This window comes from Paenibacillus sp. FW507-14B1B (assembly GCF_058781425.1).
This window is the reverse complement of the sequence record NZ_JBYSWS010000001.1, coordinates 576,715-634,385: the sequence shown is the minus strand read 5'-3', so window position 1 is coordinate 634,385 and position 57,671 is coordinate 576,715. Positions and strand designations below refer to the sequence as shown.

49 protein-coding genes, 1 pseudogene and 1 riboswitch (2 of these 51 only partly in view) are annotated in these 57,671 nt (G+C 41.3%); of the genes and pseudogenes, 39 read left to right on the top strand and 11 right to left on the bottom strand.

Features of this window, described 5'->3' with window-relative positions; genetic code table 11:
* The 3 genes in view from AC3WJJ_RS02775 to AC3WJJ_RS02765 are tightly spaced (at most 26 nt apart) and all read left to right on the top strand, a layout consistent with a single transcriptional unit that may run on beyond the window.
* A protein-coding gene (locus AC3WJJ_RS02775; protein WP_492537808.1) for an ATP-binding cassette domain-containing protein crosses the window boundary here: on the top strand, positions 1 to 100 show its 3' end. It extends 749 nt beyond the left edge of the window; only the last 100 of its 849 coding nucleotides appear in the window; its start codon lies beyond the left edge, outside the window; its stop codon occupies positions 98 to 100.
* Positions 101 to 904: an energy-coupling factor transporter transmembrane component T family protein gene (locus AC3WJJ_RS02770; protein WP_492537806.1), complete on the top strand. Its 804-nt coding sequence runs from the start codon at positions 101 to 103 to the stop codon at positions 902 to 904.
* Positions 905 to 930: 26 nt separating this feature from the next.
* Positions 931 to 1,890, top strand: a complete 960-nt coding sequence (locus AC3WJJ_RS02765; RefSeq protein WP_492537805.1) for an NAD(P)H-dependent flavin oxidoreductase — start codon at positions 931 to 933, stop codon at positions 1,888 to 1,890.
* Between the two features lie 93 nt (positions 1,891 to 1,983).
* On the opposite strand, the gene AC3WJJ_RS02760 is transcribed toward AC3WJJ_RS02765, so the two are convergent.
* Positions 1,984 to 2,832, bottom strand: a complete 849-nt coding sequence (locus AC3WJJ_RS02760; protein WP_492537803.1) for a copper amine oxidase N-terminal domain-containing protein — start codon at positions 2,830 to 2,832, stop codon at positions 1,984 to 1,986.
* A gap of 151 nt (positions 2,833 to 2,983) precedes the next feature.
* On the opposite strand from AC3WJJ_RS02760, the gene AC3WJJ_RS02755 reads away from it, so the two are divergent.
* The 3 genes from AC3WJJ_RS02755 (at position 2,984) to AC3WJJ_RS02745 (ending at position 7,125) form a co-directional block, all read left to right on the top strand.
* Positions 2,984 to 3,535 (top strand): sigma-70 family RNA polymerase sigma factor, encoded by a 552-nt coding sequence (locus AC3WJJ_RS02755; RefSeq protein WP_492537801.1) that lies wholly within the window; start codon positions 2,984 to 2,986, stop codon positions 3,533 to 3,535.
* On the top strand, positions 3,528 to 4,676 hold the full coding sequence (locus AC3WJJ_RS02750; protein ID WP_492537799.1) for a DUF4179 domain-containing protein: 1,149 nt from the start codon (positions 3,528 to 3,530) through the stop codon (positions 4,674 to 4,676). Before AC3WJJ_RS02755 ends, AC3WJJ_RS02750 begins: the two co-directional genes overlap by 8 nt.
* A 332-nt stretch (positions 4,677 to 5,008) precedes the next feature.
* A riboswitch (cyclic di-AMP (ydaO/yuaA leader) is annotated at positions 5,009 to 5,166 on the top strand.
* Positions 5,167 to 5,301: 135 nt separating this feature from the next.
* Positions 5,302 to 7,125, top strand: coding sequence for an APC family permease (locus AC3WJJ_RS02745; protein WP_492537797.1), 1,824 nt, complete (start codon positions 5,302 to 5,304; stop codon positions 7,123 to 7,125).
* Between the two features lie 97 nt (positions 7,126 to 7,222).
* Here AC3WJJ_RS02745 and AC3WJJ_RS02740 read toward each other — a convergent pair whose 3' ends face one another.
* Positions 7,223 to 8,911 (bottom strand): hypothetical protein, encoded by a 1,689-nt coding sequence (locus AC3WJJ_RS02740; protein ID WP_492537795.1) that lies wholly within the window; start codon positions 8,909 to 8,911, stop codon positions 7,223 to 7,225.
* Entirely contained in the window at positions 8,908 to 15,219 is a 6,312-nt protein-coding gene (locus tag AC3WJJ_RS02735) for a DUF7507 domain-containing protein (protein ID WP_492537793.1), read from the bottom strand. Before AC3WJJ_RS02735 ends, AC3WJJ_RS02740 begins: the two co-directional genes overlap by 4 nt.
* On the opposite strand from AC3WJJ_RS02735, the gene AC3WJJ_RS02730 reads away from it, so the two are divergent.
* The 6 genes from AC3WJJ_RS02730 to AC3WJJ_RS02705 all read left to right on the top strand — a co-directional run bounded on the left by AC3WJJ_RS02730 (position 15,218) and on the right by AC3WJJ_RS02705 (position 22,404).
* Positions 15,218 to 15,349 (top strand): hypothetical protein, encoded by a 132-nt coding sequence (locus AC3WJJ_RS02730; RefSeq protein ID WP_492537791.1) that lies wholly within the window; start codon positions 15,218 to 15,220, stop codon positions 15,347 to 15,349. The two genes, AC3WJJ_RS02735 and AC3WJJ_RS02730, sit on opposite strands and share 2 nt — an antisense overlap.
* 683 nt (positions 15,350 to 16,032) lie before the next feature.
* Entirely contained in the window at positions 16,033 to 18,288 is a 2,256-nt protein-coding gene (locus AC3WJJ_RS02725; RefSeq protein WP_492537789.1) for an ATP-binding cassette domain-containing protein, read from the top strand.
* 56 nt (positions 18,289 to 18,344) lie between these two features.
* Positions 18,345 to 19,052, top strand: a complete 708-nt coding sequence (locus AC3WJJ_RS02720) for a DNA alkylation repair protein (protein WP_492539558.1) — start codon at positions 18,345 to 18,347, stop codon at positions 19,050 to 19,052.
* A gap of 16 nt (positions 19,053 to 19,068) precedes the next feature.
* Positions 19,069 to 19,440 carry an iron chaperone gene (locus AC3WJJ_RS02715; protein ID WP_492537788.1) on the top strand — a complete coding sequence of 124 codons (372 nt, stop codon included), beginning with the start codon at positions 19,069 to 19,071 and terminating at the stop codon, positions 19,438 to 19,440.
* A 291-nt stretch (positions 19,441 to 19,731) separates the two neighbouring features.
* Positions 19,732 to 20,514, top strand: a complete 783-nt coding sequence (locus AC3WJJ_RS02710; protein ID WP_492539556.1) for a squalene/phytoene synthase family protein — start codon at positions 19,732 to 19,734, stop codon at positions 20,512 to 20,514.
* A 177-nt stretch (positions 20,515 to 20,691) separates the two neighbouring features.
* A complete protein-coding gene (locus AC3WJJ_RS02705) occupies positions 20,692 to 22,404 on the top strand; it encodes an ABC transporter ATP-binding protein (protein WP_492537787.1) in 1,713 nt (570 codons plus the stop codon).
* A 75-nt stretch (positions 22,405 to 22,479) separates the two neighbouring features.
* Here the strand turns inward: AC3WJJ_RS02705 and AC3WJJ_RS02700 are convergent, their stop codons facing one another.
* Positions 22,480 to 22,926, bottom strand: coding sequence for a hypothetical protein (locus AC3WJJ_RS02700; RefSeq protein ID WP_492537785.1), 447 nt, complete (start codon positions 22,924 to 22,926; stop codon positions 22,480 to 22,482).
* 32 nt (positions 22,927 to 22,958) lie between these two features.
* Complete coding sequence (locus AC3WJJ_RS02695; RefSeq protein ID WP_492537783.1) at positions 22,959 to 23,366, bottom strand: helix-turn-helix domain-containing protein; 408 nt, start codon at positions 23,364 to 23,366, stop codon at positions 22,959 to 22,961.
* 454 nt (positions 23,367 to 23,820) lie between these two features.
* On the opposite strand from AC3WJJ_RS02695, the gene AC3WJJ_RS02690 reads away from it, so the two are divergent.
* From AC3WJJ_RS02690 to AC3WJJ_RS02640, 11 genes are all read left to right on the top strand, one after another.
* Positions 23,821 to 24,135, top strand: a complete 315-nt coding sequence (locus AC3WJJ_RS02690) for a hypothetical protein (RefSeq protein WP_492537781.1) — start codon at positions 23,821 to 23,823, stop codon at positions 24,133 to 24,135.
* A 127-nt stretch (positions 24,136 to 24,262) separates the two neighbouring features.
* Positions 24,263 to 25,180: an HPr(Ser) kinase/phosphatase gene (gene hprK, locus AC3WJJ_RS02685; protein WP_492537779.1), complete on the top strand. Its 918-nt coding sequence runs from the start codon at positions 24,263 to 24,265 to the stop codon at positions 25,178 to 25,180.
* 154 nt (positions 25,181 to 25,334) lie between these two features.
* Positions 25,335 to 27,632: a helix-turn-helix domain-containing protein gene (locus tag AC3WJJ_RS02680; RefSeq protein WP_492537777.1), complete on the top strand. Its 2,298-nt coding sequence runs from the start codon at positions 25,335 to 25,337 to the stop codon at positions 27,630 to 27,632.
* A gap of 198 nt (positions 27,633 to 27,830) precedes the next feature.
* Entirely contained in the window at positions 27,831 to 28,781 is a 951-nt protein-coding gene (locus tag AC3WJJ_RS02675) for an ABC transporter permease (protein ID WP_492537775.1), read from the top strand.
* Between the two features lie 55 nt (positions 28,782 to 28,836).
* A complete protein-coding gene (locus AC3WJJ_RS02670; protein WP_492537773.1) occupies positions 28,837 to 29,703 on the top strand; it encodes a carbohydrate ABC transporter permease in 867 nt (288 codons plus the stop codon).
* A 20-nt stretch (positions 29,704 to 29,723) separates the two neighbouring features.
* Entirely contained in the window at positions 29,724 to 31,280 is a 1,557-nt protein-coding gene (locus tag AC3WJJ_RS02665) for an extracellular solute-binding protein (protein WP_492537771.1), read from the top strand.
* Between the two features lie 214 nt (positions 31,281 to 31,494).
* Positions 31,495 to 34,266, top strand: a complete 2,772-nt coding sequence (locus AC3WJJ_RS02660) for an endo-beta-N-acetylglucosaminidase (protein WP_492537769.1) — start codon at positions 31,495 to 31,497, stop codon at positions 34,264 to 34,266.
* Positions 34,267 to 34,371: 105 nt separating this feature from the next.
* Positions 34,372 to 35,196 carry a phytanoyl-CoA dioxygenase family protein gene (locus AC3WJJ_RS02655; protein WP_492537767.1) on the top strand — a complete coding sequence of 275 codons (825 nt, stop codon included), beginning with the start codon at positions 34,372 to 34,374 and terminating at the stop codon, positions 35,194 to 35,196.
* Positions 35,197 to 35,244: 48 nt separating this feature from the next.
* Positions 35,245 to 36,177: an NHL repeat-containing protein gene (locus tag AC3WJJ_RS02650; RefSeq protein ID WP_492537765.1), complete on the top strand. Its 933-nt coding sequence runs from the start codon at positions 35,245 to 35,247 to the stop codon at positions 36,175 to 36,177.
* Between the two features lie 130 nt (positions 36,178 to 36,307).
* Positions 36,308 to 36,805 (top strand): DinB family protein, encoded by a 498-nt coding sequence (locus AC3WJJ_RS02645; protein WP_492537763.1) that lies wholly within the window; start codon positions 36,308 to 36,310, stop codon positions 36,803 to 36,805.
* Complete coding sequence (locus tag AC3WJJ_RS02640) at positions 36,802 to 38,103, top strand: MFS transporter (protein WP_492537761.1); 1,302 nt, start codon at positions 36,802 to 36,804, stop codon at positions 38,101 to 38,103. Before AC3WJJ_RS02645 ends, AC3WJJ_RS02640 begins: the two co-directional genes overlap by 4 nt.
* A gap of 51 nt (positions 38,104 to 38,154) precedes the next feature.
* Here the strand turns inward: AC3WJJ_RS02640 and AC3WJJ_RS02635 are convergent, their stop codons facing one another.
* Positions 38,155 to 39,165, bottom strand: a complete 1,011-nt coding sequence (locus AC3WJJ_RS02635; RefSeq protein ID WP_492537759.1) for an alpha/beta fold hydrolase — start codon at positions 39,163 to 39,165, stop codon at positions 38,155 to 38,157.
* Between the two features lie 121 nt (positions 39,166 to 39,286).
* Between AC3WJJ_RS02635 and AC3WJJ_RS02630 the strand changes: the two genes are divergently transcribed.
* The 7 genes and pseudogenes from AC3WJJ_RS02630 to AC3WJJ_RS02600 all read left to right on the top strand — a co-directional run bounded on the left by AC3WJJ_RS02630 (position 39,287) and on the right by AC3WJJ_RS02600 (position 44,786).
* On the top strand, positions 39,287 to 40,186 hold the full coding sequence (locus tag AC3WJJ_RS02630) for a LysR family transcriptional regulator (protein ID WP_492537757.1): 900 nt from the start codon (positions 39,287 to 39,289) through the stop codon (positions 40,184 to 40,186).
* A gap of 127 nt (positions 40,187 to 40,313) precedes the next feature.
* Positions 40,314 to 41,525 carry a GNAT family N-acetyltransferase gene (locus AC3WJJ_RS02625; protein WP_492537755.1) on the top strand — a complete coding sequence of 404 codons (1,212 nt, stop codon included), beginning with the start codon at positions 40,314 to 40,316 and terminating at the stop codon, positions 41,523 to 41,525.
* Positions 41,526 to 41,681: 156 nt separating this feature from the next.
* Positions 41,682 to 42,032 (top strand): avidin-fold protein, encoded by a 351-nt coding sequence (locus AC3WJJ_RS02620; protein WP_492537753.1) that lies wholly within the window; start codon positions 41,682 to 41,684, stop codon positions 42,030 to 42,032.
* A gap of 85 nt (positions 42,033 to 42,117) precedes the next feature.
* Complete coding sequence (locus tag AC3WJJ_RS02615; RefSeq protein WP_492537751.1) at positions 42,118 to 42,675, top strand: DEAD/DEAH box helicase family protein; 558 nt, start codon at positions 42,118 to 42,120, stop codon at positions 42,673 to 42,675.
* An 87-nt stretch (positions 42,676 to 42,762) separates the two neighbouring features.
* Positions 42,763 to 43,287: a helix-turn-helix transcriptional regulator gene (locus tag AC3WJJ_RS02610; protein ID WP_492537749.1), complete on the top strand. Its 525-nt coding sequence runs from the start codon at positions 42,763 to 42,765 to the stop codon at positions 43,285 to 43,287.
* A gap of 51 nt (positions 43,288 to 43,338) precedes the next feature.
* A pseudogene (locus tag AC3WJJ_RS02605) lies at positions 43,339 to 43,674 on the top strand (GyrI-like domain-containing protein); the annotation flags it as partial.
* A 170-nt stretch (positions 43,675 to 43,844) separates the two neighbouring features.
* Positions 43,845 to 44,786 carry a GNAT family N-acetyltransferase gene (locus AC3WJJ_RS02600; protein ID WP_492537747.1) on the top strand — a complete coding sequence of 314 codons (942 nt, stop codon included), beginning with the start codon at positions 43,845 to 43,847 and terminating at the stop codon, positions 44,784 to 44,786.
* A 115-nt stretch (positions 44,787 to 44,901) separates the two neighbouring features.
* On the opposite strand, the gene AC3WJJ_RS02595 is transcribed toward AC3WJJ_RS02600, so the two are convergent.
* Positions 44,902 to 45,141: a glycine zipper domain-containing protein gene (locus tag AC3WJJ_RS02595; protein ID WP_492537745.1), complete on the bottom strand. Its 240-nt coding sequence runs from the start codon at positions 45,139 to 45,141 to the stop codon at positions 44,902 to 44,904.
* Positions 45,142 to 45,426: 285 nt separating this feature from the next.
* Here AC3WJJ_RS02595 and AC3WJJ_RS02590 point away from each other — a divergent pair, with 285 nt between their 5' ends.
* Both AC3WJJ_RS02590 and AC3WJJ_RS02585 read left to right on the top strand, forming a co-directional pair.
* Positions 45,427 to 46,206, top strand: coding sequence for an ABC transporter ATP-binding protein (locus tag AC3WJJ_RS02590; RefSeq protein WP_492537743.1), 780 nt, complete (start codon positions 45,427 to 45,429; stop codon positions 46,204 to 46,206).
* A gap of 261 nt (positions 46,207 to 46,467) precedes the next feature.
* Positions 46,468 to 47,013 (top strand): 50S ribosomal protein L25, encoded by a 546-nt coding sequence (locus AC3WJJ_RS02585; RefSeq protein ID WP_492537741.1) that lies wholly within the window; start codon positions 46,468 to 46,470, stop codon positions 47,011 to 47,013.
* Positions 47,014 to 47,378: 365 nt separating this feature from the next.
* Here the strand turns inward: AC3WJJ_RS02585 and AC3WJJ_RS02580 are convergent, their stop codons facing one another.
* On the bottom strand, positions 47,379 to 47,903 hold the full coding sequence (locus AC3WJJ_RS02580) for a hypothetical protein (protein WP_492537739.1): 525 nt from the start codon (positions 47,901 to 47,903) through the stop codon (positions 47,379 to 47,381).
* A gap of 99 nt (positions 47,904 to 48,002) precedes the next feature.
* Complete coding sequence (locus tag AC3WJJ_RS02575; RefSeq protein WP_492537737.1) at positions 48,003 to 48,965, bottom strand: helix-turn-helix transcriptional regulator; 963 nt, start codon at positions 48,963 to 48,965, stop codon at positions 48,003 to 48,005.
* A 111-nt stretch (positions 48,966 to 49,076) separates the two neighbouring features.
* On the opposite strand from AC3WJJ_RS02575, the gene AC3WJJ_RS02570 reads away from it, so the two are divergent.
* Genes AC3WJJ_RS02570 through AC3WJJ_RS02560 form a run of 3 tightly spaced genes read left to right on the top strand, consistent with a single transcriptional unit; the run spans position 49,077 to position 50,453 of the window.
* A complete protein-coding gene (locus AC3WJJ_RS02570) occupies positions 49,077 to 49,556 on the top strand; it encodes a GyrI-like domain-containing protein (protein WP_492537735.1) in 480 nt (159 codons plus the stop codon).
* A 20-nt stretch (positions 49,557 to 49,576) separates the two neighbouring features.
* A complete protein-coding gene (locus tag AC3WJJ_RS02565; protein WP_492537733.1) occupies positions 49,577 to 50,041 on the top strand; it encodes a DUF8821 family protein in 465 nt (154 codons plus the stop codon).
* 34 nt (positions 50,042 to 50,075) lie between these two features.
* Positions 50,076 to 50,453, top strand: coding sequence for a VOC family protein (locus AC3WJJ_RS02560; RefSeq protein ID WP_492537731.1), 378 nt, complete (start codon positions 50,076 to 50,078; stop codon positions 50,451 to 50,453).
* An 87-nt stretch (positions 50,454 to 50,540) separates the two neighbouring features.
* Here AC3WJJ_RS02560 and AC3WJJ_RS02555 read toward each other — a convergent pair whose 3' ends face one another.
* On the bottom strand, positions 50,541 to 51,554 hold the full coding sequence (locus AC3WJJ_RS02555) for a copper amine oxidase N-terminal domain-containing protein (protein ID WP_492537730.1): 1,014 nt from the start codon (positions 51,552 to 51,554) through the stop codon (positions 50,541 to 50,543).
* A 207-nt stretch (positions 51,555 to 51,761) separates the two neighbouring features.
* Between AC3WJJ_RS02555 and AC3WJJ_RS02550 the strand changes: the two genes are divergently transcribed.
* From AC3WJJ_RS02550 to AC3WJJ_RS02535, 4 genes are all read left to right on the top strand, one after another.
* Positions 51,762 to 53,435, top strand: coding sequence for a ribonuclease J (locus AC3WJJ_RS02550; protein ID WP_492537728.1), 1,674 nt, complete (start codon positions 51,762 to 51,764; stop codon positions 53,433 to 53,435).
* 264 nt (positions 53,436 to 53,699) lie between these two features.
* The gene (locus tag AC3WJJ_RS02545; RefSeq protein ID WP_492537727.1) at positions 53,700 to 54,932 is read left to right on the top strand and encodes a carboxylate--amine ligase; all 1,233 of its coding nucleotides are present in this window, start codon (positions 53,700 to 53,702) and stop codon (positions 54,930 to 54,932) included.
* Between the two features lie 175 nt (positions 54,933 to 55,107).
* Entirely contained in the window at positions 55,108 to 55,686 is a 579-nt protein-coding gene (locus AC3WJJ_RS02540) for a sigma-70 family RNA polymerase sigma factor (protein ID WP_492537725.1), read from the top strand.
* A gap of 121 nt (positions 55,687 to 55,807) precedes the next feature.
* Positions 55,808 to 56,656 carry a hypothetical protein gene (locus AC3WJJ_RS02535; RefSeq protein WP_492537723.1) on the top strand — a complete coding sequence of 283 codons (849 nt, stop codon included), beginning with the start codon at positions 55,808 to 55,810 and terminating at the stop codon, positions 56,654 to 56,656.
* Between the two features lie 162 nt (positions 56,657 to 56,818).
* Here AC3WJJ_RS02535 and AC3WJJ_RS02530 read toward each other — a convergent pair whose 3' ends face one another.
* On the bottom strand, positions 56,819 to 57,671 hold the 3' portion of the coding sequence (locus tag AC3WJJ_RS02530) for a M42 family metallopeptidase (protein WP_492537721.1). Its footprint extends 233 nt past the window's final position; only the last 853 of its 1,086 coding nucleotides appear in the window; its start codon lies off the right edge, out of view; the stop codon is at positions 56,819 to 56,821.

The window sequence follows — 57,671 nt, the reverse complement described above, 5'->3', positions numbered from 1 at the left end:
GTTAGAGGAATTATCAGGCGTTAGGATTCAAGTGGCGAGCTGTAGAGAAGAAGATATTATGAATGCAATCATGTCAATCTGGAATACAAGGAGCGTCTAAATGGCTAATACTGTATTAATAGGTCAATACATAGAGACGCATTCCATATTTCACCGACTGGACCCAAGGACAAAACTTATTGGCATCGCTATGATTATGCTGAGCTTTCTGATGCTAGACTCTAGCTTAAGCTATGTGCTTGCTACCCTTGTTGTTACTAGTTTGTTGATGTTATCGAAGATTCCGGCTCGTGTGATTTGGAGAGGTATCAAGCCTATTTTATTGATTTTATCCTTTACATTTCTATACCATGTGATCTTCACGAAAGGAACGGTCATTTGGTCTTGGTCATTCATTGAACTAACGAGGGAAGGGCTACGTAATGGGATTCATTTCGTCTGGCGTATTGTATTACTTGTCTTGCTAGCTTCCATTCTAACATTAACAACAAAACCGCTAACACTCGCTCATGGTCTTGAAAAATTGCTATCACCACTATCAAAGCTGAAGATTCCTGTGGAGCAGTTTTCGTTAATGATTGTTATTGCGATCCGGTTTATTCCAACAATTCAGCAGGAGCTAGATCGTATACTCCTCGCGCAAAAGGCCAGAGGCGTAGATATAACAAGTTTATCGCTGCCTAAGCGCTTTTTAGCGTATATCCCGATTATAGTGCCACTACTGTTTACAACCATCCAGCGTGCTGAACAACTGACCTACGCTATTGATGCACGTGCTTATGGTAACGGCAAAGGAAGAACTCGCTTTGAACAATTGGAATTTCAGAACCTAGATTATCGAGCTGGTGGAATAGCCATAGTAGTTGCATTGATTCCAATCGTATTAAACTCAAGTGGGATCTGAAAGATCTTATAGCGGAGGCGCACAACATGAAATGGAATACTCGTATTACTGAATTATTGCATATTAAATATCCAATCATTCAAGGAGGATTGGCTTATTTAGGTTATTCAGATCTGGCGGCTGCCGTTTCGAATGCAGGGGGACTTGGACAGATCACAGCTATGAGTCTTCCGAATGAAGAGGCTCTTCGTCAAGAAATTCAACGTGCACGGCAATTGACAGACAAGTCTTTTGGTGTGAACTTTGCAATTGGCATGCATGGTGTTTCCTATATGGATCGAGTTGAGGTTGCGATTGAAGAGGAATTACCTGTAGTAACGATCACCGGCGGAAATCCTACCGAGATTTTAAAGAGACTTGAACCTACTAATATACGTGCACTGGTGCTTGTTTCTTCAAAGAGACAGGCACAAAAAGCTGAACAATTAGGAGCATCTGCAGTAATCGTGGTGGGACAAGAGGGTGGAGGACATCTGGGGCGTGACGATGTTGGAACCATGGTACTCGTTCCTCAGGTTGTTGATGCCGTATCAATACCTGTTCTAGCTTCAGGAGGGATCGGAGACGGTCGAGGATGGATGGCTGCTCACGCACTTGGTGCAGAGGGAATTGTAATGGGTACGCGATTTATTGCAACGCAGGAATGTGTTCATGCTTCTTATTCCTATAAAGAGGCGCTAATAGAGAGTGCTGAAATGGATACGGTCGTCATAAAACGCTCAATCGATTCTCCTGCCAGAGTACTTCGAAATGAGTACGCTGACAAAATAATTGAAATCGAGCAAGTCTCACCAACATATGAAGCTCTAAAAGATTATATTAGTGGTGAAACCAACAAACGGTGGATTTGCGAAGGGAATAAGGAGGAAGGCTTTGGTTGGGCAGGCCAAGTCACAGGCATGATACATGATATCCCAACCGTATCTGAGTTGATAAACAGAATGGTTAAGGAAGCTGAGTGTATTCGAAGAGTGTGGGGAAGTTAAACATGAATAAGGAATTGTTATACAAGAGAAAAATCTTCCTCGTCAATAAAATAGACAGCTGATAGCTGTCTATTTTTTAATTGATTTGTATCGCTATTGAACCAAATAAGGGATTAGCCGTAACTTGAAATCAACGCTATTCACTTTCCATACTCCATTGATATAGATCAAATTACAGATTCGATCCTCTACATAATCCTGATCACCAGTTAAAGTGGGACCGAGTACCGTAGATTGTATCCAGATAGCGGAATTCTTACTTGTATAATTAACAGTGGTTACTGGAGGTTCTTGGTTTAAATCCGTCGATCTTAATTCGTTATTCTTCATAATGGAATCAATGAAATAATCCGTAAAAGATGCTTTGAAATGAGAATTTATATTTTTAATTAACGATAGGTCTGCTGCTTCATTCAATTTCTGAGATAGTTGCTGCAGTCGAGTGCCTGTAATTTTTTGGACGGTTTCATAGGTTGGTTGCTTGATGTTGACCACAATTTGCAAGCCATCCAATGTAAGATGGGCTTCTTTGGATTGTTGATTCCAAGTCACATTTGCACCTAGTGACTGACTTATAAATCGAAGCGGGACATAAGTAGAGCCATCAATAATCTGAGCCGGAGAGTCAGTCTCAATATATTTAAGGTCGTATTCAAGATCTTCAGAGACAGATGGAGTAAGCACAATTCCTCGATTAACGTTTGTCGCTAGTAGAATTTTAGTATCACCTTTTTGTAAGGATATGGTCTTTTCGTTCTGATACCACTTCACAGGTATATTGAATTGTTCAGAGACAGCTCGTAATGGAATGAAGACACGATTATTGAGTATGAGCCCATGGTCTATGTTAGCATCTTGTTTCGCCGCATAAACCGGAGATGAAAGTACGGGTACGAACAGTAAAACGATCGCAGCCAACTTTAAAGTAACTCGTTTAAACACATAACCCCTCCTATGATTACTAAACTTATCCAATATCTTAGTTGTACATTACACCCATGAGTTATTAAATTCAAATAAAAAAACTGTTTTACGTGTTTGCTCGTCTTCATTTACAGAACGTTTTATAGAGAAAGGAAAAGGAGAGGAGATCATGATGGGCTCCCAAGCCGAGATGAAAAAGGTGGTGCTGGCAGGAACGGATGAGGAGACCGATTTTTACCAGTCCATTATGGAACACCAAGATACACTGATTAGTATTGCATATAGTTACTTGCGCAATCGGCATGATGCCCTCGAAGCCGTGCAGGAGATGACTTGCCGAGCATGGGTTAAGCATTCAACATTAAAAGATAAGAAGGCATTCAAAGCCTGGATCATTCGTATCTTGATCTATGTTTGTATTGATGAACAGAGACGACGTAAACGGGCAGTACTGTTGCCTGATGAAGAGTTGGAAAAAGCCACTCGTGAACATGCTTTTGAAGGATTCAATCATGACAGACTTGTGATATGGTCTCTTCTGAAAGAGGTGAAACCCAAGTATCGCCATGTGCTGCTTCTAAAATACTACAATGACATGACATTATCAGAGATTGCTGCGATTCTCCGCAAGCCAGAGGGGACGGTAAAGACCTGGCAGCATAAGGGGCTGGAGCAATTAAGGAAATTAATGAAAAATCGGGGGGAATGGCAAGATGACTAGTCAGGAAGAGCAAGCTATGTTTACTGAGGCAGACGTTATCCAACAAGAACAGAAGCAGCACTTACATCCTATGGATGCGACATATGCCATTCAGCGTGGGTTTGCGATGGGACGGACACGACGGAAATCACGATCTTTTACGATGAAAATGGCGGCTATATCCCTCACAACCATCATGGCTATTGGTTTATTGTTACTTAGTCCGCTGATGGACACCCACGCTCCGCAGCCAGCACAAACAGCACAGGTAGTCAATGAAAGAACGATGGACTGGGGTACCCTGGATAAGTTTAAGAGTATGGCCGCCTACGATATTGATGGAGGTACATTGGAGTCTGCGATACGAAATGACTATATACAGGTGATCAACAAGTCGGCGAAATCAGGACCTTACCAGATTACCATCGATGCCGTTACTGCAGACGAGAACAAGTTAATCTTGTTGTATACGGCTACATCAGATTCGACTCGGGAAATATATGATGTGAACAGTGTTCGCATGACAGACATACAAACAGGTCGTTATCTAGGGAATACGTCGAAAATTGGTGGCTTGGAAGGTCAGAGCTGGCAGGGGCGTTCAACGTTAGAATTTGATCGTAGTAAGCCTTTACCGAATCGTATTGAAGTCGATTTCCAAATTGCCTCCGTTGATCCCGGTAAGCTTTCTGATCCCAAGACAGGCACGATCCGTTCAGAGATGAACTATTCAGAGCGAATAAAGGTAGAGTTCGACTTGGACCCGAAATTTTCTTTAACCAAGACGGAGATATATAAACCGGATCAATCGTTTATGCTTGGCGATCATCAAGTGTTGTTATCCAAGGTTGAAGTTTCTCCGCTGATGACAAGAGCTACATTCGTATATAATCCTGGGAAAACAAATAATTTTAAAACTAGAACTTCAATTAGCGAAATGCTTAATCACCATGAAATTGTCTCAGAAACGGCTGAAGGGAAAATGTACAAAGCGCCTAGTATCTCAGGAGGCGGAACTGAGGACGGGATGCAGTATGTATTTGGCAGCAATATGCTGGATGAGCCCCAATCAATCGTTTTGAAGTTATCTCCTGAACTCAACAGATCAAAAACAACAGTACAGGAACATGAAGAGCCTGTAATTGAGCTTAAAATAAAATGAGAGTTCTGAAAAGTTGATCCTATATGGAGAATAGGCACCTAGCGTTCGTGTTAAGTCCACATTAAGTCGCCTTATTGGCTCAAAATCAGATCATTCATAAAAGAAAAGAGCAGACCTAAATGCGTCTTCTCTTTTTTTCTTTAATAACAAGAGCGAAATCGAGATAATTCACGATAATAAGGGTGTTGAGCCTTTGTAATCGGTATCATGAAATGATATCCGGTATTTTTAAACCGATTTGTGTCTCTTTGGATCTTTACAGTAAGTACGGGATGGGAGTAAGATTCATTCATAATCTTGAATGTGATTCCAGTTTGGAAGCAACATTGAATAGTCCTAGATCGCTGAATTCTTAATCAGAAGCGGGGGAACCATTAAGATGAGGCTAATCTCATCTCAGGGGTGAATCACTTGGCTAGTTGCTAAGTGTAGGGATACTTTCGATCCCGAATCCGTCAGCTAACCTCGTAAGCGTTATGAAAGAGGATTTGTCGTGAACTTTGTTTTTTCAAGTCACGGGAAAGTCCAACTTTCCTGTGGCTTTTTTGATGTGCCTAAATGCTGATACGGGACGCCGTAAGACACATCCATTCCTATAATTTTATCCACTGGCGGTGAACTAACGATGGCAGCATTAAAAAGACTTTTGATAGGTCGACCATTGAAATCGAACGAGTTAGGAGAACAAAAACTTAACAAGAAAAAAGCACTAGCCATCCTATCCTCGGATGCTTTATCATCCGTGGCATATGGTCCTGAACAAATCCTACTTGTTCTCATTACAATAAGTGGAGCAGCTCTTTGGTATTCAATACCTATTGGGATCGGAGTATTGGTTCTACTAACGGCCTTGATACTTTCTTATCGTCAGATCATTTATGCTTATCCGCACGGTGGTGGAGCGTATGTTGTATCTAAGCAAAATCTAGGAGTTCTCCCTGGACTTGTTGCCGGGGGTTCTTTACTCGTGGATTATGTTTTGACTGTAGCGGTCAGCGTCTCAGCAGGAACAGATGCATTAACTTCGGCATTTCCAGCACTCCATGAACATACGGTGAGTATAGCTGTTGCATTTGTCATACTGATCACAATTCTAAATCTCCGTGGAGTAACCGAATCTGCTACGGTGTTAGCATACCCTGTCTATTTATTCGTATTTGCATTATTTATTTTGATTGTGGTGGGTATGTACAATATATTCACGGGGCATGTTTCTCCAGATTTACATGCTCCGATCGGTACGCCAGTTGCTGGAATTAGTTTGTTTTTACTCTTAAAGGCATTCGCCTCAGGAAGTTCGGCACTCACAGGCGTTGAAGCGATTTCCAATGCAATTCCTAACTTTAAAGATCCTGCACCTAAAAATGCAGCAAGAACACTAATGGCCATGGGAATCCTGTTAGCTGTATTATTCTCAGGGATTGTATTCCTTGCCTATTATTATGGGATAGCACCAACAGCGCAGGAGACCGTCGTATCTCAAATAGCCAAGCAGACTTTTGGACGTAATTTTATGTACTTCTTTATCCAGGGAACTACAGCACTTATTCTTATTCTTGCTGCCAACACAGGCTATTCAGCATTTCCGCTTCTTGCAGTTAATCTAGCTAAGGATAAATTTATTCCAAGAATGTTTACCGCACGGGGAGATCGGTTAGGATATTCGAACGGTATTATGATTCTCGGCTTCTTATCCATACTGCTGATTATTGCTTTTCATGGTCAAACCGAGCACCTCATTCCCTTATACGCAGTGGGTGTATTTATACCATTCACACTTTCTCAGACAGGGATGATGTTGAAATGGATTCGTGAGAAACCGGCAGGATATGTGCCAAAACTCTTGATTAATACAATAGGAGCATTGATCAGTTTAACGGTATTCCTAATGTTCTTCATGACTAAGTTTTCACAGGTATGGCCATTCTTTATATTCTTACCGGTCATCGTGTATGTGTTCTATCGAATTAAGAAGCATTATGATGCTGTTGGTGAACAACTGCGCATCTCAACTTGTGAACCATCGGTTGAAATCAAAGGTAATGTTGTTATTCTGCCGGTGTCAGGAATAACTCATGTCGTTGAGCATTCATTAAACTATGCGAAGTCTTTATCAGCTGACCAAGTTATTGCACTCTACATTCCGTTTGAAAGAGAAGAGTTAACTCGATTCGAAGAAAAGTGGAAGAAGTGGAGACCCGATGTTAGGCTTGTGACGATAAATTCTCCATACCGGAGTATTATTCAGCCATTAGGTAAATTTATTGATACAGTGCAGCGTAAAGCGGCTGAATCTCAATATCAAGTAACGGTCGTAATTCCTCAATTCATTCCTAAAAAAGGCTGGCAAAACCTACTTCATAACCAAACCAGTCTTATGATTCGTGCATACTTGCTGTATCGGAAGGATGTCATTGTTACGACAGTTCCATATCACTTAAAGAAATAGATGATATAAGTTCCCCACTTGAATACACGAAAAAAACAGCGTTAGGCTTTTTTTAAAGCCAACGCTGTTTTTTTGAACAATCAAAAGATTAAACCCATTATTCGTTATCCATATCCAATAAAATGTTAATCATGCTTGATCGGAAATCGCCACTGTACATACATTCGTCGATTTCTGTAAGGTAAGTAAACAGAAAGTACCCGGTCACATCTTCAATTTCTTCATCAATGGCCTCTGATGCCTTAGTTAGATAACAGAATTGAATGGTTTCTTCCGGATTCAGGATACCTAGTGGGTAAGGACAGCCTTGAAGCGGAATTTCGTGTTCATCCTCTAGAATGACCACACCTTTCTCAAAAACGTCTATGTCTTGATTCCATCCGTCCAAGCTGAACTCTGCTGCGAGTGATCCAGTATTCTTGACCGTAATCGTAAACGATAGTAATTCGCCAAGACCAACCAAGTAATGATCCGGAACGGCTGTTACCATGAAGTTTGGAGCTAACAATTCAACGGTGACCTTATCGGAAAGTGACATTTGACGAATGAGACGACCATCTGGAATACGGAATGTAAACGTAACAGAAGCTTGATTTTCTGCAACAATGGATGCTGGGGGAGGAGCTTTTATCTTCTCTACAATTGCATCAAAAGTCACCTTCACTTGTTGATCCGGTCTTATTGTCCCTAGAAATATCCCTTGTGAAAGATTGGCTCCATGTACTGGATTACCATCCATAAGTATACTTCCAGGAACGAGAGATAGGTGTTTCGGAAGAAGGTCTTTTAGGGTAGCATCCACGGCGAAATCGCCATCATTGCTAATGTCGCATTGGTAACGAAGTGTGCAGCCGATCGTAGCTCTCTGCTTATTAACACTTTTTCTGATAATTACGATGGGCTGGATTACATTCACAAAAAGTTCATTCGACTGAACCGAAAGCTCTTCGCTATCAACCGAGTATTGTAAATACCCCTGCAGGGGAAAAGGATTAATCTCCACCGAATCGCAAATTCGAAGATTGACTTTGATACATATCGAAGCACCAGGTTCAATAGTACCCAGAGGTATACCATCCTCAGGTTGAATCGTTGGATTATGCATATCATCAATCACGACACTACCTGGAACGAACGTCACTCCTGATGGCAGCGGAACATAGATCACCGAACTGGCAAGAGCAACATGCCCCTGATTCAGTACCAATAGCTGATAGGTAATTATATCTCCGCTGAACGTCTGGTTTGTGCTGACTTCTGCAATCAGTGACACAAAATAGGGGAGTACGGTGATTGATGTCGAATTGGAGTGAATTGTACCAGTAATCGTCCTTCCTTCTAGTGAGCGGAACTTATAGTCGGCTCTTCCCATATTGCTGACTTCGAGTGAAGGAGGGATGGATACTAATATCACCTGAAAAACGACATGAATCGAAGAGTTCATATATACTTTTCCAAGGTTAACACCATTATTCGGGTTGGCACCCGGAAGCGGAACACCATCTTTTAACAAGCTGTTAGGGATAAAGGAAATCTCCTTAGGTAAAGTATCATACAAGATGATATCCGCATCACGGTTGCCATCATTCTGGATCGTGAAGCTATAAGTTATGGTCTGATTGAGTGTAACTATCTTCTCATGCACAAATTTATTGAATTTCAAGATTGGACCGACCCAGGGAGTATCGACCGTATTGGAATAGGCTACGGACTCTGCCCCATTAATACTAAAACGGACCATGGTTTGATTTTTTAGTATAAAATCTGGGGTCAGTCCGGACTTCATAGTGTCGTCACCTGTACCTGGAATGTAACGATTACCGTTACGTTTGGAGCAATTGTACCGATAGTGATGCCCGTATTCGGATTCGCGGTAGGCCGTGAAAGACCGTCAACGGTAACGCTACCCGCTACAAAGACCGAGCCTGTTGGAACAGGGTCAACTAGCACGACGTTATTGACAGCTTCAATTCCGTTATTCGTTACGCTAATACTGTACGTAATGATATCACCAACGACCGCATCAATGGATTGCGTGCTCTTGACAACCGAAATGTCTGGAGAAGAGACCGGAATTGTTACTACATTCGATAATGCCGTACCTGTACGGATCTCACCGTCCGGATGCTGGAACGTATAATTTATGGTTGCTTGATTCACGAGCTGCTGTGGATTCGGCAAGGTATCGATTGTTACCTCCATTGATACCTTAACAATAACAGTGGTGCCTGGATTAATTGTGCCAACACTAAAGCCCGTTGAAGGGTCTGCACCCGGCTGTGGAATTCCGTTTACCTGAATGCTGTTAGGGACAAATACCGCTCCTGCAGGGACTGGATCTATAAGTGTTGCTATTGCAGGTAAGTTACCTGTATTCGTGAGAGCCACATTATATACGATTGTATCCCCAACCGTTGCATTGGACGTGTTAGCACTTTTTACTGCATTAATGATCGCTTGGTAGACTTCAATGTTATTGATATTTGAGAAGGTTGTTCCTGAGAAGGCGCCCGACGTAAAACTTACAGAAGATTGATTCGACAGTTGTCCTGTTGCTGGTATTGAAATGACGGTTACGTTAAAAGTAACTGTCACTACAGCGCCTGGAGCAATCGTGCCGAGCGATATGCCAGTGGCTGGATTCGCGGTCGGTACGGAGGTTCCATCCACTGTAACGCTACCAGACACAAATTGGGTAGCAGGTGGGATCTTATCAGAAAATACTACATTCGTCACATTTTCGATTCCATTATTCGTAATCGTAACGGTATAAGGAATGACGGTTCCGAAGGAAGCATCTGTAAGCGTAGAAGTTTTGACCACGGACAGGTTAGGTGCGGATACCGGAATTGAAACAATATTGGAAGTAATGGAGCCATTGATAACCCGCTGATCCGGTAGGGTATAGGTATAGGTCGCAGAAGCCTGATTGATCAACTGTGCTGATGCTGGTACAGCATCTACAGTAACAGAGAACATGACGACCGCCCCCGTTGCAACCACACCAAGTGGAATACCCGTAGAAGGGTCCGCCCCAGGGAGCGGTTGGCCATTCAAAAGAACGCTGTTAGGCTGAAAAGTTGTTCCATCTGGTATCGTGTCGGTCAATGTGACGGATGCTCCGAAATTACCCGTATTGTTGATTGAAATAGTGTAAGAAACCGTATCCCCCACGGTCGCGTTCGTTGTATTTGCACTTTTCACAGCGGTCAATTTGGGCTGATAGATCGGTGTTGAAACCGTATTTGAAAAAGTAACCCCCGAGAAAGTTCCGGATGAGAAGGTTACCGTAGATTGGTTATTTAAAGCAGATGCTGCGGGAAGTGAAGTAACCTTTACTTGAAAGATCACCGTTACGGTGTCACCAGGAGCAATGGTTCCAATGATGACGCCAGTTGCTGGATTGGCGGCAGGGCGGGCTGCTCCATCAACAGTTAGGGACCCCGTTACAAATGTAGAACCTGTGGGAATGGGGTCGGTAAACTGAACGTTACTCACACTGGCAATTCCACTGTTAGAGATCAGTGAAGTGTAAGTCACGGTATCTCCAACGGTGAGTGCCGTTGATGGTGTACTTTTGACGACGTTAACATTCGGTGCTGAGACTGGAATGGATACCGTATTAGATACGGCTGTTCTTGTTATGATACGTCCGTCAGGCAAGGTAAAGACAGCTGATGCAGTCCCTTGATTCACGAGCTGCTGCGGAGAAGGCAATGTGTTGATCACAACCGAGAAAATGACTGTCGTCGTCTGACCAGGTCCAACAACTCCAGCATTAATACCGGTGATTGGATCGGCACCAGCTTGCAGAGAACCGTTCACCAGCACACTGTTTGGAACAAATGCCGTACCTGCGGGAATATTGTCAGTTAACTTTACTTGCGCTCCAAAGTTACCTGAATTGTTAATCTGAAAAGTATAGCTGACCGTATCACCGACACTTGCATTGGATGTGTTGGCACTTTTGGAAACGGTTGGTACCGAATTATATACTGGTGTTGTGACCGTATTGGAATTGGTCAAGCCCGAGAACGCACCAGAAGTAAAGGTTACGGTCGCTTGGTTGTTTAGCTGGCCTGATGTAGGTACCGTGTTAACTGTTATGCTGAAAGCAACCGTGGTGGTTGCTCCTGGATTGATCGACCCCAAAGATATTCCACTCAACGGGTTTGCGGACGGAGCAGCGGTTCCGTTAATTGTTACACTGCCGTTAACGAAAGCTGTACCGCTCGGAATAATATCTGTGAATTGTACGTTGTTTACAGTTTCGATACCGGAATTGGTTACCGCTGTCGAATAGATGACTGTGTCACCTACAGTTGCAGCAGTTGACACAGTTGATTTAGTAACGCTAACGTTTGGAGCGGACACCGGGACCGTTACTGTATTAGACACAGCGGAGCCGGTTAGTAGCCGTCCATCAGGTGGTGTGAACGTAAAATTTGCAGTTGCCTGATTCGACAAAAACTGTGGGTTTGGAAGGCTAGTAACGACCACTCCGAAGGTAACGACGATGCTAGCATCAGCATTGACAGTACCTAAACTGATTCCAGAGACGGGAGATGCTCCCGGTACGGGACTGCCATTCACAATAACGCTGTTAGGCGTAAATGTTGTTCCGGCAGGAATTGGATCCGTCAACGTAACGGTCGCACCAAGATTACCGGTATTGTTAACCGTAATTGTATAAGTGATAGAGTCACCTACGGTTGCATTGGTCGTACTTGCACTTTTAACAAGAGATATTTGCGGTTGAATGATGGGCGTTGTTGTAATATTGGATGCTGTGGTTCCTGAGAACGTTCCCGATGTAAAACTAACGGTTGACTGATTGTTAATCTGCTTAGGAATCGGCATAGTTATCTTCACCTCAAATGTTACGGTAGCCACAGCACTAGGGGCCAAGGTACCGATTGAAATTCCCTCGGACGGAACTGCTGACGGACGTGATGTACCGTTAACAATTACGCTTTGAGGTATAAATGATGCGTTAGCAGGGATGTTGTCAAGTAAACTAACGTTATTCACATTGGATATGCCATTATTCGTGACAACACTGGTATAAGTCAGGATGTCACCCACGACAACAGAAGTAGTGGAAGTTGTTTTGACGATACTTACGTTCGGAATCGTTACTGGAATTGTTAGCGAATTGGATGTGGAAACAGCAGAAATCTGCCTTCCACCAGGTAAAGTATAGATGTAAGAGGCGGTTGCCAGATTCGTAAGCTGGCGGGAAGAAGGCAAGGATGTGACTGTGACCACAAAGCTGACTACTGCTGTGTTTCCCGGTTGAATCACACCTAAAGGGATTCCTGTTACAGGGCTGACTCCCGGTAAGGGTATATCATTGATCAATACACTGTTTTCGATAAAAGTGGAACCAATCGGGATATTATCTGTCAACGTCACAGATGTAGCCGTATTGCCGGTATTGCTTACTTGAAACTGATAGTTAAAAGTATCACCTACAGTTGCATTCGTTGTACTTGCATTCTTATTGATGCTTATAATGGCTTGATATACAGGGGTAGTAACCGTATTAGATTGCGAACTTCCGGTAAAAGCACCGGATGTAAAGCCAGCGATTGCCCGATTACTCAGTAGAGCAGGACTCGGTAAAGATGTAACCCTAACCTTAAAATTAATGACGGACGATGTTGAAGCGTTAATTGTACCAACAGAGATCCCATTCCCTGGAGTAGCATTTGGCGAAGACGCACCGTTAATCGTTACACTTCCGTTGACGAACGTTGTACCTGCCGGAATCCCATCGGAAACAATGACATTGTTAACGGCTCCAAGACCATTATTAGAAACCGTCAACGTATAAGTTAATAGATCAGACACCGTGACGACGGATAAATCAGCAACTTTTGAAATCGTAACATTCGGGGAGGAAGCTGCGATCGTCAAAGTATTGGAATTTGACGAACCAGATAAGCTCCGCCCGCTCGGAAGCTGATAGTTATAGGTCCCAACTGCTGAGTTGACTATTGTAGGCGGCGAAGGGAGTGAATTCAGGACGACCTGGAAAGCTACGGAGACACTGGTACCTGAAGCCACGGCTCCTACGGTAATTCCTCCGGTAGGTGTTGCCCCCGGAATCGTTACACCGTTCACCGTCACACTATTCGGCACAAATGTTGTACCCGCGGGAATATTGTCGGTCAACGTTACCTGAGCTGATATATTCCCGGTGTTACGGACCAGAAGCGTATATTGGATCGTATCCCCTACTGTTGCGTTTACGGTATTAGCGCTTTTAGCAATCGAGACAACAGGTTGGTACACCGGTGTGGTTATCGTATTGGACAATGAATTGCCCGTAAACGTTCCGGAGCTGTAAGAAGCCGTCGATTGATTGGATAGACTAGCGGGATTTGGCAGAGAAGTAACGATAACTTGAAACGCTACACTGATGGTACTTCCTGCAGCCAATGTACCGACAGGAATGCCGCTGGATGGATTGGCTGAAGGGACACTAGTACCTCCGACCGTAACACTTCCAGAAATGAATGTTGTACCTACAGGGATCCCATCCGTCAGGACCGTATTGGTTACAGCTTCCGTACCATTATTCGTAATGATGGAAGTGTAAGTGAGCGTCTCACCAACCGCTATATCAGATAGATTAGCGCTTTTGGCAACCGTAATATTTGGTAGCGTGACTGGAAGGGTTATGGTGTTGGATGTAGCTGATCCTGATATTGTTCGACCGGCAGAAGGCTGGAAAGTATAGGCCGCAGTGGCCTGATCAACCAGTTGCGGTGGAGAGGGCAGGGAGTTTACAAGTACTTGAAACGTGACCGTTGAGGAGGCTCCTGCTCCGATACTTCCGATTGATACACCTGCTGGGGGATTAGCCCCTGGGACAGCTGATCCATTCACAGCGAAGCTACCATCAACATAAGTGCTGCCTGCTGGAATATTATCGGAAAGTGAAACGGAAGCGGCAATATTCCCTGAATTGGCAACCACAATCGTGTAAGTTACGGTAGATCCAACCGTGGCATTCACTCGATTAGCACTTTTCGTAAGGATGATATTAGGTGACAAGACTGTTACGGTAACTGAATTGGAGGGAATTACTCCGGTTATCGTAGACCCACCGGCGACACTTTGAAAAGCAAAGGAAGTATTTGCAGTATTTACGAGCACTGAAGAGGCTGGCTTGGAAGTTATAGTAGCTCTGTATGTAGCGGTAATAGATGTGCCAAAATTTAAGGTTCCTAACGGTGCACCAGCCACGATATCGTAGGTTGGTTTGGACACGCCCCCAACAGTAACACTCCCGCTGACAAGTGTAAGTCCGGTAGGGAGGATATCTGATAGAACCACGCTGTTTGCATTGGCAGTACCGGTATTACTCACGGTAACCGTGTAAGTTACTACATCACCGATGATACCACTCGATACGTTCGCACTTTTTACGACATTTATTTTGGGTGCATTTATGTCTACTTGAATTGCATTGCCATTGACGGCATAGGCGTCTCCTGACGTTGTTAGGATGAGAACCGCTGAAGACTGATTGTTTATTAGTCTTGCGGAGACATCGACGTTCGTGATATCCCATCCTTGCCTGCCGCCAATGATGTTCGTTCCAGGAGTGCCGTTAGTCTGATTTCGGTTGCCGAACGTGCCTGTTGTATCAAGCACACCTGAATTATTGTTGATTTGTGAAGCGAAAAAATTGTTGGCAAAGTTGTTGGGACCTGATAGAGCCGCTGCCGTGGCAGAAGTCGGACCAAACAACGCCTGATCACCGGTACGGTTGGCGTCTCCCTCTTGAGCACTGAATAATGCTCTGCCACCAAGCCCACCTGATACAGGGGTAGCAAATCCAGTAAGTGTTGTGGTAACAGGATCAGAGGTCGCCTGCACCAGGACAGCACCAGCTCGAATCGACATGTTACGAAAAGGAAGCGTCGGGTTCTGGTAGATAACGCCGAGTGTCCAGCCTGCATGATTACCAGTTGGGTCATTACTAATGACAATGGTCCCTACGACGTTTCCGGTCGTATATGTACCTGCACCTCCTGCCTGAACGAGTGACGTAACATTGGCCGATCTGACATAGGCAGTCATGCCATTGCCAAAATCAACTGAATTCGCAGTTGTTGAATCTGGGGTTACACTGTTCGTTCCTGCCGGGGTAATGAAAGTAACTGGATTATTAATAAATGCGCTGAGATTAATGCTTCCTGAGATTATATAAGAACCGCCCCAAATCAGTTCGGCATAAAGAATCGTGCTGCCTGTTGGAATGCTCAGAATTGCCGATGAACTGTTGTTCAGATAGTTGCTTGTCGTACCCGGAGGATAAGTGCCATAGACAGAACTCGTATTAATTGTTGAAAAAGCACCAATGCTGTCCGATGTACCGGGTACCCCCGCAGTATCTGAACGACTTAGACCGAGAGTATTGCCTGTGAATGTGACAGCACCCGTCGCATTAAATGTTGCTCTGACGATTAGAGGAATAATTTCACCTCCTTAGGACATTCCGTATATTCGACGAAGAAATATCGTTTACTCGACTAAGCATATGAAATGAATGATGCATTTAGCCCCAAATATTTTGTAAAAGTATGCTGCTTTTCTATTTGGATATGACGGCATGGTTGACACAATAACAAAGGGTGACATATAATCAAATGCCACCAAAACGGTATTTATCATCATTTGGAAGGTTTGAAGCGCCAAGATACAAGAAACAATGGTTAGGAGATACGCAGTATTATCTCCATTTTATTCCTTTTTTTTGATTAGACTACTACTACATAAGAATACAACTATGGAGAGAACCGACTGTAAATCATAACGCAGCCGGTTTATGTTCGTTCGGAGCATTTTCCTTATTTGAGTTAAAAAATAAAGATTAGTGAAAGGATGTTAATGATGAGTGAATCGAATCAGGAATATATCATCATCTCAGCTGCGAGAGAGAATAATCTAAAGAATGTATCCTTACGGATCCCGAAACGAAAGATTTCGATCTTCACGGGAGTATCTGGATCAGGAAAGTCCTCGATCGTCTTTGATACCATTGCTGCGGAATCCACGCGTTTGTTGAATGAGAACTTTAGCATGTTCGTTCGTAATTTTTTGCCTAAATATCCGCAGCCAGATGCAGACGCGATCGAGAATCTAAGCATGGCTGTAATCGTTGATCAGAAGCGTCTTGGCGGTGGCTCTCATTCCACAATGGGCACGATCACCGATATATCTCCCATTCTCCGTCTTCTATTCTCAAGAATAGGTCAGCCTTATGTTGGAGGAGCGCACATGTTCTCGTTTAACGATCCTCAGGGGATGTGTCCCGAGTGTAACGGAATTGGCCGTAGTCTTAGCGTCGATATGAGTAAAGCTGTGGATATGTCTAAGTCCCTTAATGAAGGGGCAATCATGCTTCCTGGTTATGCGGTAAACAGCTGGGAATGGAACATGCTTGTACAGTCAGGAGACTATGATCTTGATAGGAAACTGAGTGATTATTCTAAAGAGGATATTGAACAGCTTCTTCATGGCAAGGCTAGAAAAGTAAAGATGGACTTTGCTGGAAAAGAAATGAATGTTACCGTCGAGGGTGTTATTGAGAAGTTTACAAACAAGTACATCAAGCAGGATGTGAAGACAAAGTCCGAACGGACACAACAATCCGTTGCACCATTCATCTCCGAAGGTCCTTGCACCAGTTGTCATGGTGCTCGACTTAGCCAATCTGCACTTAACTGCAAAATTAATGGACATAACATTGCCGAGTTGTCGGCGATGGAGGTCGGATACCTCATCCGCGTAATTCAAGAGATTGATGATGCTGCAGCTTCACCGATCGTAAAGTCCCTGATAGAGCGGCTTCAACATCTGGTCGATATCGGGCTGGATTATTTGACACTTGACCGTGAAACCGATACTTTATCCGGTGGCGAATCCCAGCGAATCAAGATGGTGAAGCACCTGAGCGGTAGTCTGGTCGATGTTACTTATATTTTTGATGAACCCAGCGTGGGCCTTCATCCTCGAGATGTCCATCGCTTAAATGAATTGCTTCAGAAATTGCGCGATAAAGGTAACACCGTGCTTGTAGTAGAGCATGACCCTGATGTTATTAAAGTAGCAGACCATATCATTGATGTCGGTCCACACGCTGGCAGTCGGGGTGGTAACATAGTATACGAAGGAACCTATGCTGGACTTCTGGAATCGGGAACTTTAACGGGGACACATATGAAACGACCACTACTGTTAAAGAGTGAATACAGGAAGCCTTCAGGTAAGTTGACTATTAAGGATGCTAACCTGCACAATTTGCAGAACGTGAGCGTAGATATTCCATGCGGCGTACTAACCGTTGTGACCGGAGTAGCTGGTTCGGGTAAGAGCACATTGATTAATGATGTATTTCTCCGTAATCATCCAGACGCTATCGTTATCGATCAATCGGCCATAGGGGTGTCAACACGTTCTAATCCTGCAACTTATACGGGGATTTTGGATGATGTGAGAAAAGCCTTTGCTTCTGCGAACAAGGTTAGTCCAAGCTTATTCAGCTTTAACTCCAAAGGTGCTTGTGAGAACTGTCAGGGTTTAGGCGTTGTTTATATTGATCTTTCATTCTTCGATAGCGTGAAGTTACCATGCGAAGTATGTGGAGGGAAAAGATTCAAGGAAGATGTTCTATCTTACTTGCTTAATGGAAAATCAATTGCTGATGTACTTGAGATGACGGTAGAGCAAGCTTTGGAATTCTTCCAATTAAAAGAGGTAGTTCGTAAACTACAGGCGCTGAGCGATGTAGGTTTGAATTATATAACACTTGGTCAACCACTTAGTACACTCTCGGGCGGAGAATGCCAGCGTATTAAGTTGGCAAGTGAGCTGCATAAGAAGGGGAGTATATATGTGATGGACGAGCCTACTACAGGCTTGCATATGTCAGATATCGGTCACCTTATGGAAATTATGAATCGTCTTGTAGATGCGGGTAATACGGTGATTGTCATTGAGCATAATCTCGAAGTGATCAGCCAAGCGGACTGGATTATTGATATGGGACCTGATGGTGGTAGCAAAGGTGGGCACGTGGTATTTGAAGGTACACCTTCACAGATTATTCATGCCGAGCAGTCCATTACGGGCAAGTACTTGCAATAAATTAGGCTTTCTAGAGATTCCATGTATTATGTATATTGGAAAGGAAGTGTACTATGATGGATTTTGAAATAGTTATGCAGGAACTCGAAGCGCTTGGGAAGGAACGCCTGAAAAAGATTTACATGAGTAATGGCGCGCACGAACCCCTCTTCGGTGTAGCAACAGGCGCAATGAAGCCGCTTGCTAAGAAAATCAAGCGTAATCAACCTTTAGCAGAGCAACTATACGCCACGGGGAACTACGATGCCATGTATTTTGCGGGAATTATAGCGGATCCAATGGCAATGACTGCGGAAGATTTTGAGCGTTGGATAAATGGTGCATATTTTTATATGCTTTCCGATTTTGTGGTTGCAGTAACTTTAGCAGAAACAGAGATTGCTCAAGATGTTGCCGATCAATGGATCGCAAGCGGTGAAGAGCTTAAAATGTCGGCAGGTTGGAGCTGTTATTGCTGGCTTTTGGGTAGTCGTCCAGACGCTGAGTTTGATACAAGTAAGCTTGCAGGTATGCTTGAACAAGTAGAACATACAATCCACAATGCACCGAATCGAACAAAATCGTCTATGAATAACTTTATCTATACAGTTAGTCTTTCTTACATACCTCTCCACGAAAAGGCGATTGAAACTGCTAAGACTGTAGGTCCGGTGGAAATCAGACGTGACAATAAAAAAAATAGCATCTTACATGCTTCCGAAAACATTCAAAAGGAAATTGATAAAGGAAGAATTGGTTTTAAACGCAAATATGTAAGATGTTAATGTAGGAGTGAAATGGATGGAAGTGTTTACTGAATTTTTAGAGAAGATCGATAATCAGCAGCACCGGGCTCGAACAGAAGAGGTATTGGGCTGGGTTGCTAAGAAATACCCTGAACTACAGCCAAAAATTGCTTGGAACCAGCCTATGTTTACCGATCATGATACATTTATAATTGGCTTTAGCGTAGCTAAACAACATCTGGCTGTTGCCCCTGAAAAAGCAGGGATTAATCAATTTTCGGACGATATTATTCAAGCTGGATACGATCATACTAAGGAACTGATGCGTATCAAGTGGGACAAGCCCGTTAATTTCTCATTACTTGAGAAGATGATCGAGTTTAATATTTTGGATAAGGCAGACTGTTCAACTTTTTGGCGTAAATAAAAGTTTAATAGTAGTATATACTAGATGTAGAAGTCACCTTATGGTGGCTTCTTTTTCCATAGTCATTGCAATTGAGAACGAATCCGAAAACCTCATTTATCTGTTATGGAACGGTTTAGTAAATTAAAAAGGCTATTTATTGAAAGAAATAAGATAAACTTTGATTATATCGACACTTCGAATTTGGAATGTCAATAGCAACGTGTGTTATCATAATAAAGCAATGAGTAATTTAAGCAGAGATAATACTAGGAGGGAGTACTCATTAATAACGTCGCTATGAATGAAGCCATGAGCATGTTAAAGAAAACGAGCCGTACTTTTTATATACCAATCAGTTATTTGGATATAGGAATAAAGGAAGCTGTTGCGTCTGCCTATCTTTGTATGCGGGCAATAGACGAAATTGAAGATCATGATGACCTTAATGATGAACTGAAAGTTGAACTATTACGTGGTCTTTCTGAAGTATTCAAGACCCACAATGTCACAGAAGAAGCACGAGTGTTTCTAGCACCTTATAGCTCTGCATTACCGGAAGTTTCGATGAGAATCGGTGATTGGGCTCTTCTTTGTCCTGCTTCTGGAACTGAAATCGTATACCGATATATTTCTAAAATGGCGCATCATATGGCTGACTGGGTTCAAAACGGATGGCACATACATACTGAAGACGATTTGGACCGCTATACCTATAGCGTGGCGGGTATGGTTGGAGAAATGCTATCGGAACTTTGGTTCTGGCATGATGGAACACAGTCAGATTCGACCAAGGCAATTGCTTTTGGTAGAGGATTACAAGCCGTTAATATTCTTAGGAATAAGAAAGAGGATAATGAACGTGGTGTCGATTTCTATCCGGATGGCTGGGGATTTGATGAGATGAAACAATATACACTTCGTAATTTACAAATCGCTGATTCGTACATTGCAGACTTGAAGGATGGCCCAGCATTAAAATTTTGCAAAATTCCATTGGCACTTGCCCACGCTACAGTTAAGCTCATGTCTGCGGGTGGAAGTAAGTTAACAAGAGATACGGTTCTCAAAATTGTGAATCGGGTAACTGGATAATTTAGTTTTACTACTACAATATCCTTGGATAAAACCTCCTATGAAAGCTAATTTGATTTATTAGCTTTCATAGGAGGTTTTGCTATGATTTAATACAATAGAGATGTATAAGAGGAAGGAGTGTAACAAGGCATCAAACACATCATAGACTAAGGTCATTTAGGAGAGAAGAAGACAATGCTTAGAAGATTTTTCTCGTATTATCGACCGCATCGAAGGTTGTTCATCATTGATTTTACTTGTGCGGTCTTTGTTGCAATCTTAGAATTGGCATTCCCAGTTGCTGTGCAATCATTTATTGATAAGCTTTTGCCCACTGGAAATTGGTCAATGATTATTACGGTCGGTCTTAGTTTGTTGTTGTTTTACATATTAAGCTCATTCATGCAATATGTTGTAAACTACTGGGGCCACAAGCTCGGTATTAATATTGAAACCGATATGAGACAACAGCTTTTTCAGCAATACCAGCGCCAATCGTTTAAGTTCTTTAATGATCGTAAGACGGGTCATCTCATGAGCGGGATCACTAACGATCTTATGGATATTGGTGAATTGGCACATCATGGTCCGGAGGATTTATTTATTGCCATTATGACCTTCTTCGGTTCTTTCTTCATCATGATGCAGATCAATGTACAAATGGCCTTGATTTCCATTTTCATTTTCCCGTTCTTATTGATATTAATCGTGATCACGAACATGAGGATGAATAAGGCTTGGAAGAGGATGTATTCGGAGGTAGCGGAAGTAAATGCGCGCGTGGAAGACAGTGTATCCGGTGTTCGGGTGGTGCAGTCTTTTACGAATGAACAGCATGAAGTTTCATTGTTTACTAAAAATAATCTTAAGTTCAGATCTGCCAAGCTCCAAGGCTACAAAGTCATGTCATTTAGTATGTCTGGCATCTACATACTCACACGTTTAATAACGTTATTAGTATTAATCTACGGAGCCTGGATGGTACATCAAGGGGTTCTTAAGACGGGGGAACTGGTCGCATTCATCCTATATGTGAATATTCTCTTTAAGCCCGTCGATAAGATTGCGGCTCTGCTCGAGATGTATCCTAAGGGAATGGCAGGCTTCAAACGATTTACGGAACTAATGGATCTCGAACCAGACGTTCAGAATACCCCGAATGCCAAAACCGTGTCGAACCTGAAGGGGGATATTCGGTTCCAAAACGTAAGTTTTGCATACAACGATAAGCAGAGTGTGCTGAACTCTGTATCGTTCTCCATAAAAGCCGGAGAAACCGTAGCGTTTGTTGGACCTTCCGGTGCAGGAAAAACCACAATTTCTCAGCTTATACCGAGATTCTATGATGTGACAAGCGGCAGCCTCACCATTGATGGGATGGATGTGCGGGAGATAACTAAAGAATCATTGCGTTCACAAATTGGTATCGTCCAGCAGGATGTTTTCTTGTTTACCGGTACGTTAAGAGAGAATATTGCTTACGGTAAACTGAGTGCTACGGAAGAAGAAATCTTAGAGGCTGCTCATAAAGCCAACTTAACTGAAATGATCAAGCAATTACCAGATGGACTGGATACACAGATCGGTGAGAGAGGCTTAAAACTATCAGGTGGTCAGAAACAAAGAATCTCTATTGCCAGAACATTTCTGAAAAATCCAGCTATCTTGATCTTGGATGAAGCGACTTCTGCTCTAGATACGGAGACTGAGAAAGCGATTCAGGATGCATTGACAGAACTTGCAGAGAATCGGACCACAATTATTATCGCCCATCGATTATCCACAATTAAAAAGGCAGATCACATCTATGTTGTAACGAATGAGGGAATTGCTGAGGAGGGTAATCATCAGGAGTTAATCGATCAGGATGGTATCTTTGCCAAGCTGCATGCTGCCCAGTTCCATTAATTGATGATCCTAAGAAATACGAAAAACCGAGGTTTCTGCATGAATGCGGAACCTCGGTTTTTATATGGTGTGTTCTTAATTCTCGGGATAAAAGCTTGTGATGTTAAAACATTGATACAAGCCATATACGACGAGAATGATTGCTATAATTACAAAAATTAAAGCTGCAATTCTTGAACGATACAGGTCATTAAATTTTACAGTCACTTGCTGTTTTTTTCTATACATGTAGTGAAAGAAGTATTGCATGGTTACGATATAAAACCAATCCGATACCCTGCGGGGGTTCGTAAAGCTATGAAATACGCCATTTTCGCGGAATGCAAAAAATAAGACTTCTTTTTCCATCGTCTTTCTACTGCTATATTTTTTGAATTCACGCCCTAGTAAAAATGAAATGAGAATAGGGCCGACAATCATACCAGAAATGAATATAAAACCATTCTTAATAACATGAGTCCAGTATGGGCCGATGAGGTTGGTATAGAAGTCAGCGAAAATCAAGTGAGGTATCTCCTTCATGTTAGTCTCATATTTCTTTAACCAATTTACCTTCACTTCTTCGGCGTATCAATGACCTCTTTATACCATTGTAAAAGTTGGTTATAAATTCGTTCTTTATCCTGTTGTTTTAATTTTTTGTTCTTCCCAATTTCGAGGAGTAATTCCTGTGCAACAATATTTGTATTTAATTCTTCCACAGCATGTTCTGGAGCTCGCTTTAATCTTGAATAAACCTCTTTTGGTTCAATCTTGAATCGTTCGCAGAATTTATTAATAAACTGCTCACTAGGCGGTTTAACGCCTCGTTCTATCTCAGAAATATAGTTTGCGCTTAGATCAAAGTCACAGCCGAGACCGATCAGAGTCTCTCCGTGATGTTTTCGTATAGACTTGATATATTTTCCGACCTCAAGGTATTCAGGCGTCACTCGTTTTTTATTTTTGATTTCTTCATTCATATAAAAGATCCTTTTCACGGGAATTAATGTGTGTTCTTAATCATGAAACATGTTGTTATTCACATGCCCAAGTATAAGAGGAAACATGACCCAATCAGAATGCTAAGGCTTCCCTAGTGTAAGAGGACAAAAGGCTGGTCCCATATTTGTGTCGTTTTGACATTCGATATTCTAGCAGTTTTTTAATGGTTTGAAAACCCCGTTCATTTAGTGCTGAATGCCAAAATTAATGACCTAATTTCAAGCATAACCCAAGGAGGGGAATCAATATATAGATGGGCAGGTGTTATATATTGGAAGTTGACTAAATTAATGCTTGAGGATTAAATTGAGTACATGATAGTAAGCGCAGACAGGATGACTGAATAAAGAATAAAGTCGTTTAAAAAGTAAGCGCTAAAAGGTGATTTAAGATAAATTATAGCGAGATTATGAAAAGCGAGGTAATGACAACATGAATTACAGAGAAAATCTGCAGCGAGAAGAAACAGAGGCCTTGGAAAATTTACGTCTTGCTCGGGAAAATATGAATTTACTAGCAACCGGTGCTCGGACGCAGGAACAGAGAGCTCGCTATATTATCAGTAATCACGTAGAAAGCGCTTTCGATGAATTGGAAACTATTGTACTAGACGCTCTGGAAGCTCGAAAGACAGCGCTTAAGGCACGACAAACTTATGATGATGCTTGCTACGACTATTCGAACATACTCTGGAGACACTGGATGTGCATTAGAGAGGAAATAATACAGAGTGGATCACTCGTATAAGTAATACATTGAAATTAAAAAAATACTCACTTGCAGGAAAGAATCCATTGGTTGTTGAATATATCCGAATACGGCATTAAATATCAGGCGTAAACTAATTACACCTAAGCCGCAGGAGGATAACAACATGAAATCGATCACTGTTCATAGCCTTACGGAAAAGTTTAGTTTGGAAGTACTTGCAGGTGCCAATCGAATGGATCGTGTCATTACACGTCCTCAAACGCATAGACCTGGACTCGAGTTTGTTGGGTACTTCGATTTTTTTCCAATGGAACGCGTGCAGGTACTAGGACGTAAAGAAATCACCTATCTGTTAACACTTAGTATAGAAGATCGACAGTTGCATATTGGCAATATCGTTAAATATCATCCACCTTGCTTTATCGTTACCTCGGGACAACAAGAGATTCCATATCTGACCATGTTCTGTGATCAAGAGGGCATACCGTTGCTCCGTACAACAGAGAAAACGACTGATTTCATTGCGAAGCTGGATAGTTATTTGGTTAAGGCATTAGCACCTGAAATGTCGATCCATGCGGTTTGTGTGAATGTAGCGGGAATAGGAATCCTACTCCGGGGTAGATCAGGGATTGGGAAAAGTGAGACGGCCCATACACTCATTCGAAAAGGGCATCGGTTTGTAGCAGATGATATTGTAGTACTTAAGAAGTTAGGACCTTCAACACTTCTTGGTACGCATAACGAGACAAGCCGTGAGTTTCTAGCTCTCCGTAGTCTTGGTTTGATCAATGTTGTTCGTCAATATGGACGTACTGCATTTCAAGATGAGACTCGAATTGTGCTAGATATCGAGCTATCTCCGTGGCAGGAGAACTCACTCAATAATGAACTGGAAGTGGTACCACAATTCACTGAATATCTCGGTATTCAAATTCCACATATCGAAGTTCAACTTCAGCCAGGTCGTGATGTAGCTAGCTTGATTGAAGCGGCAGCTAATAGCTGGTATCTTAAACAATTGGGTTATAGCGCTGCTGAAGATTTTATGCAGCGAATCGAGAACAAGATGCAATCATGAAAATACCTTTTAAAGAGTCGCGAAAATCGCGGCTTTTTCTATTTATTTTTCTTATGAAGAATATTTTAGTTATGATATATAATTATTAGATAAATTGAAAGCGATACCATGGATGTTATTAGTTAGTGTATAAATATCTGGTAGGGGGAATCGAATGAAGAGATCGATCTTTTTGCGATTACTGATTCAACTTGCGGTTGTTATCGTTGTCAGTATTAGTCTACTGGCATTGTTATTGTATAACTATACATCCAACTTATTAAAGGATGAGATTGTAGGAGCAAATACAGAGTTGCTATCTCAAACCATCAAAATCGTTGACCAGACGATGAATGAAGTTCAGCAGATGACTACCTCACTCAGTTTAAACTCAAGTGTTCTGAAATCAGTTATGTTACCTTGGGTTTTAGAAGATGAATATCGCTTTTTGCTTGAAACCTCTCAAACCATTGAAACAAGGATTACCTCTTCAAATTATATTCATTCGATATATTTATATAGTGCAAATAATAAAAAGCTCATATCTAGTTCAGGTATTAACAAATTGAGTGAGTTTTCTAATCGTGAAACATTAGAGCGCTTCTTAAGCTCAAAGCTTACTTCAACATGGGTGGCTAATCGCTTAGTCTCCAATGCTCACGGTGAGGAGCATTTGATTAGTTACATGGTCAGTACACCGTTTCGAAACCAGAAGAAGATGGGTGCATTAATCATTAATTTGAAGGAAGATGTTCTATATAATGCTGTTGTGAACACGAACAATAGGAAACTTGGTAACGTAGCTATTTTGAATAGTGACGGAGAGGTATTGTCTTATAAAGATAAGAGTGTGTTGCTGGATCGCTTTAATTGGGTGGATATGTCGGCATTCAGCGATGAGAAAAGCGGTTACTTTGTTCAAAAAATGGATGGAAAGGATATGTTCATCACTTATTTACGTTCGCCGATTAATGATTGGATATATGTAACGCTAAATCCCTATAATGATGTGTTTAAACGGTCACATGATGTTATTTTTATGACCATTTTGATTTCGGCAATCGGACTTGCTGTTGGGCTACTGCTGGCATACATTATATCCAATCGTCATTATCGACCTATACATAACTTGGTACAAGCACTTGCGATGAACACGGGAGGACGTCAGAAACACCAAGATGAGTTCAGTTATATTCGCACCTCAATTGACGCGATACAATCAGAAAATAAAACATTTCTTCATAAGTTTCAAAGCCAGGAGTTACTGCTACGTGATCATTTGCTAATGAACATATTATCTGGCAACTTAACGGATGAGGCCGAAACGAGAGAGCAACTAGATTATTATCAAATGGACTTGGGACCAGCTAATTATATGGTGCTTGTGTTAAGAGTACATCTTGTGACGGACCACATAGCCGTGCAGGTGGATGAGAAGATGAAAAACTGGATTTCTTTCCAGCTTAGAACGATTGTAGAGCAGCTTGTTGTAAAGACTTACAAAGGTGCATATATCGGTGCTTATCATAAGCACGATGTACTTATTGTACATCATGAAGATTGGCAGAGTGATGAGCGACAAGCAGAAGAAATGAAGCGTTTCGCTGCAAAAATACAACAGCAGGTTGCTGAGAATATTGAGTTGCTTGATGTGATTACGATTGGTATAGGCGGCTTATATGCTCGACTAACTGATATTCACCTATCTTATGAAGAAGCTGTTGAAGTATTGAATTATGAGAAGGTCTCTGGTAAAGGAAGTATTATCTCGATACACGATCTGAATGTAAACCGTGCCAACCGCAACTCTTTTATAAACTATCAGCAATGTATTGACAGCCTAACAAGTGAACTGAAATCAGGGAATTTTGATAAAGCAGTCGAAACGAAGAACATGATCATGGAACAGGTTCAGCAAGATGAGCAATCTGGAATGTATTTGAAACATGTTATACTTTCAAATCTATTCAACGCCTTAGTTAAAGTGCGAATCGAACTTTCGCTGTCAGATGAGGATATCGAGAGCAGTACGTGGCATTATGAATTCTCGAAACTAAGGACCACAGAGGAAATGAGCATATATCTCTTGCGCATCATGGAGGGGATTTCTAGAAGCCTTGCGTCTAGAAGTCATTCGAAGCATTCCGAAGTAATGATGAAACTGGTTGCCTATATTCGGGAGCACTATCAAGAGCCGCTCAGTCTTCAACTTGTATCAGATATGATCTATATGAATAGCAACTATGTATCCAAGCTGTTTAAGAACACAACGGGTATGACATTTATTGATTATTTAACAGAGATTAGATTCAAAGAAGCATGTCGTTTATTAAGCGATACAGACTTAAGCATTAACGATGTTGCTGAAATGTCAGGTTTTAATAAACAAAGCTTAAATCGGACGATTAAAAAATTTACAGGTCTAACCCCGAGTGAGTATCGAAATAAAGAAATTGAAAAGCGGCTGCAATAGCCGTTTTTTATTTTTTTGAACTTTTACAAAGCTATTTATGCAGCATAACTTCAATAAAATGAAGCTAATCTGATCAAATGATACTCCAAAATTTCAATAAACTAAGTCTAATCATAGGGATTGATTCTTGTTGGCTCATGAGAATGCATCTTATTATGAAAGTGCTTTCAATAACGGAGTAGAAAGGAGGTTAATATCTTGGAAACACCTACAACGAGATTAAGTGTTCAGATAAAGAGAAGTAAACTGGACGGTGTCAGACGAGTAATACGTTATCGGAATTTGTATCTGATGCTGCTACCGGCACTCGCTTACTACATCATATTTCATTATTACCCCATGTACGGTGCAACGATTGCATTCAAACAGTTCAGTATTATTAAGGGGATCAGTGATAGCCCATGGGTCGGTTTGAAGCATTTCGAGGCGTTAATGAAGCTAGATAAGTTCTGGGAAGTATTCTGGAACACGATTGTTATTAGTTTGTACAGATTATTCTTTGGTTTTCCCTTGCCATTAATTGTTGCGCTTTTACTTAATGAAGTGCGTAAATTAGTCTTTAAAAGAACGGTTCAAACGATTATTTATTTGCCACACTTTATTTCTTGGGTCATTATGGGCGGGTTGCTTATTAATATGCTGTCCACAGATACGGGCGTTGTTAATCAGTTTATACGCTCACTCGGAGGATCAAGCGTTGGGTTTCTAAGTGATGAGTCTTATTTTCGTTCTACGTTAGTGGGCTCCATGATCTGGAAGGAGTTTGGCTGGAATACCATTATTTATATGGCGGCTTTAGCTGGTGTGAACCCTTCGCTATACGAAGCAGCTTGGATGGATGGAGCGAATCGTATGCAGCGTATTTGGCATGTAACACTGCCTAGTATTCGGGCAACGATTATGATTCTGTTGATACTACGGATTGGGAGTTTGATGGAAGCCGGTTTCGAACAAATATTTGTATTGTATCATCCAGGTGTATACCGTGTTGCTGATATTATAGACACTTATGTATATCGAACAGGATTAGCTGATGGTAAGTTTAGTTTAGCGGCAGCCATAGGATTATTTAAGTCGATTATAAACTTTCTCCTGTTAATCTTGGCGAATCAGCTTGCACGTAGAAAGGGTAATCAAGGTATATTCTAATTCGAATTTATTCAATCGATAGCTATTACGAATTAGATGTAGGGGGATATCACACATGAACAATTCCGGGCTGAGTGCCAAATTATTTCAGGTATGCAATTATACTTTCCTAGGGTTGATCACTTTAATAACCCTATTCCCGTTCTGGGATTCACTCATTGTATCTATTACACCCATAAATGAAAGCATGCAATCCAGCTTGCACTTATTTCCGAAAGCGATTACATTCGAAGCCTATGAATATATTATCGGGATGGAGCAACTTTGGAAATCGTATGGCGTGAGTATCTTTGTTACTGTATTCGGTACGATTCTAAGTATGATCGTAACTACATTAGCGGCTTACGCATTATCTAAAAGTTATTTACCTGGCGGTAGAGCGATCATGTTCTTCATTGTATTCACGATGATGTTCAGCGGAGGAATTATTCCTACCTATCTTGTTGTGAAGCAACTTGGCATGATGAACACGGTTTGGGCAATGATCATGCCACTCATGATACAGACTTATAATCTCATCATTATGCGAACCTTTATGACTTCTGTTCCAGAAAGTCTTGAAGAAGCAGCACGTATTGATGGATGTGGTGATTTTCGTATTTTATTAAGGGTTGTACTTCCATTATCTATGCCAGCGATTGCAACGATCTCATTATTCTATGCGGTCTCCAAATGGAATGAATTCTTCACAGCAGTCATGTATGTGACAGATAAGGACATTTGGCCCTTACAATTATTTATGCGAGCAATGTTAATTGATAATGAAGCGATGTATCAGACAGGGGGAGATAGTCCATTCCTTCTTGGACAATCGATCAAGATGGCTTCGATTATGATTTCAACGATTCCGGTTATGATGATATATCCATTTTTTCAGCGGTATTTTGTACAAGGTGCAACACTTGGAGCAGTTAAAGAATAGAATTTAAAGGGGGAGTATTTATGAAACAGAATTCAAAACAGAAATTTATAACAATCATTTGCTTATTACTTTCTTTCAGCATGCTAGTCGGTTGTTCTGGTAACAGTGGAGAAACAGTAAAATCTCAGAACAGTTCAGACTCAGCTACAGGTAATGAAGAGCCGCTTAAAATCGTGTACCTAACTCCGGGAGATGCGGCAGCAAAACCCATTCAACCCGGTGACCGTATAATTGCAGAGATCAATAAGCGTCTAGGCATTGATTTAGAAATTAAATTTGTACCCGAGGGCGGCTTTGAAAAGGTTAATGTAGCGATGGCAACCGGTGATTTTCCGGATTTAGTCACAGCGCAGTATCCATCCTCCTCGTTAAGTCAATGGATTGAGGAAGGATTACTTGTTCCTTTAAATGATTTTTTGCCTGAAATGCCGACGGTAAAGGAAAAGTTAGAAGGTGAACTTGCATGGACTGCTGTTGATGGTAAGTTTTATGGTTATCCTTTTATCGAAGAGAAATTAAACGCAACTTTAGCATATCGCGCTGATTGGCTTGAAGCGTTAAAGATAGATCCTCCCAAGACACTAGATGATTTCTATGAAGTGTTAAAAGCGATTACACATAATGATCCCGATAAGAATGGAGTCAGTGATACTTATGGCTTAACAGGTTCCAAATCAAATGGTTTTAACGGTTCTTTTAACTTTATCTTTTATGCTTATGGTTTGCCTTATGGTGACTGGGTTTTGGATGAGAACGGAAAAGTTGCACCTGCATTCGAACATCCTGCATTTAAACAAGGCGTAGAGTACATTCATAAACTATGGAATGAGAAACTGATCGATCCAGAATACTTACTTAACGATAATCAAAAGCGTGAAGAGAAGTTCTTTCAAGGTAAGGCAGGATTTATGATTACTCCGCTGTTTAGACATGTTAATAGACTAGAAACAAGTTTGCAGGAGTTAACGCCAACAGGAAGACTAGGCTTTATTGATCCTCCAGCAGGCCCAGAAGGTAAACACGGCGTTGTTGGTAAGCCGAAGGGAGGCTTATTTACAGCAGTTACTACTAAAGCGAAAGACCCTAAGAAAGTTGCAATGTTCCTTGAGTTCATGCTGTCACCTGAAGGAAGAGAGTTGTTGGAACTCGGACTTGAAGGGGTGCATTATACGAAGAATGGGGACAAAATTACGTACAATGAAGAGGAGCGTGCAAAAGATAACTTCGCATCTAATGGCTGGTCCCACCCACTGGCATGGGGGAATGTTGTATGGCCGTTAACTCTTAATTATCTGCCACAAACCGAACCTCAGGCTGATCGTGCGAAACAATCTGTAGAAATTGCGACAGCAAACTTAGTGCCAAATTTAGTGAATACGACGACTCCTGAAGAAATCGAGTTTGGTGGTGTATTCGGAACCGGTATTTTGGGCGAGTTAACCAACCAATATTACATTGATATGATTGCAGGGAAGCTAGAGATTGAGAGTGGATTAGCAGAGTTATCTAAAAAGTGGCGTGAACAAGGTGGAGATAAAGTATTGGAAGCAGTTCAAGCGGCCTATGATGCTCAGTAAGAATGTCCATATTATGCAAAAGAATGACTCGTATTTTCAAAGACTAGTAACACCTGTTTCAGTAAAATGATGAGAAAGCCGCATTGTAAAATGCGGCTTATTGATTATCACAATGAAATACGATCTCAAACATGATAGGGGGGAAGTTACGGACGATTTACTCGAGGTTCCATTTCATGTTGAACGCCACAATAAATACTAGGAGGAAAGACCCGTGAAAAAAAGAAAAATAGCACTCGTAACGACACTAATGGTTACGCTTTCAACAACTCCACTTCATGTATTTGCAGGGGATTCCATTCCACCTTCTGGTGACGCAGCTTATAAGAAAAATCAACCCATCACACATGGATATAGAGCTGTGGACATTGAGAATTGGTCTCCAGAGACGGATCCGGATGCTGAACGATTGAGAGCCCATGTTCCATTACAAAAGAGAAACCAAGCGTTTGCAGCAACACAAGCGAATCCTAAGCTTAGTCCTGAAACTGAGTTTTTTAACCTGACTGGAGATTATGACTTCTATTTCTTTGGAGCAACACCTTACAACAATGAGTTCTCGAACTATTTATACAATTTCTGGCAGTATACAGACTATTACGGTGGATGGCACGGACAGACAACAGAAGATGTACCGTTAAGCTTATATGACCCTAATGAATCATGGGAGAAGAGGGCATTTGAATTTGGTATCTTAGACTTGCCTAATCCCGCATATACAAATGCAGCGCACAAAAACGGCGTGAAATCGATAGGTACACTATTTATCCCTCGTGGTGGTCAGCCTTATGATCTTTTGCTTAAACAACGAGAAGATGGGACGTTTCCAGTAGCTGAGAAGCTCATTGAAATGAAAGAATACTTCGGTTTTGACGGGTATTTCTTCAACCAGGAGACCTCGATCAAACCTGAACATATTAAGAAATATAAAGCATTCACAAAAACGTTGATTGATGCAGGAGTATACACACAGTGGTATGACACGGTGGATGATGCACAGGGGAAACTGACTTATCAGCCATCGCTTATTCCATCTCACAGTTCTTTTATTCGAGATGACGAGATGGGTGGAACCATGAACAACTCTGTATTTATGAATTATAACTGGAATTCACCGGATGGTTGGAATAACGGAGATAGCACGGATCAAAAGTATATAAAGAAAACTGTTGAAGAAGCGAAGAGGAGAGGGATTGATCCGCTAAAAACAGTCTTCTCTGGTGTTGAGGCAGGAATGGGCAGCTTTGGAGGGGCTCATAATTCTACTCGAAATTTGGATGTTATTTTAGATGAAGACACAGGGAACCCTTTGACATCGATCGCAACATTAGGTGGAAACTTTGTTCAGCATGCATTGGATGAACATCTAGGCGATCCGAGTAAGAACCTTCGAGGAGACGATGATCATCAGTGGATGATCGCCGAGCGTGAACGCATGTGGTATACAGGCGTTAAGATTGATCCGACAAATACCGAAGAACAGAAAGGGTACGCAAGACCTGATGTCGGTGTACAAGATGCTTCGGAATGGACAGGTATATCCAGATATATCACTGAACGTTCTGTTATTGATGACAGCACATTTGTGACGAACTTTAACACCGGACATGGGATGAAATATTATATGAATGGAAAAGTTTCCAATGATGAAGAATGGTCAAACATCAATGTACAGGATATTCTTCCGACGTGGCAATGGTGGATCGATACAGAGGGAAGCAAGCTGCAAGTGGATTTTGATTATGGAGACACGGTAGAAAACGGCGACAAATTCACTTACCAACAGATTGGTGGCTACAAAGGGGGAAGCTCTTTAGTTGTAAACGGAACTTTAGATGCGAAGAACTTCCTACGCTTGTATAAAACGGATTTAGACATTAAAAATACATCATCAGCATCGATTACTTATAACAAAACATCAGCCAAAGATGGCTCTGAAATTCAGTTAGGGCTTGTCTTTAAAGATGCACCCGACCAAGTTGAATATATCACTGTACCTAAGAGCGGTGAGAGAACAAAAGGCTATGTTACAGCAGAACTTGAGTTAAGCGCTTATGAAAATCGGGAAATCGCAGCTATAGGATTAGCATTTGATCCTAAGGGTGAATCCATCCGAAATTACCAAGTGAACATTGGTGAGCTTAAACTCACTGATGGGCAAAATTATACGCCTAATAAGCCAATCGGGTTTGAAGTCAAAGATAGATTTGATACCGACGAAATGAATGTTACATGGAACTTAGAAGATTATAGCAAGGTAAAACAATATCATCTTTATGCCCAACTGAATAATGGTAAAGAGGAATTTTTAGGCGGTGTATATGGCGATAATTTCTATGTGAAAAACCTTGATAAGCATGTTGAGTCTCTAAAATTAACGGCTGTTGGACTTGATCATACAGAAAGCGAGCCAGCTATTATTCAACTTAATAGGAAGAATTTCATCTCAAACGTAAAAGTTGAAGAGAACTCTGAAGGATTGAAGATTAGTTGGGGAAGAGAAAGTCGTGGTAGTCATATTCGATTCGACCTAAGTTTTACCGATGGCAGAAAAGATACGTACACTAAAACCGTTGATAAAAAACGGGGATCTGACCAATTCGAAGTACCTGTGAAAGATGATGATCGGTATCTATTAAAAATATCCACTTTGGATTCGAAAGGTAACATCATAGACACGATCAGCGCAGCAGGTAAAATGATTGATGTTTTTGCTGAACCATTCGATGGAAGCTACTATATCGACGGCGCAAAATTAGGGATAGATGTACCTTCTTCGAAAGATTGGTGGCATATGTACATTACGATTAATGGAGAAGCCGTAAAACCTGCGAAAAAGTATAACGGCGAGACAACCGATTACTTTATTCGAGGCTATCATGACCTAAAAGGAATGGCTGTACCTGCTAAAGGGTCCATTATTGGTATTTCATTGAAAGATTATGTGGGGAATATGTCAGAGACAAAATATATAACCGTCAATTAATTATTTGTTTCTAATCCTATTCAATAGGTTCTGGAAAGTATCCGATTAACTTGTCGTTTAGAATAAGCGAAGCAAGTTAATTTAACTAAAGATGAGGTGTCGGTTATGGGAGTTATACCGTATAACATTACAGCAGCAGACAAAGAGAAATTTGATCAAGATGGATACTGGATCAGTCCCAAATTGTTAGATGACGAAACGATTGAGCGTCTGCGAGGCGCCCATGAGCGAATATGGAATAAAGATTACGATGGAAATGGTTTACCTCTTCATGATTTCAAGCTTTCTGAAAATCCTTACGCTCTTCGTAAATTCGATAATGGCTGGTGGGTAAACGATGAAGTTCAGCGTGTTGTCACCGATCCGAATTTAGGAGAAATGGCTGCGAATCTGCTGAATGAGGACGAAATTCGCCTTTGGCATGATCAAGTAATCTATAAGCCGGGTACGTCAGGGCAAGAAACCAATCTAGGTAATGTAGGCTGGCATCAGGATTACGCCTTTTGGCGAGCAAGTAATACAACCAATATGGTAACGGTTTGGATTGCTTTACAAGATACAGATCTGAATAACGGTGGTATGATGACGATTCTAGGTTCACATAAGTGGGGTGCTGTCGAGGGAAGTGATACTTTCTTCGAACAGGATATGGAGAAGCTGAAGCAGCGTTTTGCAACGCGTGAATGGGTAGAGGAACCTTGTATTCTGAAAGCGGGCCAAGCAAGTTTCCACCATGCACTTACGTTCCATGGATCTTCAACGAACTTTACGGATCAGCCGCGACTATCGATTGTTGCTCATCTTATGCCTGGAGATACATCCTACCAAGAGGGAAAAGCTCGGCATGATAATGTTCGTTTGCTCGGACCTCGTCCGCAATTCGGACAGAAGTTCGATAATGAGTTCTTTCCGTTACTGTATTCCAAGTAAGAAGTAATAAGAAGTAATAATACTAAATGATGAATAGGAGGAGGGAATATGATAACAAGCTTACCTCCACAATTAGGGAATACAATACGAAGCTATAATTTAGAGCCAGGCTGGGCTAAGGTACCTGCTCATTTAGAGTTTGGGTATACTCATGGTATTGTCGTGGATCAACAAGATAACGTGTATGTTTTTCATACAGGTGCACCTTCTATATTCAAATTTGATGAGTCTGGAAATTTCATATCAGCATGGGGCGAGGAGTTCGAAGATGGCGCTCACGGATTCTACCTTCATAAGGAACAAAATGCTGAGTACCTCTTTATTACAGACACTGCTCGTGGTCAAGTTGTGAAAATGGATCTAAACGGAAAGCACTTGTTGACACTCAGGACACCGGATCGTCCTGATATATATAACGAAGATTTGCAATATATCCCAACTGACGTAGCCGTTTCGGAAAATGGTCATATTTATATAGCTGATGGCTACGGACAAAGCTGGATTCATCAGTATACCGCTGCAGGTGAATATATTCGTTCTTGGGGTGGAAAGGGTTCAGAGCAGGGACAATTAAACTGTCCACATGGCATTTCCATCGATACACGTAGTGGCGTAGAAGAAGTTTATGTTGCTGATCGTGGCAATCATCGAATTCAAGTCTTTACTTTAGAGGGAGATTTCAAAAGAGATATCGTTGATGATATGGATCAGCCCTGCAGCTTTTACTTTCATGGAGAGGACATGTACTTTCCAGACTTGAATAGTAGGGTTACGATTTTCGATAAACAGGATCGATTGATCTGTCACTTAGGTGAAGATCAACAGGCTTATAAACAAGCCGGCTGGCCGAATTTACCCAAGTCATATTACCGAGATACAAAGTTTAGCTCACCACATGGTGTATGCGTCGATTCCAAAGGTTCTGTTTATGTTGCTGAATGGATTTCCGATGGACGTGTAACAAAGCTTACACGCGCTTAGTTTGCCTTGATTAAATATGTAAACCTGCAAGCCCATGGATTGGGACTTGCAGGTTTATTTTATGTAGAAGATGTTTATAGACACACGATATTTGATATAGTATTCTAGCCATATAAAAAGGAGGTAAACGATGGAAAAACAATTAATCATTGGCGATGCATTGAACGAACTGGCAATGACGCGCCGCGTGCTTACGTCTTTGCCCGATGAGAAATTGACATGGAGACCTCACACAAAGTCGATGACACTAGGTGGCCTGGCTACGCATCTAGTTAACTTACTGAACTGGCAAATGGCTATTCTTCTTTATCTTGAATTAGATCTTTCGTCTATGCCTCGTCAAAGGGAAGCTTTGGAGAAATGCGAAGATTTGCTACAGGAATTTGACGCAAACGTCGCCAAGCTTGAAAAGCTGCTATCTGAATCTGACGTAAGAACACTCGGTGAGGAGTGGACCTTGCGAAATGGAGAACATATCATTCTTCGTCAGCCCCGAGCCATTGCACTTCGCACCTTTGGATTAAGCCATATGATCCATCACCGAGCTCAGCTTGGAGTATATTTAAGACTTCTTGATATTCCCGTGCCCGGACCCTACGGTCCATCTGCCGACGAGTTGGGACAATGAATTACACATTGAAGAAGCCTCCATCTTCAATGCAATTGTATGTTGATTCACCAGAGAAACGACACCAATTGTACCGGCGAACATTAATCGTCGTTATTATTTCTCAAATATTCGGAGGCGCAGGTCTTGCTGCAGGAATTACGGTAGGTGCTCTTGTAGCTCAAAATATGCTAGGTACCGATAACTTTACGGGAGTACCCACTGCATTGTTTACATTAGGATCGGCAGGAGCAGCCTTGCTTGTTGGTCGTCTCTCCCAACGCCGTGGACGTAGTTTGGGATTAGGAATGGGGTTTTTAACGGGTGGGTTAGGAGCGATCGGGGTTGTGATCGCCATGATGACAAATAGTTTTATGTTACTCTTACTATCATTACTAATCTATGGCGCTGGTATGGCAACGAATTTACAAGCACGTTATGCTGGGACAGATCTAGCCAGTTCTAAGCAGCGAGCCACTGCAGTCAGTATGGCAATGGTATTCACAACATTCGGTGCAGTTGCAGGTCCGAATTTAGTGAATGTTACAGGCAATTTCGCTCTTTCAATGGGTATCCCTAGTTTAGCTGGACCATTTTTATTGGCCGCAGCAGCTTACATCCTCGCAGGACTCGTTCTTCTGCTCTTCCTACGCCCAGACCCTTTATTAGTAGCGAGCGCCATTGCATTACGTGAAAAAGCGGATGGAAATACTCTTTCTGTGAATGAAACAAGTCATACAGCATCAGGTAGACGCGGTATCACGATTGGTGCCATGGTTATGATCTTAACGCAAATTGTCATGGTGGCTATCATGACAATGACACCTGTACATATGAAACATCATGGGTATGGATTAGGTGATGTTGGTCTCGTCATTGGTATTCATATTGGGTCTATGTATCTCCCATCTCTGATCACCGGTATTCTGGTGGATAAAATCGGTCGTACTGCGATGGCTATGGCTTCTGGAGTTACTCTCCTTCTGGCTGGAATAGTAGCTGCTATTGCACCCGTTGATTCACTTCCGCTTTTGATCCTTGCGCTTTGTTTGTTGGGATTGGGATGGAATTTTGGTTTGATAAGCGGTACAGCATTAATTGTCGATGCAACAACACCCCTAAATCGTGCTAAAGTACAGGGTTCTGTTGATGTTTTCATTGCTCTTGCGGGAGCATCTGGTGGAGCATTTTCTGGTACGGTGGTAGCTCATTCCAGTTACACAACCCTTGCATTGGCCGGTAGCATGCTTTCATTAGTACTGATTCCAGTTATGCTATGGCGACGGCAAGACAAAAGTGAGAAGCAAGTACATTTATGATATGAGAAACCGACTCTGTGTTTAGAGTCGGTTTTTCGTCTAGCGAAACGTTTACTCTAGCAAGAACGTTTCTAGTTTCATATTTATTAATTCCGAATCTGGTTCATGGGCTCCAATACCTGCACAATGCCCCCATTTGGATTCAATCGGGAAGAAGAGCACATTCGGCATATGTTCTATGTCATATTTGTTATCTTCAGGCGTGAAGAACAGATCCGTACTACCTGGCATAACCAGTGATCGAGCTGTAATACGGCTTAATGCAAGTTCGAAATCACCTTCATAAATTGGATTTGTACTAATATCGCCAGTGATACCAGTGCGCAGCATGGAGATCAGATCATTAGCATCAAAAGTCAAGAACACGTTATCCCAGTAATCGACGAGATAATCATCTAGTGTAGAGTGCCCCTCATGTTGATAGAGCTTTTCTGTATAGTAAGCTTGCGAGAATCCCCAAGCCGCGTAGACACGACCCATGGCTGCTAAGCCCTTTTTAGGTGGTTGCTCGTAAAAGCCATCTTGCCATGCAGAATCGGCTTGAAGTGCAGCGATCATGCCTTCGAAGACGACCCTTGCATGTGGACGAGTCTTTGCTGTCCCACCGAATGGAGCAATTCGTTTAACCATATTCGGATAACTTGCTCCCCATTGAAATGTCTGAACGGCTCCAAGTGACCAGCCGACGACGAGTTCAATACTTGTAATGCCAAACTTCTGGGTAACAAGCTGATGCTGTAGCCGCACGTTATCATAAATCGAAACTTCCGGAAAGTTAGCTTGATGATAGGGTGCGGGCGTATTGCTTGGTGAGGAGGATAGTCCATTGCCTAGCATATTTGGGATGATGATAAAATATTTGTCCGGGTCTAGTGCTTTGCTTGGTCCAATTAACCATTCATTATCGGTATGTAATCCAGCAAACCAGGTAGGATACACAATCACATTATCTTTCTCTTTATTTAATGTTCCGTATGTTTTGTAAGCAAGTTTGGCCTCAGGCAAGGTAACACCGGATTGCAAAATAACGTCTCCCAGTTCATATACCTCATAATCTCTCATACGATCGTCTCCTTTTCATCGATGCATTTCTTGTCATCACTCTACGATGGTGCTACTGTTAAGTCAAAGAAACGTTTATAAACGTAACATTCATTTTTATTGAACTATGGGAGAGATTACGATGGAATTACGTCAACTGAAGACGTTTCATATGCTTGCATCCACACTTAATTTTAGTCGTACTGCGGAAGTACAGAACTATGTTCCTTCAACCGTTACAATGCAGATGAAAGCGCTGGAAGATGAACTGGGTGTCAAGCTAGTGGATAGACTAGGCAAAAAAGTGATCCTTACGGATGCAGGAAGAAAATTTTTACCCTATGTGGATACCATATTGAATGAGCTAGAAGAAGTACAGCATGTAATGAAGCAATCAGGAGAGTTGACAGGAACGATCGTCATAAGCGCAGATGAAACGTTGTGTACCTATCGGCTACCTACTGTTCTACGTCAGTTCCGCTTAAGCTATCCAGGGATTAGGTTGATGTTTCGACCACTGGCTACGAGGAATCTGAAACAGAGCTTGCAGGAAGGGGGAGCGGATATCATCTTTATGTTGGATGAGGACAAACATGAGAGTGGGTTCTGCGGAGAGAAAATAATGGACGAGCCTTTTTATATATTGGCGGCTCCAGACCATCCTTTGGCTGCATGTTCTACACTTTCCATTGAAGATTTTAATGGAGAGACATTTTTATTGACTGAGAAGGGGTGCTCATATCGCATGTTTTTTGAGCGTAATCTTTCACAGATGGGTATGGGAGGCATTACGGAATTGGAGTTTAACAGCGCAGAAGCAATCAAACAATGCGCAAAAATAGGGATGGGCATCGCTATTTTGCCTGAGATGGCTGTAACTGCTGAAGTGGATCGGGGAGAACTAGTGCCATTGCCGTGGGATTTAACAGGTACATCGTTTGCGACCCAAATGTTCTGGCATGAAGAGAAATGGATCTCGCCTGCCATTGAAGCTTTTCTGAATTTAACCCGAGATACATATTTGAATCATCATTCTGTATAGTATGTAAACATCCAAGTGTAGAATAAAATACCTGACAATTATTCATTCTAATGAAGTGCCACTTCACAAATGTACTTTCTGATGGCTTATTGAACAATACACGGTAAACAACAAGGAGAATTCGCTCATGCGTCACAGAAAAAACATGAAAATGAAGAAAGTCAATGTGTCCCATCTGGAACAATACAGCCAACTTCTAAGATATGTTTTTCAGGTTACTCATAATGATCTTCATAGAATAGGTTGGGAAGAACACGAAATTATTAGTGCCAAATCACCCGTACTGCAACAGGCCGATGTACTCGGGTGGTTCGATGGAGAGAAGTTGGTTTCTCAAGTTGCAACCTATCCTTTTGAGGTTAGAATATTCGATCGTACGTATGCCATGGGTGGAGTCACGGGCGTGGGTACGTTCCCTGAATACTCAGGACAGGGTCTCATGAACAAGTTATTGTATCAGGCTTTAGCTAATATGAGGGAGAAAGAACAATCCATTTCTTACTTGTATCCTTACTCCATTCCGTATTATCGCCGCAAGGGATGGGAGATTATCTCTGATAAAATTGTGTTTGAAGTTCAGGATTACCAATTACCAAAAACCAAGCACGTACCTGGAAATGTAGCACGCGTTAATCCCGAAAGTGAGGATGTGAAAAGGGCGTATGAACGTTTCGCATTACAAACGCATGGAGCAATGTTAAGAGATGAGCTTGCTTGGAGTGAATATTGGCGATGGGATTCGGATGATTTGACTGCTGCAATCTATTATGGGGAAGAAGGAGAACCTGACGGTTACATTTTGTACTGGATCGAGGAAGAAGTCTTTCATGTTAAGGACATGATCTTTATTCATGAAGAGGCTCGCAGTGGACTTTGGAATTTCATCAGTGCTCACTTTTCAATGATATCTAAAGTGATTGGTAACATTCACACGGACGAACCTCTTGCCTTTTTGTTAGAAGATGCAGATATTAAAGAAACAATCTCTCCCTACTACATGGCTCGGATCGTAGATATTGAGCAGTTTATATCTAAATATCCATTCAAGACTGCCACAGTTGATCGGGAATGGACATTTACCTTACAGGATCCTTTACTTACTTGGAATCAAGGGGTGTTTACGTTACGTATTCATCCTGATGGCACAGGTGAGATCGTAAGAAGTAACATGCGTAGTGATGATAGTATCAGTATACAGACGATGACCACAATGCTGCTCGGTTATAAACGACCTGAGTACCTGTATAAGATAGGTCGGCTTTTGTGCGGAGCTGAAACACTTGATTTATTAGAAGATGCTATTGAACAGCATACACCTTATTTTTCAGATTATTTTTGAGAAAATCTAGGAATATTCATATAGAAAGTCGCATAAAACGTGCGGCTTTTTTTTTATGATACATATGCGATGAAGCCCTAAAATTTTGTGGAAATATATTCTTATTAATAGTAGTGTATGAAATAAACTACTTATTTTGGGGTGTGGTCGATATAAATGATTAATTATGATGGACGTACTTTCGTCTCTGTTGAGAATAGTGATAATGGTGAGGTGTCATCGAAGACACATTTTCAATACAAACAAGAGGGTTCTATTCTCACAGCTTCATATTCAGGTGGAGATATTATCAAAGGATTTATGATTGGATTAGTTTATGAAGATGGAACTTTACTGTTTAATTATAATCATGTAAATAGAAAAAATGAGATAAGGGGAGGAACGTGTAGCTCTAGGCCGGAAATTCTTCCAGACGGTAGAGTACGTCTGTATGAGAAATGGAAATGGACTGATAAAGAGCAGACTGAAGGCGAATCTATTGTTGAGGAGGTTGCTTCTATTCGTTAAACATCATCTTCATAGTTTATCCTAAACACATATATTTAGGTAATATTCTTCACTGGAGACTATAATGCCTATTAGGAGGAATGAAATGAAATTCATACTCATATTCGGTCCACAAGCTGTAGGAAAGATGACCATTGGCCATGAACTTGAAAAAATCACGTCTATGAAACTATTTCATAATCACCAGACGATTGAACTGCTCAGTCCTTATTTTGGATTCACTCCTGAGATGTGGCGGTTGTCTGATCTTTTTCGCAAAGAAATTTTTGAGCAAATGTCTCTAACCGATGGCCCTGGATTCATGTTCACGTATGTCTGGGGATTCGATCTACCAAGTGATTGGAAATATGTTGATGAAATCTGTGATATCTTTGAATCGAAGGGCCATGAGGTATGTTTTGTGGAGTTGGAAGCTGACATAGAGGAACGTCTAACTCGCAACAAGTCACCACATCGATTGAATCATAAGCCATCTAAGAGGGATATCGAACGATCCGAAAAAGATTTAATTACAACGATGGAGCATCATCGATTAAACTCCTTACCTGGGGAGATCACAAGGGAAAATTACATACGTATACAAACTTCTTCTCAGACGGCTGCAGATACAGCACTATTGATAAAAAATCGATTTCAGCTTTAAAACCAATGACTTGATATTTTACTGCATGAAAAATCAGGCGGCTTAAATAACCGCATGATATGCTCCTTTTTGAGAGGGGGGATTGCTATGGATTGGCTTCAACGAATGAACCATGCTATCAACTATATTGAAGACAACTTGGAAAATGATATTGATTATGATCAGATTGCCAGAATTGCGATGTGCTCGGTGTATCAATTTCAGCGCATGTTTTCATTTGTACTTGAAGTACCATTATCTGAATACATAAGGCGCAGGAGGCTCACATTAGCTGCTTTTGATTTAAAGAACAGAATGAATAAAGTGACGGATATCGCCCTGAAATACGGGTATGAAACTCCCGAATCATTCTCGCGAGCTTTTCAGAATCTTCACGGGTTGACTCCTACATCTGCACGCAATGCCGGAAGTCAGTTAAAAGCTTATCCACGCATCTCCTTTCAAATCACATTAAAAGGAGTTGTCGAGATGAATTATCGTATAGAAACAAGAGGTGCATTTCAAGTTTATGGATTGGAAGATCTCTATAGCTACGATCTTATTTCAAACCAAGAAGGAATATCAATCCCTGAGGCTTGGGAGAACATCTATATAAATGGTGAATTTGATTGATTAAACCAATCGGTACAAGGGGACTGGCGTGGCGAGGGTCATTTCAGTAAGGAACTTGGAACGGTATTTGCCTACGATTCTTATCGATTCACAAGCAATACTACTTTCCCTTACCTTATCGGTTGCTACAGATCGGAGAATAGTAAGGTTAACGGGTATACAGTAGTCGATGTTCCAGCATCGACGTGGGCAATATTTTCAACAATAAGTGATGGGAACGGCAGCGGTAATTATGATTTGAGCTCTTTAAAAAATCGGATATTCTCCGAATGGCTCCAAACATCGAAGTTGAGCATATTAGACGGTGGTAATTTCGAAATGTATTGTACGGACAAAGATGGATTTGAGTATTGTGAGTTATGGTACCGAATTGAGGATAATATTTAGTGTACCTCATATCATTAAGAACAACAGCAATATCATATACCGCAATCTCCAAGTCGCATTCAGGAGATATGAGGCTACAGATGAGCTATGTTCATCTGTGGTCTTTTTGTTGTCTTAAGATCGCTGAAAGCGCGTCCAAATAAGGCGTTACATAAAAGGAGGAATATAGCATGCAATTCGTTGAATGGTCCGTTGAGGCTGACTGTTATAATTTATCGAGTGAATATTGCATTCGAAAGGCAGATCCCGAAGAATGGGGAATATATTGTTCAGTCTATTATGATATGCGTTATATTGGATTTTTTAGAGAACAAGGTTTTAATAATTCGCGTAACAACTCGTTTTGGATCTATAGAGAGGGATTTAAAATCGGTGGTGTGAGGATCTCACCTAATACCATGTATCACTTGTTTTTTATTCCTCCATTTCAGGAAACGTTCGAGGTGCTTAAACTCCTTAAACTTACTTTGATCAGATGGTCAGATAGAACAAAACCGATAAAGGCTTATGAGGTTCTTCCAGACCAAGTTAGTATATTTACACGGGCTGGATTCTGGCCTGATGAATTTAGATGTCGATGGATGCAGCGTCCCACAGATCATTTCGACGTTGTTTGGGGTGACAATCTGATCATTAAGAGTCCTCAAATTTTGGACAACGGAAGAGGGGAAATGCGGTACATTAATGAAGATGAAATCGCTCAGAGTGACTTCCAAAGCTTTGTAGGAGGTTTTGAAGCGGTGCGGAGGAAGAAATCTTCTCTTGAAGACTTTATACCTGATGAAGATCCTAATTATACAAATGACATATTAGTGCAGGCATCGACACTTGTTTATGATCAAGATTCCGGTCAGCTAGTTGCAAACTGTCGCCTGTGTCTACAAGATAATCAAGCAGCCGTCTACAGCATAGGTGTCGTTCCAATGTATAGAGGAATGGGACTTGCTACAAGTATGTTAAAAAGAGCACTGAATAGTCTGAAGGATCATTATCCTATTCTAAGGCTGTATGTCATGGAGGGGAATGATGCAGAATCCGTTTATCTAAATCTCGGGTTCGTTCCAGGCGTGCAAGAGATACAGAGTATGTGCATTCCTATGAATCAGTTATAAATAGAAACGAATACGGCGACTATGTTTTATTTATATAAAGGGAGTTTCCAAAAGAGAAACTCCCTTTATATTTAGAGCGAGTTATATCAGTGTACAGATGTTGGTTGGTACTTGATTACTCTTCTCGATGTTTGTCATCATTATCTTCAACAGTTTCGCCTGCTTTGTTCCCTAATGCTGCACCCACAATTCCTCCAACAGCAGTTCCAATAGGGCCCAAGACGGAACCTACCACAGCGCCCACAGCACCACCACCCACAGTTCCTACAGCTTCTCCAGTATCAATTCCATTCGTGCTGTTCGTGCTGTTGTGTTCAGATTCACGGTTTCGATTGCGGTCTTTGTTTTGAGTCATGTTATTTCACTCCTCGTTTTTTGTTAACTCTGCTACTTTGAAGCACAGTCCAAAGTACATCTTGCCCTCTTAAACCTTAAAGAATTCATCAATATAGCGATGTATGTAACAGACCTAAAGGCTCTGCTATTTGCGTAAGGTCAAATAAATCTGACTTGTTAGGTGAGGAAGATAGTGGTATCCTGCGAAATAGAGATGATCAGATGTTTAACTTTTTTATTTATATCTAGAGAAAGGTTTTAATAAGCTGAACTATAAATTAATTGTTAGGAGTGGAAGTGCTGCATGGTTATATCACTCAAAAATGTGTCATGGCGACGAGATTCAACAATGATCTTGCGCGATATGAATTGGACAGTGGAACAAGGGCAGCACTGGTGTATCGTCGGTCTTAACGGCTCAGGGAAGACCACGATGCTGAATGTTGTAAACGGATATATTTGGCCGACAACGGGGCAAGTCGAAGTGTTGGACCATCGCTTTGGCGATGTGGACCTTAGAGAGCTTCGTAAACGAATCGGATGGGTCAGCACCTCTTTGCAGCAGAAGCTCTACGGTCATCAGACGGCACTTAACATTGTCCTTAGCGGCAAATTCGCAACAATCGGCCTCTATGACAAGACGGGTGAGGAAGATTTAAAACAAGCAAATGATTTGATGGAATTTCTCGGGTGTACTTCTTTGGCATCTCGTACGTACGATACCCTCTCGCAAGGACAGCGTCAGAAAGTACTTATAGCTCGTGCACTCATGGCTGATCCAGATCTATTGATCCTTGATGAGCCTTGTACGGGTCTCGATATCTTCGCCCGGGAGCAGCTGCTGCAGATGATCGAGAAGATTACACAGCAGCCAGGAGGACCTACTCTGTTGTATGTAACGCATCATATCGAAGAGATAACTCCTTGCTTCACGCATACGCTGCTTGTGAAGGACGGAGAAATCTTCAAGGCGGATGAGACGGCGAACTGTTTACATTCAGATGTGCTTAGCGATTTCTTCAATACTCGCGTAGAAGTGCAGGAACATCATAACCGTAAGTGGCTTACGCTTTCTGATGACTAGATGATCGGTTCCTCGGATGTAGTTACTTATAACAGGACATAACAACGTATCTATGATATGATGAATGAAACCTATTGGCATTCCACTCTTCAGAGTGGGGTGCCTTCGTTTGTATCTATAGGTTTTTTACATTTAATGTATTACTATCTTAAAGGATGTGGAGGGTCGTGATGCTATGTTTCTCTATTTGTCCCCGATCAGGGGAGGTTCGATAGCTGCTGTGAAAGCGCTAAGATCACTCAAGTAAAGGAGAGGTAGAGCATGGCTACATACATTCATACGGAAAGACGTACACGATTAAATGCTTCCGGACTGCGTAATTTACGCTTGGAGGGACGCTTGCCAGGGGTTGTATTTGGAAAAAACGTGGATAACGAAATCATTCACATTTCATCTAAACAATTTGAAAAGTGGTTGAAGCAAGGGGCATCTGGTTTTATCGAATTGAAGTCCGATGAGGGCCGAACGCTTACGGTATTGTTAGAGGATATTCAACGGAATCCAGTAACTCGCGTTCCTCTGCATGTCGACTTTCAGCTCGTACAAACAGGAGAGATCATTCGCACGAAGCTAGCAGTTAAGATCATCGGAACCCCGGTTGGAACGAAGTCAGGAGGGGTTGTACAAATCCAGGATCCATACGTAGAAGTGGAAGCCTTGCCGAAGGACCTACCATCATCAGTTGAATTAGACATAAGTGCTATGAATATCGGAGATACATTATTTGTGAAAGACTTAAACCTGCCGCAAGAGTTGACGGTCATCTCTGGAGATAACGAGCTACTTGTATCGGTGTCGAAGCCATAATAGGCTAGACAGAACATATATTTTGCAATGAAATAGAAAATGAGTCCGGTCATATACAATGTACCGGACTCATTTTTTGTTATTAAAGAAAATACGATACTTAGATCGTTTAATCGATTAAATTAGGCGGCAGGAAACGGGGCGATTCATTTTTTTTGTTTGAGTAGTCCGTCAATCGTAATGGAGTTATAGGCGTAATCTGTAAACCGTCATCCGTTTGTGCTTAGGAGTCGATTTTAGGTTTAGTTTTGTTTGTATCCGACAAACAACAAGCGGTTGCCCACACTTTCCCACCGGCCGGCATACGCCGGCTTCAAACCTGCAAGAACAAAAGACATTGTAGGCTTGAAGCCGGCGTCTACCCATCAGTCCATATACTTCGCAGCATTAAAACTAATCTTTGAGTGATGATTAGCATGTTCAATTAAGGAGGATAATTTCGTTACTTCGCGTTCTTTCTTGCGCGCGCTTGCCTGATAGGCTTCGGGTTCGTATAACGCAACATTAAACAACGTAACCGAACCATCGTGTCCGCGGCTACTCTGACGCTCTAATTTCTTTCGTGATCCAAGATGTGAGAGCTGTCCAATTTCAATACGAATTTGTTTGGCAAGCTCGATCGCTTCCATGACAGTAATAGGACTACCATTCCAGAGAATGGTCTCAGTTGTATTAGAAACCGCCATTAATAGATCAAGCCTTCTAAAATCATCTGAAACGGTATTGATTTCTTCGGTAATCACATCGACACTGCGTGCAGGAGTTTCAGCTGTTTCTCCTTTTTCAATGATGGTACTGCTATTATTCATTCTCTCTTGCATTAATTGATTCAGGAGACGATTCATTGCAGCTCGAACAGCCAGTGCTTCTGCCATTGTAATATGACTCATGTATACATTCCCCTCTATAGATAGTTAACGAAGTAACCTTGCTTTGTATTAGACGAACCATTTCACAAAAAGTTGCGGATTGAATTGGACCGTAGTGACTCATGAGTAGTATAAGTCTAATCTTTCTTGTAATCCTTGTAAGAGTTCAACAGGTATCTCTCTAACTTTGATATCTCTACCAAGGAAAAGCAGCCAGTTTGTCATTTCGGTTAATTCCTCTGAATCACAAATATTGATAAAAGTCTTTAAGATCCCCATGGTTTGATAAGGGTTCGTATAGGATAAAGATTGCTTTAAAGGATGGTATTTTTTAAATTGGGAGATCGCTTTTGGCCCAAGTTCTATAACAAGGTTGATTTCTTCTTCCTGTCTACTTAGTTGTTCTACAATCTTTTTTTTGCTTGCTCTCTTTTTCAAAAGGTAAGGCTTGATATCGGTTAGATTGTCTACAGGAATAATCCGTCGCTTTTCATCCTCGAGGTCAAAACCTTCAATAAACCATACACTTTTCTCACGAAAAAGATGCAAAAGATAAATAGGGTAAGATTTAATCTCACTATGTTCTTCAATGGAAACGAATAAATATTTGTCTTTGAGCAGAACCTGGATCAGCTTTTCTAACATAGGATGGGGAAGATCTGAGAGATCGAGAAGGTCAGGGTTATGGGGATTGGTTCCTTCAAAAAGTAGTATTTGATTCAAAAGAACAAGGTCATCTTGCTGGTTTTCGGAGATGAGACCTAGTAATTTTTCTGCTAAAGATTGTCGGCTTTTCAAATAAGGAAGTTGTTGATTCCTTGTAGCCATAAAAGCAATAAAGAGCGCTTTAATTTCATTGTCTGTAAAGCGGACGGTTGGCAGCACAGAGTTATTCATCACAAAATAACCCCCGTCTCTGCCTACTTCGGCCACAAGTGGCATTCCCATAGCTTCAATCTCTCTTATATCTCGTATAGCTGTCGAACGTGAAATATTAAATTCACGCATGATTTCAGTAATGGTGAAGTGAGCGCGGTTATTGATGTACCGCATGATGATATTAATTCGTTCTACTTTTTTCATCGGACTCCCCTAAACAGTATCATTATTTGACATGATTTAAGGTTATTATAAACCCATCAAATGAAAATACAAATCATCTTTAAAATTCTAAAAAAAGGAAGGTTTTTGATTATGGCGAATTATACTATTGAGGAAAAAGAAAGCTTTATCGTTGTAGGCATTGGAACAGAACTAAAGAGTGATTACACGGATTATGTAGGTATCAATAAAGAGAAAGCAGATTTTTGGGAGACCGTGAAACAAGATGGAAGGCTAGATGCACTCAAGGATGTTGCAACAAATGACTACATTTTTGCTGTGAATGAAGCGGTTAATAACAAAATGATGTATTATGCTGGTGTTATGACAGAGGCATCAGTACCCAATGCAACCAGAATGATTCAATTTCCTAAAGGGGAATACTTAGTTGTAAAAGGCGAAGCCGCGAATGCTGATGAACTTAGTAATAAACTAACTAGCATTGCCTTTGGTCAAGCCTTGCCAGAAGCTGAGCATGTTGCCTACGTTGGCGGACCCAATGCATCCGTTGAGATGGAGCATAGAAACGACTCCGTTTATGGAGAAATGTGGATTCCTGTGGTTAGGAAATAATGAGATTTGGGGGAAAGAGTATGTCATATGTCGTTGATTTTAAAAATGTGTCAACGATCGGTTTAGAGTCTTCACCAGTAGCCGAAGCACTTGCTGGTCTTAGAGCTAATGAAGCTCGTTACTTCATGAACAAATACAAGCATGAGTTCACGGTTGTACCAGCAAGTGAGAGTCAAGAGACAATTGAATATGTAAATCGTATTTTGAACGAAGAACGTAACATTGTGTTTGCAGCCAAACCCTTAGAAACCTCACGCTTTCAGGTGGAAAATATTCAGTTTGCCTACATCTTTTATGAGGATGGCCTCGGGATCAACGTCATGTATACGGTTGATGACCCCAAGAAACGCGCCGTTGGTTTTAAGCTTTCTGAGGGGATGGAAGTTCCTAAAGAGTTAGAAGGGAAGTTTAAATTTGCTAGGCAGAAATCTAAATTAGCTGGAACGATTCGAGGCTCGTTTTTTGTAATTAAAGGAGAATATTAAATTATTCCCCATCCTATAGGGAGCGTGAAAAGAGATGATTAGTCAAATTGGCCAAGTTATGCTGTATGTGAGTAATCAAGAGGAGTCTAGATCTTTTTGGACTGAAAAGTTGGGGTTTGAGGTTATATCAGAAGAAATGAATGGTCCAATGAAGTGGATTGAAGTTGCTCCTAGAGGCGCAGCAACAAGCATCGTTCTTCATAACAAGGAGATGGTTGCTCAGATGAATCCAGGTATGAATTTAGGTACTCCGTCGATCATGTACTTCACGGAAAACCTAGATGAATTATACAATGATTTAAAGAATAAGCAGGTAACTGTTGGTGATATTGTTGAACTTCCTTCGGGTAGAGTTTTTAACTTCGCCGATCATGAAGACAATTATTTTGCAGTCATGGAAAAGCAAAAGTGATAACAAATTCATAAAAAACAGCTGATCTTTATGATCAGCTGTTTTTTTATAGCTTAATTCAGCACACGCAGCAATTTAACCTCAAAATCAAAATGTATTTTCCCAAGTGTACGATCGATATGGAGATGGTGTGACATAGAGAGAAGAATCTTTTTTAACAAACGTAATATAGGCTTCACCCTTCTCTGTGGAAGATACCCATTTGTATTCCTCACGGAGCGTACCTTTGCCAGATAATGCGCCAGGACCACCAAATATTTTGACTACCTCATCATAGGTCATTCCTTCTTTCACAGTGGCAGTGCTTTCGGCTGTAACATCTGGATAACTCAAAATAGGTAGATCCTTACCCTTATATATCATCATAGTTAGATAACTTGGTTTAATGGGCCCTGAGATTATAATTTCATTGAAGTTATCACGATAAGCTTCTGGAGCTCCAAATAGGTCTAAACTAGGCTTCTTGGCAAAAAGATAATCAAGATCGAGTGCGTTGAAATGATCGGTATTCAGCGCTAGGAACTTCTCATAATTAACAGTAGGTTTACCAAAATCCTTAACCTTACGCAATTGTTTATCATACACATCCTTCTCAAAATCAGACGGAATCAAGTTCACTCCCAAACTAGAAACATATATATCTTTGTTATGAGCATCCCAGCGGACATCTATACCGAGTAATTCACCTACAAATCTTAAGGGGACAATCGTTGTTCCATTCATAATCTGATTAGGTACATCTGACTGAAAATATACTACATCTCCTTGACTGTTATTATCCAAATGAGACCTAGTCGTTTTAGTGGCCTTTCTTTGACCTATAGGTAAAGTAACTGTATACGAAGATTTCTCATCAGAATATGAGATCGTAACTATTTTCTTTTTTGAATCCCATTTCACATCATGACTTAAATATTCAGATATAAATCTTAGAGGCATAAGAGTACGGCCATTTTTAATAATGAGTTCCTGATCTAGTACTACTTCTTTGGTGTTTACAATTACTTTAATAGCATCCTTAGCAAGAGCTGTAGTGTTTGATGCTAAGAAAAGAGTCAGCATCATTAACGTTATTCCTATCACCTTTAATCTCTTTAACATTTTTCTCTACTCCTTTGCTGTTGGATATCTGGAAGCTGAAAATATAAATATGCAAAGAATTATAGCAATAAACGGATAATTAAACCAACTTTAGTATGTTTTGCTGTGTAAGTGACAAGGTGTTCTTAACTCCAATGAATAACATTTGAAATGTATACAATAATAGGAACATGAAGAATCGGTATCATATAACAGGAGGGTTCAAGCGTGAGTCAATCTTCTAATCATTTGTTGATCGCTGCATTAGGCGGAGTGAACGAAATCGGAAAGAACATGTATATGCTCCAATATCATGAGGACATCGTTGTCATTGATTGCGGATCTAAATTTCCTGATGAAAGCCTGCCGGGTGTAGACCTTATTATTCCGGATATTAGTTACTTATTGGAAAACCATAGTAAAGTAAAAGCACTCATCGTAACTCATGGACATGAGGATCATATCGGCGGGATTCCCTATCTGTTAAAGCAGTTAAGTATCCCGGTATATGGTTCCTCGCTCACGATTGGACTTATAAAAATCAAACTTAAAGAGCATGGTCTTCTAAATGAAGCGAACCTGCATGTCATCGATGTCAACTCGACAGTAGAAGTAGGGCAAATTCAAGTGTCTTTTTTTTCGACGAGCCACAGCATACCTGACTGTTTAGGTATTGTTTTTCAGACGCCAGAAGGAAATGTAGTACATACAGGCGACTTCAAATTTGATATGTCTCCCATAAATGGACCCTATCCCGATCTGCACCGAATGGCGGATATTGGTAAGCAGGGAGTCAAGGTACTCCTTTCGGAGAGTACGAATGCAGAGAGACCGGGCTTTACACCCTCGGAGCGATCGGTTGGTGAACACATTTTAGATGCCTTTGTAAGGGCTGACCAACAGGTGTTTATCTCGACATTCGCTTCGAACGTGAACCGAGTTCAACAGATCGTGGATGCGACGGTCAAAACAGGACGTAAACTCGTTCTACTAGGCAGGAGTATGGTCAATGTCGTATCTGTCGCTAAAGAGCTTGGTTATTTAAATATTCCTGATGATCTACTAATTGAAGCGGATGAAACCGAAAAGTATCCAACTCGTAAAATCGCCGTGCTATGCACAGGAAGTCAGGGTGAGCCCATGGCAGCACTTTCTAGGTTAGCCAGCTCCCGTCATCCCCATATCGAAATTTTACCGGGTGATACCGTAATCATTGCAGCAGGGCCTATCCCCGGAAATGAACGAAATCTGTCGCGTGTCATAGATAATTTGTATGTTCTTGGTGCAAAGGTGATTTACGGGTCAGGGTCATCAACGGGTATGCATGTTTCCGGTCATGGTAGCCAAGAAGAGCTCAAACTGATGATGACATTAATGAAACCAGAGTACCTAATCCCCGTTCATGGAGAGTTCCGGATGATGTATCAGCATCGACTTCTAGCGGAGTCGGTGGGCATTCCGAATGAAAATGTCTTTATTGTTCGCAATGGGGAAACAATCCAAATCAAAGAGGGTAAGGCAATACATGGTCCAACAATCCCTTCAGGGAACAGTTTGGTGGACGGATTAGGCATCGGGGATGTAGGGAATATCGTTCTTAGGGACCGAAGACTATTATCATCGGACGGCATGCTCATTATCGTAACCACACTGAGTAAAACGGAAGGTCATATGCTTGTGAAACCGGAGGTAATCTCCAGAGGATTTGTATTTGTTAGGGACTCCGAAGAGCTAATGAAACAAATCCTTACACGTGTGAACGCAGTGATGGACAATTTGACGGATTCGGAAATGAGTCAGTGGAGTTTAATAAAGCAGACGCTTAAAGATCAAATCGGAAAGTTTATTTACACTCAGACCAAAAGAAGACCCATGATCTTGCCGATCATCATCGAAGTGTAGACACGAGAAGCTGGAGGATCACAAGCTTCAAATGTTCAGAATTATTAGTCACCATTAGGGTGACTTTTTTTGTTGTAACTATGTAGCAAATATCTATTTAAGAATTGAGATTAGTAGTACAATCGATCAATATTTTCTCTATCAAAAGCAGCTATATTATTTTAACATTGGCCCCATTGCTCATCATCACGTATAATTAACTTGAATGACAATACCATTACTACTCAGAGAAATGGAAAAGTACATGATGAATAAGGAGAACATATGAGACATTACGATTTTCTACCAATCATACTAGGCAGTGATGAAAACGCCTATGGCAATGCTAGATTGATCCATGAAACTTATCAAATCAAACCATTACTGCTATGCACTCGGCTCTTAATACCAACCATGAACAGTAATTTGTTCGACCTTGTTCAAATCGATGGATTTGACAATGATTCAATTTTTCCAGGGGCGCTACTCTCTGTACTAGAGAAACACGCAGCTCCGAACAAAAAAATAGTTGTTATACCTTGCTCAGACTATTATGCAGCTATGTTGACTAGGCATTATAGTAAATTTAAAGGACTTATTAATAATCGCTTTATTTCCGAAGAACTGCTGGATACATTCGATACGAAAGATAAATTTTACAAGTTATGTGAGAGTCATGGACTGGATTATCCACGGACGATTGTTTGCGAGCCACAAGATCGCTTAACGGCTTTGGAAGAGATGGATTTTGAATTTCCGATTGTTGTAAAGCCTGAGAACAGCAATGCCTATGCTTATTTGCACAGTGATTTCGAAGGCAAAAAGAAGGTGTTCTTTTTTAACTCCAAGAACGAGTATCTAGAGATGGTTAAGAATATGAACAAATCCGATTACACAGGAAAGTTGATCATTCAAGAATTTATTCCTGGTGGAGACAGTTCGATGCGAGTCATCAATAGCTATTCTGATAATGATGGGAAAGTAAGAATGATGTGCTTAGGACAGCCTGTACTAGAGGAATATGCTCCAAAAACACTCGGTAACTATGCTGCGATCATCACTCGTTCGGATGAAGAGATATTTAAAAAAGTACAAACGTTTCTTGAAGAAATCGGTTATGTTGGTTTTTCGAATATCGATATGAAATATGATAGTAGAACAGGCAAGTACATGTTGTTTGAAATTAATCCTCGACTCGGTAGAAGCAGTCTGTTTGTCAAAGCTGCTGGTCTAAATATGATTGCTACACTTATAGATAACGTAGTCTATGATAAAAAAGAAGAGTGTGTTTATAGTAATAAGGTAGGTCTATGGACCAATGTTCCGAAAGCGGTATTGGATAAATACGTTACTGATCCTCAATTGTCCAATGAAATTAAAGCTCTCTATAAACAAAAAAAGGTGCTAAGATCCCTTTGGTATAAAGAAGATTTAAATTTAAAAAGAATGTTAAGAATTGCGAGATATAATTACGCCCATATTAAGAATTTCAAAAGCTACTTTTTTAGTAAGGAATAACGTAATCGAATAAAGATTAATCGAAAACCACATGTGGATTTAATCGCATGTGGTTTTTTGTTGAGGAAATAGATATACAATTAATGGGATTAGTGAAACAATAATATTTAATTTGAACCTTATGGGCTAATCGAGCCAATATCAGGTGTAAGTTCTTAAATGGAGGCCGGCCCCTATGAATGAAATGGATATCAAGCCTTGGCTCATCCGGATGAACCAAGGAGATGAAGAAGCATTCCAGACTGTTTATCATTTAACGCGCGATAAGGCTTATGGTTTAATCTATTATCTGGCTCCGAACAAGCACGATGTCCCTGATATTATGAGTGAGGTGTACATCGAATTGTTCAAGAGTCTGGATAAGTATCAACAGGAGCAGAAGTTCAGTTCATGGTTTAATGGCTTAATTATTCGACAAGTTCGAAATTGGAATCGGAAGAGCTGGCGGAGGTTTCGCATAATAGAAAAAATGAAAGGAATGATATCTGAACCACCCCAATTGGCGATAGAGGATCGAATATCCTTCTTTAGTGATCGCCAAGAACTCATTTCTATACTTGAAACTTTACCATTGAAACTCAGAGAGGTAGTCGTTCTTAGGTATTATCAGGACTGTACGCTCGAAGAAATCTCTCATTTGCTTAAAATTCCATTAGGCACCGTAAAATCAAGACATCACCATGCCCTGAAGCGGCTGCGTCACATGTATAGTGAGTGGGACCACAGAAAGGAGCGGGACGGTTATGTCTATTGAACAGAAATTAAAAGATGAGTTTAAGCAACACAACAAAAACATCGTGTGTCCCTCTTCTATAGATTTACGAGTAAATAACCTTTATAGGGAACGATTGATGGAGAAGAGGGGAGAACATTTGATGAGAAGAAATAAAAAATGGTCCAAGGTAGCCTTGGTCGTTCTAATCATTACGGTCTTAAGCGGCTTTGCGTTTGCGGGGAGGACGCTTCTGTTTGAAGAATCCAAAGGAAACTTAACGATTTCCGCTGAGGCATTACAAGGGGTAGATCTGAATGAGACTCAGCTTGAGAGCATCCGTAAGGCTCGAAAAGAAGTAAACGCTCAGTTAAATGTTGGAGAGTCCGCTGTTGTCTACCTAAGCACTTTGGACAATATCAGTAGCTTGCCAATTATACCAATGATCCAGCCAGATCTTAACAACGACCTGAATAGATGGAGAAGCGAATTGTTAGAACATCATTTCAACGTGTTGCCGCCAGATTCTTTATTAGGATCATACGTGTTCGTTGGAGGCATGAAGAAGTATCCTTTTGGTACGTTGGAAGGTTCAGAAAGTGAAATGAAAGCATTGGTCGAGGATTTGAAGACTGAAAGCGAATCCAGTGGAAAAGATTTTTCGTGGAAGAAAATAGACTCTACATCCTCATTGCCGCTCACAACCTATACCTCTGTATACCGGAATAACAATCAAGATACGTTATATTATTTAATCCAACAAATCGCTCCGGATTCAAAAATTAGGTTGAACATGTTAACCCCTTCCTCCACAACATATGAAGAACTCGACTTAAATGGACATACCGCTCGATATTTTAAGAACAATTCGTTTGTATTTACAGACAGTCAAGCTTACCAAGAAATCAGTTGGATGACTGAAGAAGAGGGGCAAGCGACTATTTATACCATAGGAAGCGACTCGCCTGAGATGACAAAAGAGCAACTGATTGAAGCTGCAAATCAGCTATAGTGTGATGTCGAAACCTATATGAATTGCCCCTTGTAATTTAAAAGAAGAGGTCAGCCAGTATAACTGGCTGACCTCTAATGATTTTTAAGACAAAGCATCATAATCGCTTTCCTTCTTGCTATGACGAACCGACCATGAAGGAAAGCGATGCTTGATCACTCATTACGCTTGGCCGAAGATAATTTCTTTCACTTGGTCTTTATCCAATCTCTTAATGACTTCGGTGATTAATTTCACCGCATTTTCGAAGTCATCACGGTGAAGAATTGCCGCATGTGTGTGAATATATCTTGTCGCAATTGAAATCGCAAGCGATGGAACGCCTCCAGCAGTTACGTGAATGGCACCAGCATCTGTACCGCCGCCTGCAACATAATCGAATTGATAAGGAATCCCGAGCTCATCAGCAGTATCCGTAATGAAATTACGTAGACGGCGATGTGAGATCATGGACCCGTCATAGATGAGAATTTGCGGACCTTTGCCCATTTTGGCTAAAGCATCTTTCTCACTTATACCTGGCGTATCACCAGCGATCCCAACGTCAACCGAGAAACCGATATCTGGTTGAATGACATTGGTTGCCGTTTTCGCTCCGCGCAAGCCAACTTCCTCTTGTACGGTACCGACACCGTAAACGGTATTTGGATGCTCGACATCTTTTAATTGTTTCAGAACGTCGATTGCTATAGCACAGCCAATACGGTTGTCCCATGCTTTGGCCATTAACATTTTTTCGTTTTTCATCACCGTAAAATCACATACAGGTACGATGGAATCCCCTGGACGAACACCGAATTCTGTAGCTTGCTCTTTGCTTTGTGCTCCGATATCGATGAACATCTCTTTTTTATCTACTGGATTTCTACGGGCTTCTGGCGATAATATATGCGGGGGTTTAGAGCCGATGACGCCCGGAATATTCCCCGTGCGAGTCATAATAGTCACTCGCTGTGCAAGCATCACTTGCTCCCACCAACCACCAAGTGGTTGAAAGTAAATAAAGCCTTTGTCG

Bases quoted from the DNA above. Each gene is read 5' to 3' on its own strand.
- AC3WJJ_RS02770 (WP_492537806.1), top strand. From the start codon at position 101: ATGGCTAATACTGTATTAATAGGTCAATACATAGAGACGCATTCCATA.
- AC3WJJ_RS02765 (WP_492537805.1), top strand. From the start codon at position 931: ATGAAATGGAATACTCGTATTACTGAATTATTGCATATTAAATATCCA.
- AC3WJJ_RS02755 (WP_492537801.1), top strand. From the start codon at position 2,984: ATGATGGGCTCCCAAGCCGAGATGAAAAAGGTGGTGCTGGCAGGAACG.
- AC3WJJ_RS02750 (WP_492537799.1), top strand. From the start codon at position 3,528: ATGACTAGTCAGGAAGAGCAAGCTATGTTTACTGAGGCAGACGTTATC.
- AC3WJJ_RS02745 (WP_492537797.1), top strand. From the start codon at position 5,302: ATGGCAGCATTAAAAAGACTTTTGATAGGTCGACCATTGAAATCGAAC.
- AC3WJJ_RS02740 (WP_492537795.1), bottom strand. From the start codon at position 8,911: ATGAAGTCCGGACTGACCCCAGATTTTATACTAAAAAATCAAACCATG.
- AC3WJJ_RS02730 (WP_492537791.1), top strand. From the start codon at position 15,218: ATGCCATTGCCAAAATCAACTGAATTCGCAGTTGTTGAATCTGGGGTT.
- AC3WJJ_RS02735 (WP_492537793.1), bottom strand. From the start codon at position 15,219: ATGACTGCCTATGTCAGATCGGCCAATGTTACGTCACTCGTTCAGGCA.
- AC3WJJ_RS02725 (WP_492537789.1), top strand. From the start codon at position 16,033: ATGAGTGAATCGAATCAGGAATATATCATCATCTCAGCTGCGAGAGAG.
- AC3WJJ_RS02720 (WP_492539558.1), top strand. From the start codon at position 18,345: ATGGATTTTGAAATAGTTATGCAGGAACTCGAAGCGCTTGGGAAGGAA.
- AC3WJJ_RS02715 (WP_492537788.1), top strand. From the start codon at position 19,069: ATGGAAGTGTTTACTGAATTTTTAGAGAAGATCGATAATCAGCAGCAC.
- AC3WJJ_RS02710 (WP_492539556.1), top strand. From the start codon at position 19,732: ATGAGCATGTTAAAGAAAACGAGCCGTACTTTTTATATACCAATCAGT.
- AC3WJJ_RS02705 (WP_492537787.1), top strand. From the start codon at position 20,692: ATGCTTAGAAGATTTTTCTCGTATTATCGACCGCATCGAAGGTTGTTC.
- AC3WJJ_RS02700 (WP_492537785.1), bottom strand. From the start codon at position 22,926: ATGAAGGAGATACCTCACTTGATTTTCGCTGACTTCTATACCAACCTC.
- AC3WJJ_RS02695 (WP_492537783.1), bottom strand. From the start codon at position 23,366: ATGAATGAAGAAATCAAAAATAAAAAACGAGTGACGCCTGAATACCTT.
- AC3WJJ_RS02690 (WP_492537781.1), top strand. From the start codon at position 23,821: ATGAATTACAGAGAAAATCTGCAGCGAGAAGAAACAGAGGCCTTGGAA.
- hprK (WP_492537779.1), top strand. From the start codon at position 24,263: ATGAAATCGATCACTGTTCATAGCCTTACGGAAAAGTTTAGTTTGGAA.
- AC3WJJ_RS02680 (WP_492537777.1), top strand. From the start codon at position 25,335: ATGAAGAGATCGATCTTTTTGCGATTACTGATTCAACTTGCGGTTGTT.
- AC3WJJ_RS02670 (WP_492537773.1), top strand. From the start codon at position 28,837: ATGAACAATTCCGGGCTGAGTGCCAAATTATTTCAGGTATGCAATTAT.
- AC3WJJ_RS02665 (WP_492537771.1), top strand. From the start codon at position 29,724: ATGAAACAGAATTCAAAACAGAAATTTATAACAATCATTTGCTTATTA.
- AC3WJJ_RS02655 (WP_492537767.1), top strand. From the start codon at position 34,372: ATGGGAGTTATACCGTATAACATTACAGCAGCAGACAAAGAGAAATTT.
- AC3WJJ_RS02650 (WP_492537765.1), top strand. From the start codon at position 35,245: ATGATAACAAGCTTACCTCCACAATTAGGGAATACAATACGAAGCTAT.
- AC3WJJ_RS02645 (WP_492537763.1), top strand. From the start codon at position 36,308: ATGGAAAAACAATTAATCATTGGCGATGCATTGAACGAACTGGCAATG.
- AC3WJJ_RS02640 (WP_492537761.1), top strand. From the start codon at position 36,802: ATGAATTACACATTGAAGAAGCCTCCATCTTCAATGCAATTGTATGTT.
- AC3WJJ_RS02635 (WP_492537759.1), bottom strand. From the start codon at position 39,165: ATGAGAGATTATGAGGTATATGAACTGGGAGACGTTATTTTGCAATCC.
- AC3WJJ_RS02630 (WP_492537757.1), top strand. From the start codon at position 39,287: ATGGAATTACGTCAACTGAAGACGTTTCATATGCTTGCATCCACACTT.
- AC3WJJ_RS02625 (WP_492537755.1), top strand. From the start codon at position 40,314: ATGCGTCACAGAAAAAACATGAAAATGAAGAAAGTCAATGTGTCCCAT.
- AC3WJJ_RS02620 (WP_492537753.1), top strand. From the start codon at position 41,682: ATGATTAATTATGATGGACGTACTTTCGTCTCTGTTGAGAATAGTGAT.
- AC3WJJ_RS02615 (WP_492537751.1), top strand. From the start codon at position 42,118: ATGAAATTCATACTCATATTCGGTCCACAAGCTGTAGGAAAGATGACC.
- AC3WJJ_RS02610 (WP_492537749.1), top strand. From the start codon at position 42,763: ATGGATTGGCTTCAACGAATGAACCATGCTATCAACTATATTGAAGAC.
- AC3WJJ_RS02600 (WP_492537747.1), top strand. From the start codon at position 43,845: ATGCAATTCGTTGAATGGTCCGTTGAGGCTGACTGTTATAATTTATCG.
- AC3WJJ_RS02595 (WP_492537745.1), bottom strand. From the start codon at position 45,141: ATGACTCAAAACAAAGACCGCAATCGAAACCGTGAATCTGAACACAAC.
- AC3WJJ_RS02590 (WP_492537743.1), top strand. From the start codon at position 45,427: ATGGTTATATCACTCAAAAATGTGTCATGGCGACGAGATTCAACAATG.
- AC3WJJ_RS02585 (WP_492537741.1), top strand. From the start codon at position 46,468: ATGGCTACATACATTCATACGGAAAGACGTACACGATTAAATGCTTCC.
- AC3WJJ_RS02580 (WP_492537739.1), bottom strand. From the start codon at position 47,903: ATGAGTCATATTACAATGGCAGAAGCACTGGCTGTTCGAGCTGCAATG.
- AC3WJJ_RS02575 (WP_492537737.1), bottom strand. From the start codon at position 48,965: ATGAAAAAAGTAGAACGAATTAATATCATCATGCGGTACATCAATAAC.
- AC3WJJ_RS02570 (WP_492537735.1), top strand. From the start codon at position 49,077: ATGGCGAATTATACTATTGAGGAAAAAGAAAGCTTTATCGTTGTAGGC.
- AC3WJJ_RS02565 (WP_492537733.1), top strand. From the start codon at position 49,577: ATGTCATATGTCGTTGATTTTAAAAATGTGTCAACGATCGGTTTAGAG.
- AC3WJJ_RS02560 (WP_492537731.1), top strand. From the start codon at position 50,076: ATGATTAGTCAAATTGGCCAAGTTATGCTGTATGTGAGTAATCAAGAG.
- AC3WJJ_RS02555 (WP_492537730.1), bottom strand. From the start codon at position 51,554: ATGTTAAAGAGATTAAAGGTGATAGGAATAACGTTAATGATGCTGACT.
- AC3WJJ_RS02545 (WP_492537727.1), top strand. From the start codon at position 53,700: ATGAGACATTACGATTTTCTACCAATCATACTAGGCAGTGATGAAAAC.
- AC3WJJ_RS02540 (WP_492537725.1), top strand. From the start codon at position 55,108: ATGAATGAAATGGATATCAAGCCTTGGCTCATCCGGATGAACCAAGGA.
- AC3WJJ_RS02535 (WP_492537723.1), top strand. From the start codon at position 55,808: ATGAGAAGAAATAAAAAATGGTCCAAGGTAGCCTTGGTCGTTCTAATC.